Consider the following 52,732-nt stretch of genomic DNA (forward strand, 5'->3'; position numbering starts at 1 on the left):
GAAGAATGGGCTTTTGGAATTTGAGCATATTGAACAAACGGGTAAACCTGATAAGAAAATATATTCAATCACAGAAAAGGGAAAAGAAACTCTGGAAAAATGGGTCACTGAATCGCCTTCTGATCCCATCATTCGAGATGAATTTCTTATAAAGATGTATTCGATTTGGTTATCGAATGAAGAAAATGCGAAAAAATTAATTCAGGACCGAATTTCTAAATTAGAACAAACCGTAGCCTTGCGAGATGAAAATATAGCCAGAATTAAACAAACACATGGGAAGAATGGGTTAGAAATGAAGTCTAAACATTTTGGTGGTTATATTCTTTTTAATAGAAGGAGTATGTTAGATGAAGCAGAAATTTCATGGTGTAAGTGGGTTCTGAGTTTGATTGAGAAAGCAAGCTTAAACAATTTATTGTTAGGAATCATGGTAGGAAAACTTAATATAATCATTCAAGACAAGTTCTTGATTTATTGACTATAATCAAAAATTCCAGTTTTGTTTCGGTGCCTGTGCATCGCAATCACCCAAAAAAGCTTAATTATTGAATCTGATACCAAAAAAAGAAGAGCTGTTTAATTAGCAATGGTATTATCCCCTACAGGTAGACAAAGAAAAAAGAGAGCATGATTAAATGTTCTTAACAGTCTATCTGGGAGGGGATTTTTCTATGGCAAAAAAGGGACAAACCTTTCAAACCTATACAGAAGAATTAAAGCGGGAAGTCGTTCAGTTGGAGTTGGAGGAAGGCTGGTCCTGAAAGCCGAAAGGTTTCAAATAATCGATGGATTAAGGAAAGTATACCCACTTGCGTAGCTATTAAAAATCGGTGAAGTTTCAAGAACTGGTTTCTACAAATGGCGGAAGACTCAGTCTAGACAGTCTCTGAGGTTTGAGAAAAATCTATGGATAAAAGAACATATATTAGCCATCCATAAGATGTATCCATACTATGGATATAAACGGATGACTCGAGCTTTATTCAGAGAGGGAATCGTTGTCAATCATAAGCGTGTTCGACGATTGATGAGAGAAATGGAGGTTACATCTATCATTCGAAAGAAACGCCCTTTCTATGGCCGAAGAGGATCCGTTGTCTTTAAGAATGTTTTAAACCGTGAGTTCTATGCAAAATCAATGTTACAAAAGTTAGTAACAGATATAACCTATGTGCGGATTGGAGACACGTTTGCCTACCTATCTGCCGTTTTAGATTTGTATAATAATGAAATTGTGGCATGGGAAGTTTCTACAAGAAACGATCTTGAATTGGTTCAAAATACCTTGACTCAGTTAAGGGACAAGTACTTTGAAAAGGGTGCCCTTCTCCACTCTGATCAAGGATTCCAATATACGAAGAAATCATACGAAAAGCAGGTAAAAGAACTCGGTCTTCAAGGAGGCCACTCCCGTCGTGGCAATTGTCATGATAACGCATGTTAGAAAGTTTCTTCTCGCATTTAAAAACAGAGAAGTTATATTTGGTACGCCCAAAAACAGCAGAGCAAGCTTATGTAGTTATTAAGGAGTATATAGACTTCTACAATACGGATTGCTTCAAAGAAAAATTTAACGGTCTTTCCCCGATTGAATAACGAGAAAAGGCCGCAGCTTGAAATACACTTTTTTAATTGTCTATTTGACAGGGTTATGTGCAGGTTGTCCTTTTGGACAGCCTCTTTTAAAGCAGTAATGATAATATATTTTTCTCTTTGTACACTTCTCACCATTTTGACAAGGTTCTATCCATGTAAACCAATTTTCTTTGATTCATAAGCTTTTCGAAGTAATTTCATAAAGAGTGTATGTAGTTTGCAGCCAGACCAAAATGGTTTTATTTTGACAATTTGATAATTCCTTTAAATTAGCCGCCTATGACGTTTTTTTGCGTCATGTATAAAAGTGCGGGGAGACTGGAATATTGTAAGTTTTATTTACAGAGCAATCAGTACAGATTTATAACATGGCAGGCACTGCGGGTCAATATATTCAGAATATGCAACCCGATGAAAATGTGATAATTCGTTCTATATAAATACCCGAATAACATACACTTTTTCGAGGGAGTGGGAGGGTTTTGAATGACGATCGTTATTGTGAAAAAAGGTGATAGCCTATGGGAAATCGCTAAAATGAATAAGGTTGACCCATCGAGGTTAGTCGAAGTTAACGGATTGGAATCAACAGCATTGGTTCCTGGTCTGGCGTTGTATATCCCTGATGAAAAAGTGGTGAATCGAACGTATCTTATAAAAATTGGTGATACGCTCTCTGAAATTGCCCGACGTTTTGGAACAACTATAGCGGCTATAAGGAAAACCAATCCAGGGCTTGTTGTAAACTCGCTTAAGGTCGGCACTGAAATTTTGATTCCCTCGCCTTACAAAAATCAATTAATCACGCTGGGGTTTGCTTTCCCTACTTCAGGTGGAGTAGTGTTTAAAACGCTTGAGGAGAATGGTGATAAGTTATCCTATTTAGCAATTGTAGCTTATTCCTTTACTAAGGAAGGCTATGCATTCGGTGATGGTGATGATCTCCCCCTTATCGCGAAATGCGAACAGACCGGGGTGACGCCACTTTTGATGATCCGGAATTTTAAAGATGGTGATTTTGATGCTGACTTGGCGGGTGAAGTTCTTACTAGTTCGATTTACAGAGGGAATTTAATTAAAAGTATGCTGAATTTCGTCAGGGAGAAAGGCTATGGGGGGGTGAGTATGGACATCGAATTCATCCCGCCTGCAAGACGGTCTGATTATGTGCTTTTTTTAAAAGAATTAAAAGAGGAGTTGAACGAACTAATTCTTCATGTTAACGTACATGCAAAAACAGCAGATAATCCTGACAATCGAATTGTAGGTGGCCATGATTATCGGGGAATTGGAGCGGTAGCCGACCTTGTTGCCGTGATGACAATTGATTTTGGATATCCAACGGGCCCACCCGAACCAATTTCCCCACTTTGGTGGATGGTCGAAGTTCTTCGTTACGCTTTAACGAATATCCCTGCTAATAAATTGCAGTCAGCATTTCCTATGTATGGATACGATTGGATTGTACCGAGCAATGAGACGAAGGCATTATCAGCGCAAAATGCACAAAATCTTGCTATTGCGACTGGCTCCGAAATCTCTTTCGACACGTCAGCGGCATCACCTACCTATTCTTATAGAAGAGAAAACTTGGATCATGTCGTTTGGTTTGAAGATATTCGTTCGTTAAGCGCAAAATATAAATTAATTGATGCCTATGAACTGATAGGTGCCACCTATTGGCAGATTGGTTTGGAATTTCCACAGAATTGGGCGTTTATGGAACAGAATATATTAATTGTAAAATAGAATGTTTTGATGTAAGTTATGAGCAGTAAAAAGAGAATATCGATCAACCGTGCCATTTTGGATCGTATTGTTGGTTTGCTGTAGAAACTTTTAAGGATTCCAAGCAAAGATCCTACCAAGGAAAAATATGAGGTTAGTAATTCGTGATCAACACAGGGTTGGTTGTCACTAAAAAGGGAAAGGAGCTACGAAATGAAAGCTCCTTTCATATATTGTAAATCAAAACAAATGAAGGTACCATTACACAGACAAGAAGGCTTTCAGTGATGATTTTATATTTCTTTCCCCCGAATGTCCTTCCTTTTTCAAATCGCATAAAGAAAGGCAATAAATATTACTATTGAAGAGAATTGGAAAGTTGTTTTGACACCGTATTTTTCCGTTATATAGGCTAAAAGCAGAACGGAACTAGCAAACGTAAGATTGATAACAGCCCCCCAAACCGCATATATTATTTTCGCTTTTGTTTTTTCCGATGCATGATCTTGGATAAGCTTGGTGTAAATTACATCCCGAATTTGTTCTGGGAGGCCGTACAGACATACTAGCAGCAAAGCAATTGCTGGATTAGTGTACGCTGCGAATAGCATAGTCAGTAGGGCACTGAGAAATAGTCCGAAAACAATGAAAAAGCAGATATATCTTTCTAGTAACTTTGCAAAACGGATGACAAGTAATCCACTAACAATCATGCCGATAAAGTAGCTTGTGTTGATATACCCCCACCATTGCTCATTATCGCACACCAATTAGCAACGATTCGGAACGCCGACAAAATTGTTGTTACGGAAGAAGGAATTGCTGAAGATGGCCGCCATGAGGACTTACTTAAGCAAGATGGTATTTTTGCTAATCTGCATAAATTACAATTTCAAAAATAATAGTGATCTAAAGCTACATGTCCTTTCATGGAGGATATGTAGTTTTTATTATTTAAATGAAAAAATTTAATTAATGATAATAAAGTTCTGTTATTAAATTCGTTATTGTAAAGGTAATAAAGAATGGTTCAGGGAGCTTATAATACATTTATAAAAGCGTAAAAGTTTCGAGCTTACTTTTGTAAAATTGATATTTTATTTAACAATGCTGGAATTCAACTTCGATTTTTTCAGTACATCTGATCTAATCTGATTGGGATGATGTGGCCTCTATGTATATAGACCATTTGGCTAGTATCAACTGGCAGGCTGCTATATGGTCCCAGGAAAAAGGGGAAATCATTTAATATGCCCTCAATGCTCTTCACTCAAGCGAGTTATGAGTTGTAGTGTATGGTAGTTACAGCCAAGGGAGGGTGACGAAGCTAACAAAAGCTTTGGCAAATGGACACATTTCAATGCACAAGTCAATGCAACTGTTCTGGGATATATTGCAACTGATAGAAAAGAAGCACTAATTAATGATGCTGTAAGTTATATTCAGTAAATGCCCTAGAGTTCCTATACAAAAATTATGGATAACACCAATATTTAAGACCCTATGAAACTACAATTCCATTAATAAAAAGGAGTTGTAGTTTCATAGGGTCTCTTAATTTTATTTTATTGTACGAAGGACTCTCTTCTGTATTATTGAAGAAAGACATAAAATCAAGGTAATGCACTTGCAACTAGGCAGATATACCTTTATTTTTCCTCTGTAGAATCCAAATTTCCATTGCCCCAGAGCCAAGCAATACTCCTGTAACAATGAAAATCAGACCAATGAAATGTGCAGGCACAATGGCTTCATTTAGAAAAATGGCAGCCCCTATCAGGGAGAATAAGGTATTTAGGTTAAGAAATATGGATGATTCGGCAGCCCCCACCTGACCAATTGCATAATTATAGCTCATATGCCCAAGGGCAGTGGCAAAAATTGCCGAGAATAAGAAAGCTCCCCAAATTGAAGGGGGTGCTGATGCCAGTGACGATAAGCCATCTGGTTCCTTCCATAAACTGATGGCAAAAAGAATGAAAGATCCAATTAGCATCATGTAGCCGGTTAATAATCTCGGATCCATTGTTTTTGAGGCTTGATTAATAAGAATGAAACTTAACGCCTGTGAAAGAATGGATAGCAATATATCCACATCTCCCAGATTAATAGAATGAACTCCTCCACTTCCTGCCATAACGGTAAAACTCACTCCCAGAGCACCACATATAAAGCCGAGAAGACGGAGTAAAGTGGGCTTTTTACGAAAGAATATCATTGTCAAAATGACAGTCAATATTGGCCCCATGCCCAGAATCAGGCCTGCATTCGAGGCGGAAGTCTTCGTTAACCCCTCAGCTAAAAAATAATGGTGAAAAACGACACTCAAAAGTGCTCCTCCAAAAACGTAAAAAAGTTCACTTTTTTTAGGTAGACGTATTAGACCAAGAAAGAAAAGGATAAGAATGACCATAAGTGAAGCTGTAAAGATTCTCAAAGAAGTTATTGTAACGGGCTGTGTATCCGCAACTAAAATTTTAATAACTGAAACGTTCAATCCCCATGTGATCATAATTCCGGTAAGTAAGATATAAATTTTCACATAACTCATAAAAAACAACCTTTCAAACTTATTTAACAATTGATATATTATACAACTTTCTCCAAATTAATAGCAAAGAGTAAAAAAATAAAAGACCTTCGATGAAAATCCGAAACTGCTAATCAATGTAAAACAGGGGAAGGGAGTAAATACATCCATTTCTCCGTAAATTGGATATTTTCACATAGATTTCGTGAAAAATCCAGTGGAAATAGGATGAATAAAAATAAAATTACAAATTATCAAACTTAAATGTCTCTTGGACATCATCAAGGGAAAATGTATGAGTAACTAAACCTTCATGTCGTAGATTACCAAAGAAAACCAATAATGAACAACTCGGCTATAGAGAGATATGCATTTTTAAAGAGGGAGTCATTCTTTAAAATAGGAATTTTCTCTTCTTTTAAGTAGATTTAAAACAAAAAAAAGGAGTGTTATTCTGTGAAAAGTATAGTCTGTGAGCAACCTTTTCAATTTAAAATGATAGAGTCTGAACAACCTGTTCCAAATTCAGGAGAAGCTTTAATTCGTGTGCGGCGCGTTGGAATATGTGGAACGGACATTCATGCCTACGGAGGTAATCAACCATTTTTTAGCTATCCACGGATACTTGGTCATGAACTATCTGGGCATAATGAAGCCATCCCGGAGAACGCATCGGGTCTTAAGGTTGGCGATCAAGTCTCGATCATTCCATATATGGAATGTGGAAAATGTATTGCTTGTAAAAGTAGAAAAACGAACTGCTGACGAATATGAAAGTGTTGGGCGTACATATAGAAGGGGGATTGAGTGAATGGATAACAGTTCCTTATGATCATTTAGTGAAAACTGAAGGGCTTACCCTTGATCAATCAGCAATGATAGAGCCTTTAAGTATAGGGGCTCACGCAGTTAGACGTGCTGCGAATAAAGAGGGGGAGATTGCACTCGTTATTGGTGCAGGTCCAATAGGCTTAGGAGTTATGGCATTTGCTAAAGAACAAGGAGCGAAAGTAAGGTACAGAAAGTGAAAGGGACTTATATAGGGGAAAGCTTTGGTGGTAAAGAGTATGTCGTAAAAGATGATATAGAAACAATTGAATTTTTTAGAGAACAATGGCTTCGTTATGAGCTAGAAGAAATTTCACTTACACAATTGGTTAAGACCTTTCTAAGTAATCAACATTTATGGGGTAAGGATTTGAACAAGTTCTCTGCACTTGTTGCCGAATTATGCTACCACTTAGAAATAATGCTTAGAAAGCAATGAGGTTGAGGAAGCCGATGCTCAATTGCCATGTTCTTTATTATCTAATATATCAGATATTCAAAGTTTACTTTAATAGATTCCATATCTTATTAGTGTGATGTAGAATTTTATATAACTCTTTATAAATAACCCTTAATTTACAGATTATTATTTTGACATTATTCTGTTTAGACGATGAATAAAATACACGAATGAAATATGAAATAAGTTAATGGTACCCTAACAATTCCAAAAAAAAACGGTGGTTATACCGGAGCACAAGCTTATGAAAAGTTTCAACTAAATTAAACTAGCGGAAATATGATGAATTTACGATACCATAAGTTAGACCAAGAGATTATGTTCCATCTACAAGCTGATAAACCAATTATTTCCTAGGAAAGACCAGAAAATTATTATTTATTTTTTACTTTATTTTATTGATATATTTGGTATAATAGAGTTGCAATATGATTTATTTTAGTTTTCTAAAATTACTTTTTTATCTTCCAAGATACTTAGATTTCAGAAAAAAATTTCATAATACTTATCCCGTGAAGGGGAGTAGCGTCAGGTGTTACCTGAAATAAAGTCGTCATTACGTGGAATTTCTCCACCGGCTTTATTGGCCTAATCAATTAGTGCTTAGCGAGACCTTTGCCATTTATGGCAATGGTCTCTTTATTTTTGTTTAAAAGGAGGAAGAAGTGTTGGATTTTTTAACAGGTGAATTTATTTCAGGACTTTTAGCAATCATTATGATAGATTTGGTTCTTGCTGGTGATAATGCAATCCTTATTGGATTGGCTGCCAGAAAGCTTCCAAAAGATCAGCAAAAAAAGGTGATCATTTGGGGAGCAGTCGGGGCGATTGTGATCAGGATTATTGCAACGCTGTTGGTTGTTGTAATCTTAGAGGTACCTGGCCTGCATTTAATTGGAGGATTACTTCTGGTATGGATTGCTTATAAGCTTCTTATTGATGAAGAAGAACATGATGTTAAAGCAGCTGACTCTATGTGGGCTGCCATTAAAACTATTATAATTGCAGATGCTTTGATGGGATTGGATAATGTTCTAGCTGTTGCTGGCGCGTCACATGGAAATTTCACATTAGTAGTAATTGGTTTGCTTGTGTCGATTCCAGTAGTGATGTATGGAAGCACTTTGATTCTGAAACTAATTGAACGCTACCCATTCATCATAGTAATTGGAGCCGGGATACTAGGCTGGACAGCTGCTAAGATGATCGTAGCCGAACCTTTCTTACACAACTACTTTGCTAATCCCTTCGTGAAATATGGATTTGAAGCAATAGTCGTGATTGGTATTTTAGTGGCGGGTAACCTTAGACAACAAAAAGTAGAAAAAGAAAAAGCTATCAGAAATAAAATGCAAATCGAACAGAATGGTTAAACGTATAATCCAAAGAGACTTTTCGTAAAAGAAGGGTCTCTTTTTTTGTTAGAAGATTTTTTCGAAGTTTTAATTTGAAACCTTTATGGAGTATTGTGTCAAATGATTTACTATACTAGTATACTTTTTTGTGTTAACAGATAAGTGTCCTTAGTTGGAAAATAATTGGCCCTCTTTTAATAATGAAAGGAGAGGAAAAACCCATTATGTAATAACAAATCGGGGGTCATTCTGTAGTGATTACATCGCAACTAAACAAGAAATAAAGTAAAGGGATATCATAAGAAAAACAGAAATATTCTTAAAGAAGAAAAAAACTGCGTTAAGGTAAATTTAACAATGGGACACAAATGCATTTTCATAACAGGAGAATTAGTAAATGAAACTAAAAGTGGAAGTTGAAAGAAAAATCTCTAAGTAACTTAAGGAGGTTTTTGAAGCAATTGTTGATCCTGAAATAATGTCTCAATACTTTATATCTAGGGGGACTAGTCGCATTGAAAGCAATAAAACAATTACTTGGATATGGGACGATGTTGGTGAAGAGTTGCCTATTTCGATACCAGACATTTCATCTAGACCTTTTTCTATAACGGTGGAACGTTTAATTGATTCATTGCCCGATGCTCTGGACTAAACAGTTTGACCTCTGGTTTGCATCTCCAGGATCTGTGTTAATGAATGGAGAAGTCAACTCAGTTTTCTTCTTTGAGACAATCTACGAATTCAAGACGGAAAGAAAGGCACCTCGTCATCCCCATTACGGCCGATTTCTTAGACTTGAACCCAATAGACTCATCGAATTATCGTGGGTTACCGGGGCTGAGGGAACAAAAGGGGCTGAAACGATTGTTACGATTGAACTAGAATCTAACACAAACGGTACGCTTTTGCGTCTTACTCATGCAGGCTTTTCAGATGAGGAGTCGAGAAATCAGCACGAACAGGCTTGGCCGATTGTGCTTGAAGAATTAGACAAGCGAATGAGGGCAAGTACCACCCAAGAATGAAGAATATCCCCAGTTAGTAAAAGGGAGATAACGAAATGATGCAACGATACTCCCTTATTTAGTCTTAGAAAACGGCTTTTGTTTCCGATGAATGATCATACCAAAAAAGGGATGACAATTTGAAATGAAGAAGGAGTGAAAATTTTCTAAAAATAGAAAGATGAATTCTGATCCATCGCCTTTTATCGGGTTGTTACAAAAGGAATATGTCAGAGAGAAATGGAAAATTGTTGATTTGGAAAAATGCCAGAAAATATACAAACTTTTAACTATGAAAGCCAAAACTAAAATTAATTCTAGATCACTGTTATTTTTACTTTACTTTTGCTTTTTCTAAAAAAGAATTTGCTGTTTCGATTGTAGCGTAGAGGCTTCCAAGAGCTGCCATAAATACGTCGTGGACGTCGGTGGCTTGTATATTGCGTCCGCGAAAAGATAGTTCAGGAGATGTACAGGCATCTTCTATGACGGTGCACTTGAACCCATAATCTACGGCGGCACGGGCTGTTGCGTCAATACACATATGGCTCATCATGCCACATATGATAACATGATCGGTGCCAGCTTGACGAAGTTGATTAAGGAGAGGAGTCTCTCGGAAGCTATTCGGATAGTTCTTCTGAATGATAGTTTCTCCTTCATGAGGTGCAACAGCCTCGTTAATCGTGATACCATCTGTTCCTGGAGCAAAAAATGGAGCGGTGGGATCATTGAATATATGCTGAATGTGAAATATTGGTATGTTTTGGCTGCGGAAAAAAATTAGCAACTTACGGGCGTTATTTGCTGCTCTATTAGGTTCAAATAGTTCCATCCGACCATTTGGAAAATAATCATTCTGAACGTCAACAAGAATTAAAGCGGTCTTTTCCATTTCCATTTAATCTCTCTCCTTATTGTTCTATTTTAAAATTCTTTTAGTTTTAAATGTTGGTTTTAGGGATTTTGCAAATTCTGCATATCTTAATTTAGAAATTATAAATTAAGTTTATTTGTACGAAACATATATTAAATATATAAGCAAACAGGGACAAAGATGCCCCTGTTTTAAGTGGTTTATAAAGTTTTATTAGTTTAAGTTAATCCATACACTTTTAACTTCAGTATAGTTATCTAAAGCATAGCTTCCCATTTCTCGACCAATTCCACTTTGTTTGTATCCTCCAAAAGGAGAAGCTGCATCAAAAGCGTTATAGCAGTTTACCCAAACTGTACCTGCTTTTAATTCATTGGCCACATAATGGGCTTTTTTCACATCTTGTGTCCATAAACCTGCTGCTAATCCATATTCGGAGTTATTTGCACGGCGGATCACATCGTCTAAATCGTCAAACGGCATGGCAGCTACAACAGGTCCGAAGATTTCTTCTTTAGCAATAGTCATTTCATCATTCACACCTGCAAATATTGTAGGTGCTACAAAATAACCATCTCCTTTTCCATAACTACCTCCTGTAACGACTTCTGCACCTTCTGATTTTCCTTGTTCAATATAACTTCCAACACGTTCTAATTGCTCATTAGATACCAATGGCCCTATCTGGGTAGATGGATCAAGGCCAGCTCCTTGTTTTATGTTTTTTGCGTGAGAAACTAAATCAGCTACCACATTATCATAGGACTTCTTCTGGATATAAAGGCGGGAGCCAGCACAACAAACTTGTCCCTGATTAAACATAATACCTGATAAAGCACCTGGAATCGCTTTAGACATATCAGCATCTGGTAAAATGATATTTGGTGATTTCCCACCCAGTTCTAGTGAGATCTTTTTCACTGTACCTGAAGCTTGGCGCATAATCATTTTACCTACTGAGGTAGAACCTGTAAAAGCAATTTTATCCACATCCGGATGGTCTACAAGTGGTGAACCTGCTGTTTCCCCAAATCCTGGAATAACATTTAGAACACCAGGAGGAAACCCGGCTTCAAGTGCTAGTTGTCCTAAATATAATGCTGAAAGTGGTGTTTGCTCAGCTGGTTTTAACACGATTGTACATCCGGTTGCAAGGGCTGCTCCTAATTTCCACGCTGCCATAAGAAGAGGGAAATTCCAAGGGATAATTTGTCCAACTACACCTACCGCTTCATGGCGAGTATAGTTAAAGTAATTCCCTGCAACAGGAATCGTTTGACCGACAATCTTAGTAGTCCACCCAGCATAATAACGGAAGTGATCAATGGCAAGAGGGACGTCCGCATTAGTTGTTTCACCAATAGGCTTCCCGTTATCTAGTGTATCCAATTGTGCTAACTCTTCTTTATGGGCTTCCATTAAATCAGCTAATTTATAAATGAGGCGACTGCGTTCAGAAGCACTCATTTTTTTCCAAGGACCATTGTCAAATGCTTGGCGGGCTGCTTTGACTGCTTTATCAACATCTTCTGGTCCGGCTTCGCTCACAATTGCTAAAACTTTCCCGTTGGATGGATCAAGAGTCTCAAAAGTTTGACCAGAAGTAGCTTCTACCAATTCCCCATTAATCAAAAGCTTTTTAGTACCCTTTAAGAATTCTTGTACACGTGGATTAAGTCGAATTGTTTGTTCCATTTATAAAACCCCTTTTCATTTGGTATAATTAAATGTTTATTCTTGAGAATTCGCTCAGATAAATGAAAGTCTTTCCATGAAACCCTATCAAACTTCGGTTTTCTATTATCATTTTGGCATAAAGATGTTATACCTAGATGATCAATCGATATATGTGCGCGACCTTTTGTCAATTCAACAATCCTTTATTCAGCATCCCTTACCATTTATTGAAACGGCAGCACCTAATTCTTTTGCAAGATTAAGAGTTTCGTTCTAAACACGTACCAACTTCCTCAAGTACAGAACGAAATTTGTGTCATATAAAAGGGTATACATAGACCGGATCAACAAAATATTTATCCTTGCATGCAATCACTACGACAAATCATCTGTAGTTAGTGCTAATTGGACATTTTTAAGACCTCTTAGGGCTGTTGATGTTTAGTTGGTGTCAATGCTTTGTGACGACTGTTTTTTTCTAATTTTCTGATGAAATACGGTGTTTAACAGGAGTGTTCTGCCATTTAATCTTTATATACATATTGTCAGTTTCTTTTAACCTCCTTTTTAAAAAAATTGGAATAAGGAACTCTGCTTGTTATTATGCAAGACTTATGCCAATAGCAGAAACCCTGTGAAAACCTTAAAAGTTGGTTGAATTTTTTTGGGGGAAAATAGTTTTTGGTCCATATTGGAACAATTATATGTTCCAATATGGATCAAAATCGTTAACTTTGAACGATAAGTAGAAGAATTCGTTGGTATAGTATCTGAATTTTCTGTTATAATGAATTTGTATGGACAAACCCTTTTTAGCCTATGAAAATCTTGTTATTCTAAGTGTTCAAAGTTAAGATAGTGATTCCAAGAAAGTAACATAAAGAGTATTTTACAAATGGGAGGAGTTATTCTATGTCTGTCAATATTAGCGCGATTAAAGAAACCATTCCTACTTTCATTCAAGAATCCTGGAAGCGCTGCTATTCAAAAGGACTTCAACCTAGAATAATGGACAAGGAAAATATGCTTGGTGAATTTGAATTGGCCGAATACCACGACCAATATGCAGAGCTCCTTCACTATTCTTCACCCATTTTAGAAGACGTACATAGCTCGATTCATGGCATGGAATCTATTCTATTACTTGCTGCGCCTGAAGGGTACATCATTGAAACTGTCGGCGATCCATCATTTATTCGGCATGCTGATAATGTTGCCCTCAGAAAAGGGGCAAATTGGCTAGAGGAATCTAAAGGAACAAATGCAATAGGTACAGCTATAGTAGAAAAGAAAACAGTACTTATTCACGGCAGCCAACATTTTTGTCAGGAAAACCATTTCCTTACTTGTACAGCAACTCCCATTTATCATCCTGATGGAGATCTTCTGGGTGTTTTAAACTTAAGCAGTCATCAACAGAATTATCATCCGTTTTCTGTTAGTTTAGTTCAAAGAGTAGCAGATAGTATTAAACAAGCACTCTTATTAGCTCATACACAAAAACGAGAGAAAAATCTTTATTTTATATATGATCATCATCCTGACCCTCTAATTACAATTAATAAAGAGGGGAACGTCACAAGTCTTAATATCGCTGCATCCCGTGCTATTGGAAGTTTAGAAAAAACCGCAACGGGGCAACCGATATCGAGTACGATATCAGGGCTAGATCCTCTTGCCTTAATAAAAGGACTAGAACAAAAGGTATCGATAAAAAATCAGAAGTTTACAGCTCAGCCCTTTAGTAAAGATACTCAACATCAGTCCTGTGTGATTCTTCGGTTAGAGAAGGTAAAACAGATAGACGAAAAAACTAATCGTTATCATTTTTCTGATATAATCAGTAATGATTCTCAAATGAATCAATCTATATCCTTAGCAAAAAGGGCTGCAACCCTTGATATTAGTCTTCTCATTACTGGTGAAAGCGGCACAGGAAAAGAGCTGTTTGCTCAATCTATTCATGGTGTCAGCTTAAGAAAAGATAAACCATTTATCGCGATAAATTGCAGTGCAATACCTGAAAATTTATTAGAAAGTGAGTTATTTGGTTATGAAAAGGGTGCCTTTACTGGAGCAAATAGCGGTGGACATAAGGGGAAGTTTGAAGCGGCGAATGGTGGAACCTTGTTTTTGGATGAAATTGGGGATATGCCGATAACTGCACAAGCGGCTTTACTTCGGGTGCTTCAGGAACGTTGTGTGACACGTGTCGGCGGTAATACTTCGCACCCTATCGATGTTAGAATTATCGCAGCCACTAATAAAGACTTACAGAAAGAAATAGAAGCAGGACAATTTCGTGCTGATCTATTTTTTCGTCTGAATGGGTTAAACTTAAAACTTCCAAATTTAAAGAATCGTACAGATTTATTATTGTTAGCAGAACATGTTTTATCGCATTTACCCTATAGAAATGAAAGTACAGAATTAACAGAAGATGCAAAAACATTTATTTTCGAATATGATTGGCCGGGAAACTTCCGCGAATTGCAAAACGTGCTAGGTCAGGCTGCTTTTCTAGCCAATCAGAATCCAATTACAAAGGCTTTACTCGTTTCACTTTGTCCTGTTTCATTATCAGCAGAAAATTTAGATGAAACAAAGGATCAAGAACCTACAAGCATGCAAGAACAAGAAATCCAACTTATTAATCAAGCGTTGGAGCGAACAAATGGTAATATTAGTAACGCAGCAAAACAACTAAAAATTGGCCGTAATACTCTTTATAGAAAGTTGAAAACCTACAAAATCATGCGATAACTCAAAAAGTAGGTGATGCAGAGTGTTTTTGAAGTATTTAACTAATGATACTTTTTAAACAATCACCAATTTTCCGACCTATTTTGGTCGGTTTCTTCGTTATCGACCAACCATACTTGCGGTTCCTCTAGACTAATTCCCCCTGCACTTATCCAACATTTCATCTACTTTACGAGCTATTTACAGGTGTTTTGATCTTTTGGGAGTTTGTTTTCTTTCTATTCCAAAATAGTACCATAAGTAGATTAACAAATCTGGAATAAAACCATAGTATTGGCTCATAGCACTTGTATATAAATATGTCATGTGTAGTGCAGGAAATTAAAACATCATATAGAATAATGTTATTAATATAGTAACTTAAATTCCGCAAAAGGATGTGGTGGTCAATAGTATGGAAGTGTTATCTGAACAAATGAAATATAAAAAAGTATTGATTCAATATTTAGAAGAAAATCAATCACTGTTTTTAAATGAATGGAACGAGACCATCAAAATAAATGAAATCGATCCCTACAAAGAAAAAATTAGAGAAAATGGATATGGTATGTACTCTCTAGTCATAAATATATTTAAGGGGTCATTGTCAAATGACGTGCTAACAAAATTGGCTTACCAGGTTGCAAGTGAACGTCTAAAAGCAAATATTAATATCGGAGACTTTCTATACAATATTAATTTAGGAAGAAATATTATTGTCAGAAATGTTTTTGGGGCAAATATCCCCATTAATTATATACAGAAGTTTATTGATGACATCAACACACACTTCGATACATTCAGTTATCATGCCGTTACGAGATATACAAATCTAACAAATGAAGTGATTAAGGAAAAACAATCTTTTATAAGTGAAAATCAAAAAGATAAATTAGCGGTATTGGGACAAATATCATCAAGCTTTGTTCATGAGTTCAGAAATCCTCTTACAGCTATTATGGGGTTTAATAAATTACTAATCAGAGAGAACCCCAATCTAAAATATTTAGATATAATAGATTATGAACTAAATCAGCTGAATTTTAGAATTACCCAATTCCTCCACACCTCTAAATCCGATTTTAACGAGGAACAAAAAGAGGAAATTTCTGTGTTGGAATTAATTGAAGAAATCCAACAACTTACATATGCGAGTATTGTTGATGCTAGCGTTAATGTAGAAATAGATATTTATCCGAACTTTATCTTAACAGCGAGCAAGGATGGACTAAAACAGGTATTTCTAAACCTTTTTATAAATTCAATTGATGCTTTAAAGGGGAAAAATCAGCCTAGAACATTAAAAATACATACTATAACTGACCCAAATGAACGGGTTATTAGAATATCAAATAATGGACCTGCTATTGCCAGTGATATGATAGAATCAATTTTTGAGCCCTTTTTCACAACAAAAGAGTTAGGTACAGGAATTGGACTTTATGTATGTAAGAAGATTATAGAAAGCAATGATGGCTATATGAATTGTGTGTCTAACGACAATTTAACAACATTCAGTATACATTTCCCCAATAGTTAAATTATTAATGACTAAATGTTCAAGTTCAAAGGGATTTATACATACCGTAGGAATTTAAAGTTTCATCTTAATATTCATTATTTCATTAATACATATTTTGAAGTGCAAACTAGAAAATAAATCTTGAATAAAAAATATAAGAGACTGTTTTGAAAAAAGATTGTTCAAAACAGTCTCTAATTATATTATGTGAAAACACTTCTTAATGAAAAAGTTTGAACATCTTCTTCAATATTCTAGTCACATTCCCTATAAATAATCCAAGCTATTAAAAATTAGGATTATTCCAACAATACACATTATCCACGAGAGAGCCGAAGAATTTCCAGCGATTTTCAACCGAAGCTTCTCAAGCGGTTTTTGCGTCCACCTACCAAACAGGAGATAGAATAGAAACAGCACAAGGGAAGGCAGCACCATGATAAAGTTGTATCCTGCTAAAATAGCAGACCATTCTATCCATGATAAATTAGAAGTAGTCATTATGCCTATTGCTGCAAAATAAGGAAATGCAGTACTTACTTCAATTAATGAAGTAGTGAATCCCAGTGCAGCCATTGAAAGAATGCTTTTTGATTTTGGTGCAGGTAGTTCTGAATTTTTCTTTGTTGGAACATAAAAACTGGAGATGAACAATATTCCTCCAATAATAAAGACCGTCCAGCTTACAATTCTATTTTGAAATACACCTGAAATAATCTCCAACAAAAAACTTAATCCTAACATGAGGGCAACACCAATGGCAAAATAAAATCCTGCTACCGTCAATAGATAAACCGCCAATCGTGTGGTAAGTCTCTCTTTATCTGTTAAAAGTAGATACACCGTTATCCCTATTGTCGCCGGGCTTAACGTATCCAATAGAGCCATTGCCCCTATCAGGAAAAGCAGTTCTGTATTCATCATACTTCCTCCTTATCCCGGATGAGGATTATTCTTTTCAGCCATAAAGATGGCATATGCCTGGCCCATAAACTCAAGCACATCCTGATCAATCGGATATTCCCAGCTTCTCTGATTGCTTTGGAGACATTCTCAATTCCCATAATTTGTCCAGAAGTTCATCCTCATCTTCAAATTCCTCAATGCGTTTTTCATCCATTCTCCTAATGATATTCTGGACTTTGGTTGTTTTTGGACCGTCCTTCATATAACGCTTCAACTGACCTATTAAAGCAATCCATTCAAGTGATTCAGATCTGTCACTTGTCATATTAGGTACCTTTTCCCAAAGTTCTATTTCTCTGTCTTTAAATACAGATTCACGATAGTACTGCTGTATTTCTTTATCTTTACTGGATAATTGCATGATCTTCTGAATCGCCAGCCAATTTTCTTCTCCTTCGATCGCAATTCCATGTAGCAGCTCACGTACGGCTAGCTCTATTTTTTTCAAGTTTTCCTGTTCCTTTAGTACAAAAGTTAATTGATTCTTTAAACTATTCGACCAATCCCATTCACTGGAATCGAGCATATTTTTAATCTCATTTAATGTAAATCCAATCTTTTTTAAGAATTGGATTTGCTGCAGTTTTTTTATTTCTTCATTCGTATATAAACGATGGCCGCCAACTGTTTGGGATGCTGGTTTTAATAAGCCAATTTTATCGTAATAACGCAGTGTTCTCACTGTAACATTTGTCAGCTCTCCAACCTTGTTAATATGTATCAACTGCTAAACCTACCTTCCTTTATGTTGAAAATCTCTCATGAACAACTGACTTATTCAACATTATAGTTTTGTTGTATCATTGGTTCTTCATTTATTCTTCTTTAGGAAAAAAAGTTTGAAGTAAGTATCCTGCAACTAAGCCAATCAGTACACCGGGAATTGCATTATCAAGCATCAGTCCAATACCTGCACCGATAATGACACATCCATAAATGATTATATCTCCCAGTCTCATCTAAAAACCTCCTGATTTTTTTATCTCATTATCTCGAGTACGCTATAAAGTAGTTACTTAATAGTATATAAAATGACGATACGTAAGCTTCAAGCCTTTTTTCCTTTTTTTATCAATGAATCTATATAACAACACTTGAATTCGATCCTATCTCACATTCTATAATGTTATCCAACAAGAAAAGGGGTGGTGAAAAATGTAGAGATTTTCTGGGTTTATGTGGGTTATTCTTACTGTGCAAAAGTGGATGAACGTGAAGCCTTTCAAACTGCTTCCCTTAAAGAAATCGATACTATTCACATATATAGAAGTAGAGAGTTAATGGATAAAGGGAAACAAAAAATAACGATCAGTGTAAAAAGTGATATAACCCGTCTAATAAAATCGGGCGGATGCCCCAATTGGAAGTTAGAATTCCCCCTTACCCCTTAGTTCAGGAGATCATAGCAATGTTTCATCTGGTAGCCTTGTAAGAAAGGATCTGCAAACGCACAAACTGCAAGTAAATAGTGGGTGTGGTAATATAATACTTGAATTCCATTACTTTCATAGCAATGTCTAGGTTACATCATAAAGTGGAAATTTGGACGTTTTCTTAAATGAGGACGAACCAGATGCCACACTTCACCTCAGATCCAACAGAGAGAGAAGATCAGTCGGCCTTACTATCATTCACAAAGCAAAAAAACAAAAGGGAATCACAAAATACTTTTTTCAGAGAATTAGAAATAGAATTCCTTCAATATGATAGATTTTCCTGCGTCTTTCTATTCTTATGATGAAAATATCTTGTGGAGACAGATGCTAAGTAACTGTTTATAAAAGGGATAGATAGTGCATATAGGGTTAACTGCCGGAAATGTATAGAAGCCAAAATGGCTTTTCTGCGGAATTGCCATCAAGTGAAGGGACTTAAAATTACGAACATAGTAATAGAATATGAGGGAAACTGATATCAAGTTTGAGATTCGTATATTTAATTACATATATTACTTAAGAGGCTGTCCTAGCTTATTTTCGATGTTTTGTAGCTGCTGATCCAATATATCTGAAGTTCTCAATAAAAGTTGTGTCGAAATACTAAAAGAAAACAATTAAATTGTCACTTTTCGATTCATATGTGAATCAAAAAGTGTGATTAATTAATAAATGAATCATAATGTAGGTTTTTGATTCAAAAACAAATTGTTTTTAAGTGATGGAGACTTCTAAATCCTTATGTTCTAACAATCCTTTTCTTGGCATGAATATTGCTTTTATTTTATATAATTACAAATTTTTAGTAAGAGAGGATGTTTTATATGAGAAATGAAGGTGTGGTAGAAAGAGATTGTGAGAATTAGAAAAATAATAACTATATATTAAACACCATCGATTTGTAAGTAGAAACCTTCTGTTAAGTGCTATACAAATAAAAATCAATAGCTCTTATTTTTTTAAAAAAGCTATTATTAACTAACTCGAGAGTCTTTCATGAAAGGGATGGATTGTCATTAAAGAAAATAAAAGTCTAAATAAAGTACTTTCAAAGGTCGATATATTATTTCTAGCTTTTGGGGCAATGATCGGTTGGGGTTGGGTAGTATTATCAGGTACATGGATAGAATCAGCTGGAACACTTGGAGCTATGATAGCATTTTTAATAGGTGGAGTATTAGTTACTTTTGTAGGACTGACTTATGCTGAATTAGCTTCAGCGATGCCAGCAGCTGGGGGTGCTCTATCGTATGTTCTAAGGGGGGTTGGTCCTAAAGCTGCGTTTGTAGCATCGTGGGCTCTAGCGTTAGGCTATATTTCGGTGGTAGCTTTTGAAGCCGTTGCTTTGCCAACAGTAATTGAATATGTATTCCCTAATTATAAGGTAGGTTTTATGTATTCAATTACTGGATATGATGTGTATTTAACATGGGTGCTTGTTGGGGTAGTAGGCTCTATTTTAGTTACACTAATTAATTATTTTGGAGTGAAATCAGCAGCTATACTCCAAATGGTTCTAACTATTGTAATCGGTCTAATCGGTTTGATGTTAATTTTTGGAGCAGGATTTACTAGTGATTTCGCGGATGCAAAACCGTTATTTTTGGATGGAACGGTAGGAATCATTACCGTGCTCATTATGACGCCATTCATGTTTGTGGGCTTTGATGTTATCCCTCAAACAGCTGAAGAAATGAATGTTGAACCAAAATTCATTGGAAAAATTCTTATATTATCTGTAAGCCTTGCTGTTATCTGGTATATTGCAATTATATATGCTGTAGGGGTTTCTTTAGATAACAGTATAATAGGAAGTTCTGTTTTACCAACTGCAGATGCTATGGCTAAAGTTTATGGATCGAGTATTTTTGCAACTGTATTAATAATAGGTGGTGTTGCAGGTATTTTGACGAGCTGGAACGCATTTATTATTGGCGGCAGTCGAGTGATATATTCGATGGCGGAAAAAAAGATGATTCCAGCTTGGTTTGGTAAATTACATCCAAAAACAAATACGCCTACCAATGCCGTTTTGTTTATAGGTGCTTTATCCATGATTAGTCCATTATTAGGGAGACCGATGTTAGTTTGGTTGGTAGATGCAGGTGGACTTGCTATTGTCCTGGCATACTTTTTCGTGGCTATCGCATTTGTTCAATTAAGAAAACACGCACCCGAGATGGAACGACCTTTCCGTGCTGGTAAATCCAATATCGTCGGTTGGGTTGCATTAATATTAAGCATAGGATTTATTTCCTTATACTTACCAGGTATGCCAGCAGCACTTATTTGGCCTTATGAATGGCTGATTTTTGCAGGATGGTGGGTTGTTGGTTTAATCTTAATGTTTAAAATGAGAAAAAATTACAGTGTGGACAAAATGAAGTATACTACAGAAGGTCAGTTGCCGATGGATGAAATTAAGGAAGGTTAATAGACAAATAAAATTCTTTAAGTCCATTTAGCTAAATTCACTGCTTATAAATTGATTAATATAATAAAAAGGCTACTCTTAATGAGTAGCCTCAGATTGTAGACAAAAGGGGTTCGGAATTAAAACATTCCAAACCCCTTTTGAAATTTCCTTTAAATTTTGCTCAATATTAAGGAATTGGGTCTCTACGAGCCCACTATGTTAGGCCATTTTTTTGTTCTGCACTTATTAACTTTCTATCAGCAGCTGTCATTAAGATGCGATAGAAAATCTTTTCAAATAAGTCTGTATCTTTAAAGCGTCGCTCATAATTTTTCCCGAACGTTGAAAAATGAGGCACTTTATCATGGAAACCATAGCCTAAGAACCTACTGTAGGCCATATTTGTTTCAACTTCTTCAATCGTTTTACGCATGGAGCGAATACCAAAGGTATATTGAATGAATGTCAGTTTAACTAAAATAGCTGGATCAATACTTGGGCGTCCTACCTCTGAATACATTTCTTTCACCAAGTCATATATGAATGAGAAGTCAATGGCCGCCTCAATTTTTCGAACCAAATGGTTCGCTGGCACCAGTTGATCCAAAGTAATCATTTCAAGTTGATCTCGCTGAATAGAATTATGTTTCGAAAGCATCCTCATCACCTCAGGTTTTATAACTTCCATTTTAAAACAAAAAAGACTTTAGGCAAAAGAGGTTCTATCTAAATTTTATAACAAAGTTGATTGGAGCGGAAGGTGCGAGACTCCTGCGGGAAAAGCGCGTCTAGGGGAGACCCCGCAGGCGCAAGCCGAGGAGGCTCACAGACCGCCCGCGGAAAGCGAGTGCCCTACGTTCCAATCAACGTTCAAATTGTACAAGCCATAAAAAAACTGAAGGCTACTCTTAATGAGTAGCCTTTATTTTGTTCCATAAATAAAGGTGGGGATTAGGGATTAGAGAAGATATTATTAGATGAAAGTGTGGGGAAGGACAACATTTTTACAATCCTTTAGCATAGTAACTACTAACTTGGCAGACTATTACTTTTCTACATGAAAAACTGGAATAATTATCTATTATAGGAATTAGCAGGAGTAGGTAAAGAGTGGTCAGACGAATTAAACATAACATAATTATGCTCATTCATTTTGCAACTTTGCATTCCTTTGCTAGAATATAAGCATAAAGAAAAAAATAGGAGTGGTGACTGTGGCTGAAACTCCAGCTGAAGTAAAGGATTTAATTCACTATATTGCACCAAAGGGAGAGTTTATCTCTTTTTCAGATGAGGCGGATTATATCGCTAAAGGTTTAGAATGGAAATTATTCACTGCTCGTTCAGTAAAAAGAGAACTACTATATAAAAGCGGAAGCTATCAAGGCAAAGTGAAATTGGCTGGTTATGAACAATATGGTAACGGCCTTGATACGATTGTCGTTGAATTTGAAAATGGTAAACTAAGTTGCATCCATCCTTCATATTTAAAGGAAATGCAAAGTTCGAATTTCGGTAAAGAGTTATTGAGTGGACCAGTTGCCGAAGCATCTGCCCCTTTAACTGAAGGTGAACCAGTAAAAATTGTCCAAGTGACAGAAAGTCCTGAGCAGCTAAGTGAAGCACCAAAAAAGGCAAAGTCAAAGAGTAAAAAGGCACCAGCTAAGCCTAAACTGGACTTACCAGCAGACAAAGTCCATTTCACAGCAACCGTCAAGGAATTTACTGCAAAAATGAATCATTTCACAGGTGAAGAAGATGAAGTAATCCTTCTAGAGAATGTCAAAGTGACCACAGATCCAGAACTGTCCATTGGTGATGCCTGGTGTGGGTATAGCAAAACATTAAAAAAGGCAGATCTTGAAGAAGGCGACGAAATAGAATTTGACGGAAAAGTGGTTGACAAGAAATACGATAAAGAAATTCGTTATAAGGTGAACAATCCATCAAAGTTAAAAAAAACCGAAGATTAATTCTAATTAAAATAGGTAGTAGGCTATTGCTTACTGCCTTTTTGTATGGACTGTTTGAAGAAACAGTTATTTATAGCAAAAAATGTACAGAAGGGTTCGATTTATACCTAAGTAACTGATGTTTAGAAGTGGAATATTATCAAGCAATATGAAGAACTGCTGAACTTATCAGTGATTTGAAGGATGAAGGTTCACTTTTGAAATGTACGTTGGCAAATCACCCGGAAATATTGAACTCAATTGAAATAGAGAGAGCTTTTACCTTTTTTGGTTTCATATAATACAGCGTTGGGGATAATACAATATTATAAAAGCTTATTAAAAGTAAAGGGGGCCTCTATTATGAAAGAATTATTCCGGTTATTAAAACAAGGCAATAAATCGGCATTTATTGCCGCTTGTGTGAATAGTATTATCGCTGTGTTAAAGGGGATAGCTTATTTCATGACGGGGAATGTGGCTATGTTTGCGGAAACATTGCATACCTTGGGGGATGCTGCGAACCAGTTTTTCGTTTTCATTGGTTCTGCATTAAGTAAAAAGTCACCAACAAATCGTTTTCCAGATGGATTCGGACGACTGGTTAACCTAGTACTTTTAGGGGCTGTGTTGGTTGTTGGGATCATGTCTTATGAAACGATAAAAGAAGGATTTCATCACATCTTGCATCCAGTAGAATCAAGTGGGATGATAATTAATTTGTCTGTTCTCTCGTTAGCGGTTGTGTTGGAATCATATGTATTATTTAAAGCGATGAAAGAAGTATTACATGAAGCGGGAATAGAGGCGAAAGGAACTGCAGTCATCTATAAAAGCTTCGCTGGTTTAAAACGTGCAAAACCAGCAACGAAATTAGTATTTATGGAAGATATGGTCGCAACAGGTGGCGGTTTACTGGCGTTAGTAGCCATATTGTTGGCGAATTTCACACCCTTTATTCAAGCAGAAGGTGTTGCTTCTGTCATTATTGGTCTCGGTATGTTTTATGTGGTTGGAAGGGTTTTTCTTGATAATGCAGCGGGAGCTCTTGGTGAAGCTGATATTGAGATGCGTCAGAAAATAGGAAGTATGGTCATGAGTGATCCGGATGTGAGAGATATCCAAAAACTGGCGGTATTAAAAGAAGGAGAAGATTTTCATGTGGAATTAGAGGTAGAACTTGATGCCCACATTTCTATCGCCCAGGCTGATGACATTAAAGACCGGCTCTTTCATGAAATTTTCAAGGAAAGAGGGGTAACGGATGTCATTATAGAATTTGATGAATATGACGGTGTTGCTAATTGGGAAGGTGAAATTAATAAGGAATTAAATGAAAGGAAACAAGATAAATAGAAGGGAGTGACATATCTCCAAAAGATGAATTCTTGTCTAATTGTTGAATGGGCTTCCATTGAGTAAAAAATAGAAAATCAAATTAGGTTTGATTAAAGATGATATTAAATAAAAAAGTAACATGTATATTTGAAGGGCAGTTAAAATTAATAGAATTTAAATCTAAATAAAATGCTAAAAGGTCACAAAATCTTTGTGGCCTTGAAACCTGTTCATAGAATCACGTTCTTTCCTTGAATATGCAATATACGCTATCATGGAATTAGGTACACAGACAAGAATTCAGAAAGGGTGAACATGAATGAATAAACCAGAAATAAAACTAGTAGCGCTCGACATGGATGGGACACTTCTAAATGAAGCGGGAGAGATTTCTGCGGAAAATCGCAAAGCGATTAAAGCGGCCGAAAATCAGGGGGTATTTGTGGTGTTAAGCACTGGAAGATCCTATGCGACTTGCAGTGATTTTGCAAAGTCAATGGAACTTCAGTCATATCTTATTACGGTTAATGGCAGTGAAATTTACGACAATCAAGGGAAATTGGTGGAAAGAAATATCGTTGATAGTGAATCCATACAATGGATGTGGGAATTAAGCCAAAAGCATAGTACGCATTTTTGGGCAATTAGTTGTGAGAGTATATATAGGGAGGAAATGCCTAAACGTATTCATGACTCGCAATGGCTTAAATTCGGCTTTGATACAAAAGATGAAGCCATTCGCCAAACTATTATGGACGAACTTAAATCAAAAGGAAATTTTGAAATAAGTAATTCAAGTCCAACGAATATTGAAGTGAATGCACTCGGAGTCAATAAAGCGAAAGCAATTGACCTTGTTTGTTCACTGCTCAATATTACAATGGAGAATGTAATGGCAGTAGGAGACAGTTTAAATGACCTTGCCATGATCCAAGAAGCAAAGATGGGTGTAGCGATGGGTAACGCTCAAAAGATAGTTAAGGAAAAAGCAGATTGGGTCACTGCAACTAACCAAGAAGATGGAGTGGCTAAAGCAATCCAAAAATGGGTGCTCTCCAATTAATAGAAAGCTGTATGTGGATTTAATCCATATACAGCTTTCTATTTAAATTTAACTCGTTAAGAGTTGTATTTTGCCGCTAAAAATAATTTCTTGAAAATTTTGTCTTTAAGAAGTATGATAATCTTGTAGTGTTATATTTTGGTAATATATTAAAAGTGGGAGGTTTTATAGATGAGAAGAACTGTACCTGAACACTGGTGGAATCAATTATCTTTACCAGTTATCTCAGCGCCTATGTTTTTAATTTCTGGTCCTGAATTAGTGAAAGAATGCTGTTTGAATGGAGTAATTGGCTCTTTTCCAGCACCGAATGCGCGGCCGATAGAAGTACTAGATCAATGGATGCGTGATATAAGTAACACACTAATTGCAGCAAGAGATAAAGAACCCAACAAGAAAATTGCTCCATGGGCAATGAATATGGTTGTTCACCGAACTTATAGCCGTCTTGAAGAAGAATTGGAATTAGTCAAAAAGCATCAACCTCCCATTGTTATTACATCTCTTGGGTCTCCAAAACATGTTGTAGACGTCGTACATAGCTATGGTGGGTTGGTCTTTTCAGATGTCAGCAGCGTAGAATTTGCCAAAAAAGCTGCAGAGTCAGGTGTGGATGGATTGATCTTAGTAGCTTCAGGAGCTGGTGGACATGCGGGTGAGATAAATAGTTTTGCATTCGTTGACAGTGTAAGGACGTTTTGGGATGGAATCATTTTGCTTGCTGGATCCATAAGTACAGGTCATAGTATCTTAGCTGCTCAAGCTGCCGGAGCGGATCTTGCTTATATGGGTACACGTTTTATCGTGGCAAAAGAGAGCAGGGCAAATGATGAATATCGCGAAATGCTTGTCGAGTCGAATCATGATGACATTATCTTGACTGATGCATTCTCAGGCGTTAATTGTAATATGTTGAAACCAAGCATTAGAAAGGAAGGTATGGATCCAGATCAATTAGCTAAAAAAGAAAATGTCGATTTTGACAGCATGTCTAAATCATCAGATTCTAAAGCATGGCGAGATATTTGGTCCGCAGGACATGGTGTAGGGGCGATAAAACAAATAGATACCACTGCTGGTATCATCAAACAGCTAGAAAAAGAGTATCAGGAATCACTTGAGAAATTAACCGAGCAGGCAGGTAAATTAAAAGGTATTATATCAAAGTGATTTGAAAGCGCTTTATCAAGTTGCTCGAATTAATTGTTATATAGTTTGAAGTGGGTATCCATTATGGGTATCCTTTTTTTAGTGCTGTATACTATTTTAGAATACATTATTTTACCTATTTACATAATCCTGTATTTAATTATTCAAAAATACTACAGGTAAGAAGAAAATTATGTAATTTTAATAAGTAAATAAATTTGATATCCAGCAGAAGAAATGGTATATTATTTTTCGTGATAATGACCGGATGAATAATATAGTCATAGTTTTTCTAGAAGAAAATATATATTTGAAATAAAATATATATATTTTAGATGATAAGCACGTCATGAATGTATTTTCAATTCGCTTTACACTGAAGTAAAGTAAATAAACGACATGGCTGTCGTATAGGAGGATTTGATAGGTGTGTTAAAATCGTTGAAAGGTGAATTATTGGCTATTATAAAAAAACCAATAATTCTCATTTCTATATTAGGAATTATTACTATTCCTTTACTTTATAGCGGAGCATTTTTATGGGCATTTTGGGATCCGTATGGTAAGGTTGATCAATTGCCGGTTGCCATTGTCAATATGGATGAAGGAGCCGAGTTTAACGAATCAGAACTTACCATTGGGAAAGACTTAGTGAAAGAGTTAAAAGAGAAAAAGGACTTTGATTGGCATTTTGTCAGTCAAAAAGAAGCGAATGAGGGCCTGGCAAACCAGGACTATTACATGAAGATTGAAATTCCGAATAACTTTTCGAAAAATGCAACTACTTTGCAAGAAGATAATCCTGAAAAACTTGATTTAATATACACGTCAAATGAAGGGTTTAACTATATTTCTACTAAGATAGGTGACGCAGCTTCTGAGAGAATTAAAGGTGAGGTTTCTGCGGCCGTTACAAAAACCTATGCGGAGTCAATGTTTGATAATTTGAAAGAGGTTGCTGATGGACTTAAATCCGCAAGTGATGGAGCGGGCGAATTGAAAGACGGGACCGATAAAGTAAAAGATGGATCAAGCGAACTTGGAGAAGGAATTGAATCTGCTAAAGAAGGATCACAAAAAGTAGATGAAGGAATTGGTTCTCTACATTCAGGTTCTGTTGAAATTCATGAAAATCTGGAAAAATTAGCTGAGAAATCCTTGACCTTTTCGGCTGGAGTTGGTTCGGCAGCTTCTGGCTCGAAAGAACTGAATCAAGGCTTGCAACAATTTAGCTCAGGGATTGGACAAATGAAAGAGGGGCAATCAAAACTTTTAGATGGAGCCAAAAAATCAGAAGCAGGCTCAGGGGAATTAGCTTCAGGCTTGCAACAATCATTAGAAGGCTTCAATCAGATTGAAGAAAAGCTTCCCACTCTGACCGAAGGTGCAAATGGTGTTGCTGCTGGTGCAAGTCAGCTTTCAGGGTCTTTGTCCGATTGGAGTGCTGCTACGAGCGAAGCAAAAACAGGAGCATCTAACGTTTCAGCTGGATTGGATGAAGTTATTTCCGGTTTAAAACAACAATCACAAGCTACGGATGATCCTGATGAGAAAGCTCGTTTGGAAGGATTAATCGCTTCTCTTTCTGGAATTAGTGAAGGAAGTAAAGGTGTAGCAGAAGGAGTAGGAAAACTATCCGCAAGCGCTTCTGAACTTGCTAAAGGAGGCAATAATCTTAGTGAAGGGGCAAATCAGTTAGGAAAAGGCACCGATGCACTCAGCGGTGGTTTTACTCAATTGAAACAAGCACAAGATAAACTTGCCAATGGAGCAAATGATCTGCAAAGCGGACAGGGTCAATTGGTATCTGGATTGACAACGTTTGGTGAAAGTATAGGTTCAGCACAGAACGGACTTGGACAATTAACGGAAGGCAGCAATAGCTTGGTCAATGGGCTAGATCAGTTAGAAGATGGTTCGAAGCAATTATCAAGTGGAACATCTCAGCTATCAGAAGGTTCGAAAAGTCTGATTATCGGTACAGATAAGTTGAAAGAAGGTACATCAGGTCTGACAAGCGGTATGGGGGAATTAGCGAATGGAGCTATTAAGCTTCAAGATGGAATCGCCAAACTCTCAGATGGTTCGGAAGAATTACATGACGAATTAAAAGACGGTGCAAACGAAGCAAGTGATATAAAAGCTGATGACGATGTATATGACATGTTTGCGAGTCCAGTAAAGGTAGATAAACTGCCTATTAATAATGTGCCTAACTATGGAACTAGCTTTGCACCTTATTTAATATCATTGAGTTTATTTATTGGAGCAATCGTTCTGACCATCATTTTCCCGTTAAGAGATCCTGCGGTTATTCCTGCAAATGGATTTAGCTGGTTTATTAGTAAATACGGGGTAATGGCTATTATAGGGATATGTCAGGCTGTTTTGGTGGATTTGATATTAATATTAGGACTTGGAATTGAAGTCACTAGTCTGCCATTATTTTTTGTAGTAAGCATTCTTGCTAGCTGTACATTTATGGCTATCATTCTATTTCTGGGTTCAGCCTTTGATAATCCAGGTCGTTTTATAGCGTTACTCATATTAATTCTCCAGCTGACAAGCAGTGGCGGAACTTTCCCGAATGAATTAGTTCCAAGCTTCTTGCAAGGGTTCACACCATTCTTACCGATGACGTATTCGATTAATGCTTTTAGAGCAGTAATCTCAACGGGAGACTATGGATTCATGTGGCATAACCTTAGCATACTGGCCATTTTCCTTGTAGTGGCATTAATACTAGCTTTCGTCTATTTCCTATATAGATATAAAAAGTTGAAAAACGTATTTACGGAAGAAGCAGCAGAGTGAACATAAAACAACAGCGACTCCAATGGGGTTCGCTGTTGTTTTATGTGTCCACTAGAGGCAGAAAAGCGACCAGTTAAAAACGGTGAAGTTCCAGGAAGTATATATAGAAAAGCAGGAAATTCATTTTGAATATCCTGCTTTTCTATTATACCCAAGATTTTTGAGCAGAAGGGGCATATTTTTTCATAGGATTTTTAGCAATAACATCTTTTAAATATGGATAGCCAGAAGGGCTAGGTTTTCGCAGCAGCTCCATTAGATAAGAAATGTCGTCCATTGCCCGGTGTGTTTGGAAATTTGTGATGTTATGAGCCCGCAGCAATGTTAAGAGTTTACTATTTACAAAACCGTATTGTTTCCAAGGGACGTTACGCATTGTACAGAACCACTTATTATCATTGATTTCTGGATACATATGGTAGAGGAAACTTCTGTCGAATGAAGCATTATGGGCAAAAATCGAGTCAGTACGATCAATAAAAGATTTTATTTTTTCATCCTGAAAGCTTTTTCCTTCGACAGAGCTGTATGGAATTCCATGAACACTGTATGCTTGATCATAATTCCTTCTTGCTTGATAAGAGAGGGGCTCTCTTAAAAACGATTCTTGATCAACAAGATTTATAATTTCACCGGTTTCGCTACTATAGGTAAAAAGAATAAGGGCAAGTTCAATAATTTCATCAGAAGTAGGACGCAATCCAGTTGTCTCTACGTCTAGTACTAAACCTAATCTATTAGACAATTAATTTTCCTCCATTTTGGCTACTTTTATCTATTATATCTGATTTTGCTTGCCTATTGAAAGTGGCGTTTTTCTATATGATAGTGCTCTTTGAGATTTCATATAATTTATTGTTAAATATTAAGAAGATTATAGACAATAGCTAGGTACATATGAATTTGAGAAGTGAAGGAAAAATTTCCGAAGTTGCTCATGGGATCCATAGAGGTGACGGAGTTATAGGTTTACTTTTATGAAAAGAATTGAGTTAGATCCACGATTGTTTTGTGTCATTTCTAAGCTTAATCACTAAATATTAGATGTTTACTTTCTTATTTAAATAAAATAATAGGAAAAATTAAAAAAGGTAGAGAAATGCTTTTTTTAAAGCAATCTCTACCTTTGTATAATTCAATTCAGGGAATAACTTATATAGATTGTAAGATTCTTTCTAATTCATGCTCGACTATTTGTACATATTCTTCGTTTTTTTGAAGACTGAATAGGGTTCTGGAGTGATTTAAATATTGCAGTCCTTCATTCTGTTGTTGAAGGTGAATCAGATTTTTCCCTGTTAGAAAATGAAGTTCTGCAAATAAATATAAAGATTCAATAGAGTTACAAATATTAATGCCTTTTAGCGAATAGTTTAATGACTCTTGATAGCAATGAAGTTCGGTTAAGGTTTGAGCTAATCCATGAATGATTTTTACTAAAATTGTACCTTCCTGATTCACATGAGGAATATTCTCGATAAATTCCAATGCTTCATTGAAGATGTTTATAGCCTCATCGTAATCCTTTGTTTTAAAGTGAATAATTCCAATACTATTTAAAATTTCTATCTCTTGTTGATGCAGAATTACCCGTTTGCCCTGTAATCTGAATGGCCTCATTTAATAGATCAATAGCCATTTGTTTATTCTTGAATAAATAAAAAAAAGACATACCCTCATGCCATTTTAAGAATTGATAAAATGATATGGATTTTTCCGGTGCCGTTGCCAGTTCTTTTTGGACGATCTCATAGATTGCTTCATAATTACGTGTACGTTTATATCTGTTTATTAATAATTTAATAGTTTCTATGTAATTATAAATCGGTTCATTTTTGGTAGTGAAAAAATACGAAAGATCCACTTTAAGTTTATCTGCTAATAGTGCCAACTCATCAATTGTTGGTGAAGAAATGCTTCTTTCATAATCTAACAAGGTAACAGGCTCGCAAATATCTTTTGCTAATTCTTCTCTTGTGAGATTTTGTTTTATTCTTAATTCGTTGATAACAGAGCCAACCTCTATTTTCATTGCAAATGCCCCTTTATACCTATGTTTAGATTTTCTATTGTAACTTAATTTTATTTTTTTCAATATGATTATTGAAAAGATAGTATTATGTATCTACATATAATACTACTGCATCTTTTAAATCCCTATCATTCCTTTTTGTATACTATCGAATATAGGGTATATATCGTTCTTCAAATCATAGTGCTGGCTTGGGATTTGAACTGTAAATGTTTTGCTTATTTAAACCCTTCATCTGATATAGGTGGTAAATAATGTATATTGTTTGTCTAACTTGTATGGGTAACCTTATCATTTAGCGTCATTTTCGTTAACGTATATCCACGTGCTATTTTGTATGTTTCGGCCCCTAGAGAAACTTTTGGAGATAATAAGGATAGGGAGAGAACTAATGGCAGAAAGATTTTCTTCATTATTTTCTTTTGTTGTTGGATTTTTTTGGTATGTGAATCCGGGATGCTTTATAAAATGTGGAGGGTCCATATTTCATTAAATAGAATAAAAAAAGCTTTTGTTAGGTCTTTATAATAGAATTGGACGGTTTTTTTATAATGAATTTTACGTTTGTTTTGTATGGTTCTTAGGGTAAATAAGAAGGGTATGAGAATTGTCTTTGCAGTGTATATAGTACAAATAAAAGAATGAGAAAGAAGTGAATTGTACAGGAGGAGCTAGAATGGATTTAAAAGCAGGGAAAGTATTTTGGAATAAGACCTTTAAAGATCATATGATCTATCCTTCTTTGGAAGAGGATATCTCATGTGATGTCTGTAAAGTAGGTACTGGCTCGTCAGGGGCACATTGCGCTTCCTTTTTAGCAGAGACGGGTCTGATGTTGTCCTTGTAGATAAGCGCGATTTAAGTGAAGGCAGTACGATTGCCAACACAGGGATATTTAAATCACTAACTTCCCTGATTAATAGCTTTGGAGAAGGGGCAGGTACACGTCATGTTCAGTTTTGTTTGGAAGCGATACGAATGCTTGAAAAAAAAAGTTGTACCAAGCTTGGAAGAAGATCCGGATTTTAAAATCAGAAGGAGCTTGTATTACGCATCTAATCCTGAGGACACCTCAATGTTAAAAGAGGAGTATGCCAATCTTAAATCTCGTTACTTCCCAGTTGATTATTATACTAAAAAAGAGATTGAGGAACATTTTTCTTTTTCAAAAGCAGGAGCTCTTGTAACGGGAAATGATACGGGAATTAATCCTTATAAACATGCACATTTATTGATTAAAAGGCAAATCAAAAAGGTGGATTACTAAGGGCGTGCATCCCGGTTCTGCATTATATCTTAAATAAAGGAAAATATTGAAAAGTATTGTCCATTAATACAGGTATCTCTTTTTCACAAATAGAATAAAGAAGATAGTGAATCCACGGGGGGGATTGTAGGATGAGATTTCAAGAGTTAGAAACAGAAAGACTGCGTTTAATCGAAATAGATCACCATCATACTGTAAGTCTGTTTGAAATTCTCTCAAGAGATGAAGTAACCAAATATGATGGGATAGAAAGTTTAATTCGAGTGGAAGAGGCTCGCCGATTAATAGACTCGTTTAAAAGTGCATATATAAACAAAAGGGGGATTCGATGGGGGGTTGTGGTGAAAGATTCTGGGAAATTCATTGGTACTGTCGGTCTTAATCATTTGAGCACAACTAATAAACGTGCTGAAATCGGGTATGAAATCCATCCGGATTATTGGAGGAAACATTTTACATTGGAAGCTGTCAGAGAAGTATTACGTTATTCATTTGAAGAATTAAACTTACATCGAATGGCTGCATTAACCTTCGCTGATAATATTGCATCCACTAACCTCTTAAAGAAATTTGGTTTTAAGCAAGAGGGTAATCTTCGAAACTATATATTTCTCCGTAATCAATCGCATGATGCCGTGATATTTTCCTTACTGAATACAGAGTTTGAGAAGCAATATCAACTTGTTTAGTTTGCCCTTTTAAATAAGGTAGAATCATTGATAAATAGTTCAATAAAAAGATGTAATAGGAAATCCGGGCTGGCCATTGGTGCCAGTTTTTTTGTGTTTAGGTAAGATCCGCGGATTGTTGTCAATTTTGTTAAATAAGGGAATCTATACATATTTTTCATGATAAAATTAAATGAATTCATCATCACGTCCATTGGACATGAAAAGGAGCATATATATTGTGAAAATTATATTTCCGTTACTTGCGGTCCTAGGAGGTATTACAATTGCGATTCAAGGACAGATAAATGGTGGCTTAGGAAAAAAAGTAGGGGTTATTGAAGCCTCTTTCATTTCCTTTGGAATCGGAACACTTGCTTTATTATTTATTGTTTTGTTTGCAGGAAATGGAAATATTTCAGCTATTACTTCTGTACCTAAATGGCAACTGATCGGTGGTCTCTTAGGGGCTGTTTATGTCATAGTCATAGTATTAGTAGTCCCTCAAATTGGAGTGGCTCCAACTTTGGCTGGGGTTATCTTAGGACAAATACTTATAGGAGCTGTCATTGATCATTTCGGCTTATTGGGAGGGGTACGTATACCATTGGATGCGAAAAAGATAGCAGGTATTTGTTTACTCTTTGTGTCATTGTATTTATTTAATCATAAGTGAAGCAGAGCAGGAATAAAATCCGAAGAATTGTTCTGTTTTCTGGAGATCATAAAAAAATAACCCAAAAATGGATAGTCTTCAGGAGGCTCCTACTATATGGTGACATTTTAAATATGGTCACTGATTTGAAAAGCTTTAACTGTTATTGGTAATAAAACAAATACTAGAAGTAAATGAGTGGGGTTTCAAATTAATCAATGAGTCAATTCGAAACCGACTGTTGGGCTATTATACACCAAGATGGGGTGCACTGAAGAAAAATGGTCTTTTTAAACGGTATGACAAAGTAAGTAAAGATACCTGGCGTACAACAAGTGATGTCCATTAAGGGAATGAGAAAAGATACTGTCAAGCTTCTTTACGGAAGTAGGAGATCTTAATGAGTACTCCCACCCTCGGCGAATCATTAAGCTTGCTGGGCAAAAAATATTTAGGCAGGTTACTTGAAGAACGATTTCATAAATAAATGTAGAATTTTATATAAAAAACATCACTTGGGGGGATATAAGTGTCAGTTTCCAAAAATAATGTTAAATACATTATTCGGACAGGGAAATTACAAGATGCAGAAGCAGTTTTAGATATTCAGAATTCTGTTATTTCTGAGGGTGAGTATTAAATTACAGTATCCGAAGAGTTTAATAAAACACCAGTGCAACAAATAGAATGGATTAAAAGTGTATTAGAAAATGAAAAAGAAAATTTAATTGTAGCAGAATTAAATGGTGAAGTTGTTGGGTTGATAGTATTTCATTCTCAAAATAGAAAGAGATTGTCTCACACTGGTTCTTTTGGAATGATGATAAGTAAAAGTTACAGAGGTTTGGGAATTGGAAAAATGCTTGTGAAAGCATTATTAGACTGGGCCGAAAAGAATCCATTAATTGAAAAGGTAAGTTTAGGAGTTCTCTCAACAAATCATAGGGCAATATCCTTGTACAAAAGTATGGGGTTTGTTGAAGAAGGTCGTAAAATTAAAGAAATTAAGATAAATGAAAATGAATATGTTGATGACATTATAATGTACAAATTGGTTTATTAAGCTAACGGGTGCGTTCGTATTTTAAGATTAGCCAGTTTTTACTGGTTGTTCTTTTTTTTATAGAATCTATTATATCAGGAGCTAGGGTAGGACGTACAGGTACGTGGGACATGCTCCCGTGAACTAAATTGTCCGTCCCCTAATTTAGGAGAACAAGATAATAAAGAACATTTATATTCGTGGTGAAAGACATACAGTACTTGGAGCAATAGAGAGACAGACATTATGCTGATCATATAGGTCAAATTTTTTATATTGGTAAGTAATTAAAAGATGAGAATTAGGAAGCCCATTAGTTATCCAAAAAGGAAAATCGGAAGAATCTTACTACACATGCTAAAAAACATAAGTGAAAGTAGCTATTGTGTTAACCATTTATTGAGGCATTTTTAAGAGAATTAAGCTTACTATGTAATCAGGCGCAATCCTTGTACAAGGAATTGTGTCTTTTTTAGTTAGAACGACCTTGGTTCATTTAAACGTACTAAAGACCACAGGTGTTGCTTTAGGATAAAGTTTGCTCAAATGATACTAATGACCTTAAAAATAACAAATAGAAAAAGCATGTTTTGAAAAAAGTTTGAACACTTCTGTGACCCTTCTTCAAAAATGGAATCAAATAAAAAGTGGTTAACTTGGGAAGTTGAGTCACTTAATAATTCAACCTCTTCTGAACAATAGGGAAAATATGTAAAGTGAGATGATCAAATATAGCTTCCAATCAAGCAAAAATATAGTGATTTGTACTTGCGAGTCTATAATGAAACGCATAATGAAGGGGTTTGAAGTTGAAATAAGTTTATGTTTCAATTCTTTTTACCTACTATGTAAATCAAAATTACTAGCATTTAATACCTATCTTGTGAAAAAGTACTCATTGGTTTATTGATTTTTTAATTTATTCGTAATATACTTAATATTCAACATCTTTAATTCAAAGTATAGTACCCTTTTGCGAGGTTGAAAGGAAGGTGGTTTTAAACTATAAAACTGCTGATTTTTGGGTTTTTGAGATAAAACGTAAATTTATGCAAACGCTTCGCTAGTTATTTTTGGTGAGTTTCTGCTATGAATACTTCTAACTATCCTCGCAGAATAATTTAGTGTACTAAACCAGAAGTTAATAGATGGCAGAAGGATAATCTCTTAAACTAGGGATACTCCAAGAAAACTAAAGATGAGGGGGAATATTTTTGAAAAAGTCTAAATTTTCAGTGCTTGCGCTTCTAATGGCTATTATGCTTGTGCTTGCAGCATGTAACAGCGGTTCGAAGGAAACTTCGAACGAAAAAGAAGGTGGCTCGGGTGACTCAGCCAAATCAAAAGTATTAAACGTAAACAACTCAAGTGAACCTGGTTCGCTTCACCCTGCTAATGCACAAGGTACTCATGAATCATGGATCCTTGAACATACGTTTGAAGGATTGACCAAGAAAACAGAAGAAGGCAAAATCGTACCAGGTGCTGCAGAATCATGGGAGATCAGTAAAGATGGATTAAAATGGACATTTAAATTGAAAGATGGTTTGAAATGGTCAAATGGAGATCCCCTTACAGCGAATGATTTCGAATATGCTTGGAAATATGCATTGAAACCAGAAACAGCTGCTGATTATGCTTACCAACTTTATTATCTTAAAGGCGGGGAAGCTTACAACAGTAAAAAAGGCAAGGAAGAGGATGTAGGAGTAAAAGCAACGGATGACCTTACGTTAGAGGTTACATTGGAGCAGCCTACACCATATTTTCTTGATTTGACTTCTTTCTATACTTTCTACCCGATCGATAAAAAGGTACAAGAAGAAAATCCGAAATGGGCTTTGGATGCCAAAACACATGTATCAAACGGTCCGTTCAAGTTAACGGAGTGGAAACATAAAGAAAGCCTAAAAATCGAAAAGAATGAAAATTACTATGATAAAGACAAAATCAAATTGGATGCTGTTAATTTTGCTCTAATAGAAGATGAAAATACTGCATGGCAAATGTATCAGAGTGGCGAATTGGACATCGCTTATCCACTACCGGTGGACGTGCAAGGACAATTGGTTAATTCTGGAGACGAAGAATTCAAAAATGGCGCAGAACTAGCTGTGTACTATTACAACTTTAATACGAAAGTAAAACCTTTCAATAATGCAAAAGTAAGGAAAGCGTTATCAATGGCAATCGAACGTAAAAAAATCACGGAAAATGTTGCTCAAGGTGGTCAGAAGCCTGCCTTTGGAGTAATCCCGCCGGGCATTCCTGATGCAACTGGAGACTTCCAGGAAAATACAGGTGACTTGTTCGCTGAAAATGTCGATGAAGCTAAGAAATTGCTAAAAGAAGGTCTTGCTGAAGAAGGCATGAAAGAATTACCTGATTTTTCAATTTTGTATAATACATTAGATTCTCATAAGAAAATTGCTGAAGCTGTTCAAGGAATGTGGCGCGATAACCTGGGTGTTGAAGTGACACTCGAAAATGCAGAATTCCAAGTTAAGCTTGACCGTGAAAAAGCTGGTGACTTTGAAATTTCCCGTGCAGGATGGGTTGGTGACTATGTTGATCCGATGACGTTCATGCTTTGGGAAACGGATGGTGCTTATAATGATGCAGGTTGGTCCAACAAAGAATATGATAGTTTGTTAAAAGAGGCAAAATCTACAATGGAACCAAAAGAGCGCATGGCTGCTTTGCATAAAGCGGAGAAAGTTCTGATTGACGATATGCCAATTCTTCCGATTTACTTCTACACGAAACCGTATATGGTTAAATCGAATGTTACTGGGGTTTATGCACCAATAAACGCTTATCCGAACTTTATTTATGCGGATAAAAAATAAAAGAAGGATGAAAATAGGAGGTATGTCCGATTAAGGACATACCCCATTTTTCAATTGCGAATTTGAATATTTCATGAATTCATTTCCGTTTTCAACTCCTTAGAAAATCGATGATTGGGGTGATTACCATGTTGAGATATACATTAAATCGTTTTAAATGGGCGATTATTACTTTATGGGCGGTTATTACATTAACGTTCATCATAATGCATACGATTCCGGGAAATCCATTTGCGAAAGAAGGAGCAATGCCTCCCGCTGTTTATGAAAATCTTCAAGTCCACTATGGATTGGACAAGCCTTTGTTGACCCAATATGGAAATTATTTATTGGAAGTGCTTCAATTTAATTTTGGTCCCTCTTTGAAATCCTCATCCATTTCTGTGAATGATTACATTTTGAAGGGATTCCCAGTGTCCTTGCATTTAGGAGCGCAAGCATTGGTGATTGCTATCTTTTTTGGGCTCATTTTAGGTGTAGTGGCATCACTGAAACGAAATAAATGGCCTGATTATTTATCAATGGTCATTGCCATCGTCGGGATATCTGTTCCGAACTTTATTTTGGCGACTATATTAATCAATTATTTTGCAATAAAATGGCATATATTCCCTGTTGCTACATGGGCGACATGGCAGCATACCATATTGCCATCTATTGCCCTGTCGATGATGCCGCTTGCTTTCATTGCCAGATTGATGCGGACAAGCATGCTTGAAGTAATGGGACAGGATTATATTTTGACGGCAAAAGCAAAAGGTTTGAAACGTAGCGGTGTAATAATCAAACATGCGATCCGAAATGCGTTATTGCCGATTATCACGATTCTTGGTATCCTAACGGCTAATATCGTGACAGGAAGTTTCATTATTGAACGTATTTTTGGTATTCCGGGCATGGGAGATATGTTTGTTAAGGGAATATCCAATCGAGACTACCCGGTCATTCTTGGTTCCACAATTGTGTATAGTGCAGTGCTTATCCTGTTGATATTCATCGTTGATATAGCCTATACGTTGATTGATCCAAGAATTAAAGTGACGGGGGAGAAAAAATAATGGCAGATAAAGTGCATTTAACGGAAGATATGTTCCTACCCGCTGAAGGAAACTTTAAGGAAGCAGAAAAAATAGCCAGGCCTACGGTTTCATATTGGTCTGACGTCTGGCGTCGCTTTAAAGAAAATAAACTAGCTATGACGGGGTTTGTTCTAATTATCCTGTTGGTCTTGCTGGCTATTTTTGGTCCGTATATTAACGGATATACTTATTATGGTCAAGATTTCGAGAAAAAGAATCTTAGCCCAAATGCCGAGCATTGGTTTGGGACGGATTCATCAGGAAGGGATTTATTTACGCGAGCTTGGTATGGTGCAAGGATATCCTTGTTCATTGGCTTGATGGCGGCGCTAATAGACTTTTTAATTGGGGTCCTATATGGCGGGATTTCAGCCATTCGTGGCGGACGCACAGATAATATAATGATGCGGTTTGCTGAAGTGATCTATGCGATCCCTTACCTATTGATGGTTATTTTGATGATGGTCGTATTAAAACCTGGTATACTGCCGATCATCATAGCTATGTCGATTACAGGTTGGATTCCTATGGCCCGACTGGTAAGAGGGCAGGTTTTACAACTAAAAGAGAATGAATATATTCATGCAGCAACCATTTCTGGAGCTAATACGAGCTGGACTTTAAGAAAACATATGATTCCAAATACAATGGGACCAATACTTGTCAATTTAACATTGACTGTACCTACTGCGATTTTTGCTGAAGCTACTCTAAGCTTTTTGGGACTGGGAGTGCCAGCACCTCAGGCAAGCTGGGGAACGTTGACAAGTGATGCTCTTGGAAGCATTTTGGTAGGGAATTTCTATCAACTTTTAATCCCGGCGATATTGATCTCATTAACCATGTTCGCGTTTAATGTGGCTGGTGATGGACTACAGGATGCCCTAGATCCAAAACTCAGAAAATAAATGAGTCATAACATAAAGATTTTGATAATACTAGAATAGGAGGGACGATGATGGAGAACCTATTAGAAGTTAACGATTTACACATCACCTTCCATACGTATGCAGGAAAAGTACAAGCTGTTCGCGGCGTGAACTTTGAAGTGAAAAAAGGGGAAGCAGTCGCCATCGTTGGAGAGTCCGGATGCGGCAAAAGTGTTACTGCGAAATCGATTATGCGATTATTGGAAACACCTCCAGCAGAGTATGGAACAGGGTCAATATCATTTGGAGGTAAAGACCTTATTAAAATGAGTGAAAAGGAAATGCAGAAGATTCGTGGGAACGAAATCAGCATGATTTTCCAGGACCCAATGACTTCGCTCAATCCAACGACTAAAATCGGCAGCCAAATTATGGAGGGGATTTTAAAGCATAATAAAAATATCCCTCGAAAAGATGCATATGAGCGAGCGTTAGAAACGCTTAAACTGGTGGGTATTCCTCAGCCTGAAAAAAGGATGCAGCAATATCCACATGAGTTTTCAGGAGGCATGCGCCAACGGGCCATGATAGCGATGGCTCTTGCCTGTGAACCGAAATTGTTAATTGCCGATGAGCCTACAACGGCATTGGATGTAACGATACAAGCGCAAATTTTAGAACTGATGAAAGATATCCAAAGTAGAATGGATACTTCCATCATTTTAATCACTCATGATCTAGGTGTGGTTGCGGAAACTTGCGAACGGGTAGTCGTCATGTATGCAGGTAAAGTTGTGGAAACAGGTACAGTTGAAGCAATATTTGCAAACCCGCAACACCCATATACAAGAGGGTTGCTTAAAACGGTGCCAAGGCTGGATATGGAGAAAACGGCTCCGTTGGTACCCATTATCGGATCACCACCGGATTTGTTAGATCCGCCAAAAGGATGTCCTTTTTATCCAAGATGTGAATCTGCAATGAAAGTGTGCAAAGAACATGACCCGGAACTTGAGGTAGTGGAAGAGGGACAGACAGCTGCCTGCTGGCTTCACCATCCAATGGCAAAAGCAGCACGAGTACAAGCACCGACTAATGTTTAAAGGAGGAGAACCAATGGTTTCACTAAAAAATAAGTCAGTAAAAGAAAAGACAGTCAACGAAAATTCTCCTCTTGTTGAAATAAAGAATCTTAAGAAATATTTCCCAGTTGGTTCTCAATCACTGAAAGCGGTAGATGGTTTAGATCTTAAAATCTACGCTGGAGAAACTGTCGGACTTGTTGGGGAAAGCGGTTGTGGAAAATCAACTGCTGGGCGTACGATAACCCGCCTTTATGAACCGACAGAAGGAGAAGTTCTTTTTCAGGGGAAAAATATTTTTGATTACAAACCAGGGGAAATGTCACATATTCGCCGTGAAATCCAGATGATTTTCCAAGATCCTTACGCTTCCTTAAACCCAAGGATGAAGGTAGAGGAATTAATTGGTGAACCACTTGCCATTCATGGGATTTCAAAAGGTAAAGAGAGAAGAAAACGGGTGGAAGACCTGTTAAAGCTAGTTGGTTTAAGTCCGGAGCATATCACTCGTTTTCCGCATGAATTCAGTGGCGGACAACGCCAGCGTATCGGAATTGCAAGGGCGTTGGCTTTGAATCCTAAATTCATTGTTTGTGATGAACCAATTTCTGCACTTGATGTTTCAATCCAAGCTCAAGTAGTAAATTTATTAAAAGAGTTACAAAAAGAAATGGGCTTGACTTATTTATTTATCGCCCATGATTTGTCGATGGTCAAATATATTTCAGATCGCATTTTAGTCATGTACCTTGGGAGAATGATGGAACTTTCGGATAGTGATTCTTTAACGAAGGATCCGCTTCACCCATACACACAAGCCTTGCTCTCTGCAGTGCCGATACCAGATCCCACTATTAAACGGGAAAGAATCGTACTGAAAGGCGATGTACCAAGTCCGATTAATCCGCCAAGCGGCTGTGTATTCCGTACTCGTTGTCCGAAAGCGATGGAGATATGCTCTAGCGCTGTGCCAGAATGGAAAGAACAAAAACCTGGGCATTATGTTGCGTGTCATTTATATTGGTAGATAAAATAATGTGACCAGTTGCATAATCTGCGGCTGGTCTTTTTTGAAAATACAAATTAAAAAAGCTTTTTATTTTCAGGAAAGATGCCACTAGGTTTTGATAAAATATTTTTTATAGATTTATCCTAATTAAATCTAGGAATTTGAAAATAAAACATTTAAAATGTAATTATATGTAAAAAAAATATTATTGGGAAATGGCTTCACTTTGTGAGATAAGGAGGAATAATGTTGTATTCCACACTAACTAGTGAAATTGTCGATCATGTCATGATTATTACACTTAACCGCCCTGAAAGAATGAATGCCTTTAATGAAAAAATGTGTGAGGAAATGATTCGTGCTTTTGATGAAGCGGATGAAAATGATGACGTACGAGCCATTATTGTAACTGGGGCAGGGAAGGCATACTGTGCTGGCATGGATTTGGAAAAAGGGGCAGAAACTTTTATGGATCACACTCCTTTAGTTGAATACCGTGATGCAGGTGGTGTTTTATCATTAAGGATTTTTGAGATGAAGAAACCTGTAATAGCAGCCATTAATGGAGCCGCGGTTGGTATTGGTATTACTATGACTTTGCCTATGGATATTAGAATTGCTTCAACTGATGCGAAAATGGGGTTTGTTTTTGCAAGGAGAGGAATTACAATGGAGGCTTGCAGTGGTTGGTTCCTGCCTAGACTTGTCGGTATGGGGAAGGCATCCGAATGGATTTTCACTGGAAGAATGATTTCAGCTAAGGAGGCCTATGAGGGGAGACTAGTTAACAAGGTTGTAGAGCCTGATGAATTGATGCCAATTGCAAGGGAAATCGCATCTGAAATAGCGGAAAAAACATCTTCCGTGTCTGTGACATTATCTAGGCAGCTAATGTGGACTATGCTTGGTGCTAATCATCCAGTTGAGTCACATAAAATAGAATCGAAAATGATTCATTGGACCGGAAAGCAGGCCGATGCACAAGAAGGAATCGAAGCTTTCTTAGAAAAGCGGAAAGCTGAATTCACAATGAAGAGCAGCTCCGATATGCCGCCGTTTTACCCATGGGGTCTGGATCGAACGTACGAAGCAGATAAAAAATAAATGATTGATTCTGTATCGAAATTATTCTTATGAAACTTTGTGAGAATTTTTACTTTTCGGATAAATTAGGGTTTCTTTTCTTAGTGTGTTATACTGTGTTTACCATTTACTAAACTTGTTTCATATTCCCCTATTCCTTGCGAATAGGGTTTTTTTATTTTCAAAAAAAGATATTCAATAAAGAACATTTTTAATCAAAAAAACAGACTCTACAAGTAGAGTCTGTTATATATTGTATTTAAAATTATGCTTTTTGAACGTTAGTAGCTTGAGGTCCACGTTGACCTTGCTCAACTTCAAAAGTAACTTCTTGACCTTCGTCTAATGATTTGAATCCTTCGCTTTGGATAGCTGAGAAATGTACGAATACATCGTCTCCGTTTTCGCGTTCGATGAAGCCAAATCCTTTTTCTGCGTTAAACCATTTCACTTTACCTTGTTCCATTGTTGTTGCCTCCTAGTGTGAATCCACACAATGTGTTACTACCCTTGCTCAATCTTCAGACGAAAAGTTTTTCACTTATCAATCTTCCCGAACAAAAATAATTCTTATTAAATATAACAGATAATGTCGGAATCTGCAAGCTAACATAGTAAGATTATTTTTTGTGAAGTTCCTAAGAAGATTTGTTAATATCCTTTCTTGTAATTAAGTAAATTTGTTGTAGGGTTTTTACCGTTAAGATAATTCTTCAAATTTGGAATGAAAATATCTTCAATCAATCGTTTGTCGTAAAATTCAGTGTTTCCGGATGTATGTGGCGTGATGATGACATTGTTCATTTCCCATAATGGGCTACTTTCCGGAAGTGGTTCAGTTTCAAACACATCTAGTCCTGCACCTGCAATCTGCTTGTCCTTAAGCGCTTGAATCAATTCATTTTGAACAACAATTGATCCTCTTCCAATATTAATGAAAAAAGCGGAAGGCTTCATTAACTTGAATTCGTTTGTGCCGAACATATCCTGTGTTTCTGGGGTCAACGGTAATGTCACGACGACATAATCACACTTAGGAAGAAGATCATTCAATTGTTTCTGTGTGAACATCTCATCAACATATTTTTCTGATTTACCAGAATGGCGAACCCCTAATACGGTCATTCCAAAAGCCTTGGCAATTTTAGCTGTTTCCTTCCCGATTTTTCCAACTCCAATGATACCGATAGTCTTTTCGTGAACTTCCTGCTTCATATCAGCGTGGTGCCAAGTCTTTTCCTGCTGTTGCTTAACATATGTATCTAGTTTTCTTGTAAAGGCTAGCATAAGTGCGAAAATGGTCTCTGAAATGGGATATGCGTGGACACCATTTGCAGTCGTAATCTGCACATTCTTTTGTTCTAATTTTTCCAGTGGCAAAGCATTCACTCCAGCACTCCATGTCTGGATCCATTTCAATTCGCTTTCTTCATACAAAATAGTGTCGTACATTTCTGATTTCCAGCCAGCGATAATTTCAGCATCGTTTATATGATCCTGCCATAATGCAGGGGATCTTCCAGTAATCACAGTCCAATCGGGAATTAATACTTTAACTTGCTGCAATAAATGTTCATTCAGGTTTTGGGTAATAATGAGTTTTTTATTTGGCATAATCATCCTCCTCTATCATTTTTCTGAATTATAAATAAGTTTTGGAAATATTTCAATTGGTAACAGTGACTACTAAGCAATCTTGATATAATACAAATATCTAACAGAATGGGGTGTAATCATGAAGGTGAAAGATATATATGAACAGCTACCAACCTTAGAAACAGAACGTTTAGTTATGAGGAAAATCACTATGAAGGATGCGGATGATATGTATGCATATGCATCCAATAGTGAAGTATCTCGTTTTGTCACATGGGAGCCGCATCGTTCTCTATCTGATACAAAAGATTTTATCCAATTCGTGTTACAGAATTATGAAGATAATAAGCTTGCTCCATGGGGAATTGAACACAAGGACAATGGTGAGTTTATTGGTACTATCGATTTTGTTTCATGGCAATTGAATCATCAAATCGCTGAAATAGGATATGTCCTCGCTTCACAATATTGGGGAAAGGGCATTATAACGGAGGCTGCCAAAAAGGTAATAGAGTTTGGTTTCGAAAATATGAACCTTGTTCGTATTCAGGCTCGTTGCTTTGTGGATAATCTTGGTTCAGAGCGGGTCATGCAAAAGGTAGGAATGTCTTTTGAAGGTATTTTACGAAAAGGAATGTATGTTAAAGGTAAGCATGAGGACCTGAAATTATATTCAATTATTAAATGATCGTACATTAATGAACGATTTCCGAAAAATCTTTAAAGGTTTGCTGAACTTTTAAGGGGAATGGACTTATAAATGTTGAAGAGGTCAAATCGAATCTTGGGTTAGCTCTCAGTTTCTGACTATGTAAATCTGGAAAACACTCATTCCTATTTTATCCAGAATTATAGAAAGGAAACTGACAGCCTGCAATTCGGATCTCCAGATCGCAAGTTTTGAGGAGGAACATTCCCTGGCTCTATGAAGATATGAAATTAAAAAACAAACAAAATGTGCAAATAATCATTCAAAAAACTATACAAAACGTCTAATGTAAAAAGTCCGTTTAAAAAATATAATAAAACTATGAAATCGGGTTGAAAGGGAGGGTGTCTTAATGGCAGTAATTAATGATGTAGAAACGTTGAAAAATTATATAGGTGGCAAGTGGGTAGAATCCACAACATCTAAACATGAAGAGGTGCCTAATCCGGCAACAGGAGAAGTGTTGGCGATTGTACCGCTTTCCACAAAAGAAGATGTCGATCAAGCAGTTCTGGTGGCACAAAAAGCTTATAAAGAATGGAAAAAGGTAGCTGTACCTAAAAGAGCTCGCTACCTATTCCGCTACCAGCAATTGTTGATAGAACACTGGGATGAGCTTGCGAAGCTCGTCACCATTGAAAATGGAAAAAGCTATACAGAAGCATATGGTGAAGTTCAACGTGGCATTGAATGTGTGGAATTCGCAGCAGGTGCGCCTACCTTAATGATGGGCAGCCAGCTTCCGGATATTTCTCCGGGTATTGAATCGGGCATGTACCGTTATCCAATGGGAGTTGTAGCAGGCATTACTCCATTTAACTTCCCAATGATGGTTCCATGTTGGATGTTCCCGCTTGCGATTGCCTGTGGAAACACATTTATTCTAAAACCTTCTGAAAGAACGCCGCTCCTAGCCAACCGTCTTGTTGAGTTAATAACAGAAGCAGGTGTTCCAGATGGTGTTGTAAATATTGTCCATGGGGCACACGATGTGGTGAATGGGATTTTGGAGCATGAAGACATTAAAGCGGTATCTTTTGTTGGATCCCAGCCAGTTGCTGAGTATGTATATAAAACAGCAGCTGCTAATAAAAAACGCGTTCAGGCTTTATCAGGAGCAAAAAATCATTCAATTGTAATGCCTGATGCAGACATGGATAATGCGGTAACCAACATTACCAACGCTGCTTTCGGATCTGCAGGCGAACGCTGTATGGCCGCTTCAGTAGTAGTTGCAGTTGGAGAGGTGGGAGATCTGCTTGTAGAAAGATTAAAGGCAGCGGCTGATGAAATCAAGATTGGAAATGGAATGGATAAAGAAGTTTTCCTTGGCCCAGTGATTCGTGATACTCATAAAAAGAGGACGGAACAATATATAGAGATTGGGGAAAAAGAAGGGGCTGTTCTCCTTCGTGACGGTCGAAATGAAGGTGATCAGGAAAACGGCTTTTATGTTGGACCAACATTATTTGATCATGTAAAAACAGATATGAAAATCTGGAAGGATGAAATTTTTGCTCCTGTTTTATCAATAGTGCGGGTTAACACACTTGAGGAAGCAATCGAATTAACTAACCAATCCGAATTTGCTAATGGTGCCTGTCTCTATACAGATAGCGTGAAAGCTGTCCGTGAATTCCGTGAAGAAATTGATGCAGGAATGCTAGGTGTGAATCTTGGTGTACCAGCTCCGATGGCGTTCTTTCCATTCTCCGGATATAAAAGCTCATTTTATGGAGACCTGCATGCAAATGGAAAAGACGGCGTAGAATTTTACACTAGGAAAAAAATGCTAACAGCAAGATACTGATATAGAAAGGAGGTCGACGTAATTATGGTCGGCCTTCCTTTATACCATAATTAGAGGAGTGGGGATTATGCAGGTTGAAAAACAAGGTCAGGATTTTAAGACAATAGATGAAAAATATGTTTGGCATCATATGAAAGGAGCTGGACCGAATCCTGGGACAATGGTCGTTCAAAAAGGGGAAGGAGCATGGATTACGGATGTTGATGGAAATCGTTATCTTGATGGGATGTCAGGATTATGGTGTGTCAATGTTGGTTATGGACGGACAGAACTAGCAGAAGCAGCTTACGAGCAGCTGAAGGAACTTCCTTATTCTCCTTTAACAAACAGTCACATTCCGGCTATTAAGCTTGCAGAGAAGTTAAATGATTGGCTGGGAGGGGATTATGTAATTTTCTTCTCAAACAGTGGTTCAGAAGCAAATGAAACCGCTTTTAAAATTACCCGTCAGTATCATCAGCAAAAAGGTGAACATGGACGCTATAAATTCATTTCTCGTTATCGTGCTTATCATGGAAATTCAATGGGAGCGCTAGCAGCTACTGGGCAGGCACAGCGGAAGTATAAATACGAACCGCTTGCCCCAGGGTTTCTTCATGTCTCACCTCCTGATTTATACCGTAATCCAGAAGACGAAAGCGGTGAGAAAAGTGCTGCGGAAATTGATCGTTCCATTACATGGGAATTAAGTGAAACGGTAGCGGCTGTTATTATGGAACCGATTATTACTGGCGGAGGGATTCTGATGCCTCCTGATGGATATATGAAAAGGGTTAAAGAAATTTGTGAGAAAAATGGAGTTCTTCTTATTTCAGATGAGGTTATTTGCGGTTTTGGCCGTACTGGGAAGAAGTTTGGATTTATGAATTATGATGTTCAACCAGACATCGTTACAATGGCAAAAGGGATTACTAGCGCTTACCTGCCACTTTCCGCTACAGCTGTAAAACGTGAAATTTATGAAGCATACGTTGGTTCCGAAGAATATGACCGCTTCAGACACGTAAATACATTTGGTGGCAATCCTGCTTCCTGTGCCTTAGCTTTGAAAAATATGGAGATATATGAAAATGAAAAACTAATTGAACGTTCCAAAGATTTAGGTCTTCGTTTTCTACAAGAATTGGATGAAATTAAGTCTCATCCCAATGTTGGAGATGTCCGTGGCAAAGGTTTGTTGGTTGGGATTGAACTTGTGGAAGATAAACAAACAAAACAACCGATTGATATTTCCAAAATCAATAAAGTAATCGCATCATGCAAAGATAAAGGACTCATCATCGGAAAGAATGGTGATACCGTTGCTGGTTTCAATAATGTCCTGACGCTTGCACCTCCGCTAAGTATTACTGAAGAGGATTTTTCTTTTATTGTATTGACGGTAAAGCAAGTATTAGCTGAACTGTAAAAAATATTAATAAACAGTGGGAACAGAATCTATTTTTCTTCTGTTCCTTTTTTGTATATTAAAGTATGTTATATCTGTTCCTTGAAAAGTACAAGAGGAGTGATGAAAAACTAGAATGCACTAAAAATTGCTAGGAAGTCAGATGCAATCTGTCTGTAATCCTTCAATATATATGAGATACGTTCATAATGATTGGGGCAGTTTCAAAATATTTGAAACAAATATATGTTCAAACGCTTAATACATCTACACCATATTTCACAAAATTTGAGACAGGCAAAATATTGATAATTTTAGATATGGTGATTATTCTTATCTCAGTTATTTTGAATATTTTTTGTTCATAATATTTGAGATTATGAGTATTTGTTTCAGGAGGAAAGTAATACTGAATGTCCCTTGGACATTCAAGTAGATGATGATACTGTTCGAGTGAAGAATGTATATGAGACAAAGAGCGTTCCGTGGATAGTGCTGACAGGGGAACTGGCGAAATTTATTAAGGGATACTACGACCTACGAATGAAGCATGCTACTCAATCTGAAGCTACATCTTATCTCTTCTTTCTGAAGTATTGGAATGGCAGAGAGTTAGAAATTGAGCCTGACATAGCGGGTGTAAAGTCGAATGGCTTTGTAGATGAGATCACGGCCGAAAATATTTTGCTTTTTTCACCTAATTCTTTATTTAATCGCTACATTGCTTCTGTCCTCCCTGATTTAGGGAAGGACAGTATGCAGCAGCTCACATTCCAAGATAATAAGCACACTGCCAGAAACAATGACAAACTGCAATGAAGAGACAGTTGCTTTTGCTAAACAAGCTTAGTTTGGTCGAGTCGCAAATACAGGCAGTCACTAATATTGTTTAGCATAAGGATGCTGAAAAACAACTAAAACCTAAAAGGATTGCTACCTTTTTATTTAATGAATTATATATATTAAAGGTAATACCATGGAATCGTTTTTCTTGCTTAGTTATACCAAATGTTTGAAAATAGAATTATAAAAAGTGATTGGATAACAAAAGATCACATCTTTAATATTATCAGTCAGAGGAGGTGTGGGACATGAAAAATGAAGACATAACCAAAAAATTAACTTTACATAGCCCCGAAATTTTAGGGAGTGGGAATTTCTCAAAGTATGCAGTGCTGTTACCCCTCTTAGAAAAAGAAGATGGCATACATGTTCTTTTTGAAGAGCGCTCACACAAACTAAGAAGGCAGCCAGGGGATATTTGTTTTCCAGGCGGAAGAATCGATAAACAGGATAGAAATGAGCAGGCTGCAGCTCTCAGGGAAACCCATGAAGAACTTGGTTTGAAAAAGGAAGATATCTATAATGTCTTTCCAATTGATTATCTGGTTTCTCCGTTTGGGATGATTGTTTATCCCTATGCAGGATTTGTCCGTAACCATCATCGAATAACACCAAATCCTTCAGAAGTGGAAACGATTTTTACGGTACCTCTGTCTTTCTTTATGGAAAAACCGCCAGAAATCTATTATGTGAATTATAAAGTCGAACCACCCGAAAACTTCCCCCACAAATTAGTAGTTGGTGGGGAAAATTATAAATGGCAGCCTAGACAGATGGAAGAATATTTCTACTTGTATAACGGCCGAGTAATCTGGGGAATGACGGCGAAAATCCTTACCCATTTTATTGAAATTCTACGTTAGACACTTCTAAAGCACCTTTTAATCTGAATTGAAATCTATTAAACTTTAAATATGGTAAAAGTTAGCTTTAATAAAAGGCGGGGGGATGAGTGGATGAAGAATAGTTTGGAATTACTTGAAAGGGAACGAGAATTGGCATTGGCTGAGCTTGGGAAATTCAATGAAAACCGTGAATACTACGATGAAAAAAAAGATCGGAAAATTCAGGAAGAATACTACCAGGCTGGGTCTTGGGACAGAGAAAGACTGAACCATCTGCTTGTAACCACCCACAAAAACCAGCTGAACTACTCCCCACATCGTCATGTTTATCCATGGGTTGATTTACAGGAAAACGGCAAGCTGAAAAGTTTGTATTCCGGGAAAGGGATGGACCCTGTGCAGGTTATTGAGGAAGATATTCGTATTCTTGAAATCTTGACAAAAGACATTCAAACATCAAATGTTGAAAATATTATCGTTAATTGTGAACATGTCGTACCTCAATCATGGTTTAGTAAAAAAGAACCGATGAGGGGGGATTTGCATCACTTATTTGCCTGTGAACCAACTTGTAACAGTAGCCGAGGGAACTATCCATATCATGACTTCAAGGATTATGTGCCTGAGGTATCATCTAGAGGTATAAAAGAGGGTTGCGGAAAGACAGAGGAAGGGAAATTCGAGCCAGAATATGGTAAAGGTATTGTGGCCAGGGCGACTCTGTATTTTTTACTCCGATATGAGGGGATCATTGATAGCGCCAATGTTAACATGGAACTTTTATTAGAATGGCATCTGCTTTTTCCAGTCAGTCTTTATGAAAAGCATAGAAACCAAGCTATATTTGAAGTGCAGGGTAATCGAAATCCATTTATTGATTTCCCTGAAATGGCGGAGGTATGGAAGTAGAGAAATAAATTTATTCATTTATTTTATCATATCTGAAAGTCTGTCTTATAAAATAGATGAATGTGAAAGATATCTATTTTACAAATCATAATATTAAATAATAGCGCATTTGTTTATTGAAAAAGAAAAGGATTGAAGCTGTAGTTAAGCTCCAATCCTTTTTTTATTTTTATCAATAAGATTAGCCATGAAGAAATTTCACACATACAGGGAAGGGAACTTGAACATCCTTTTGCAGTAATGTTAATTTTCCAGTACTTTCATTCCGTGAATATAGTGTCATGTTTCCTGATTCTTCATTAGAAGCAACAAGGAATTTTCCACTAGGGTCTATAGCAAAGTCACGTGGCCAGTGGCCTTCGGTTGATACCAGTTCGACTAATGTAAGTTTACCGGTTGCTGGATTAGTTTGGAAAACAGCAATACTATCATGCCCGCGGTTTGCGGCATATACAAATTGTCCATCCGCAGAAATATGAATGGCACTGCCTTGATTATTTTCACTAAAATCTTCCGGAACAGTCCGGACGGTTTGTAATTCAGAAAAGCGTCCGTTAAAGCTGTCGTAGCTTAACACAATAACTTCGGGTACTAGCTCTGCCATCAAATATGCGAATTTTCCATTTGGGTGGAAGGTCAGATGTCGGGGGCCACTGCCGGGCGCTACTGATAAACTATTTACTTCTTCCAATACTCCATTATGTATTTTATAGGTGATTACTTTATCAATTCCGAGATCGGCAACAGCTATGAACTTTTCATCCGGTGTGAATCCTGCAAAGTGTGTATGTGCTTTTTCCTGACGATCCTTGTTTGGGCCATTTCCTTCATGGCGGATAGTGGATGATACAGGCAGAGGGGTCGCATCTTTCTGAAGTTGATAAGCTTCAATGATGCCATCTCCGTAATTGGAAGTAACTAAAATATGTTTCTCGCTATCAATACTAATATGGCAAGAAGACCCATTAGGTGTAAGTTGTTTGCCTAGGTAAGTAAGTTCACTTGAATTTTCATTGATGGAATAGGCAGAAACACCGCCGCTTCCTGCTTCTTTTAAAATAGCATATAGATGCTTATTGTCTTCGCTAATCGTGAGATAAGTCGGATCGGTTAATTCTGCTGCAAGTACAGGTGTACTGATTTTTCCTTCAGCAGTATCGAGAGTAAAACGATATATGCCCTTGCTGTTTCCTTTTGTGTAGGTTCCTATATATCCTATAATGGTTTGTTGTTTTTGTTTTACCATATTTATCCCCTCCAAGAAAGATTTGAGTTTATTTTAACATAGAAAGCACTTATATATCTTTTTCCTGGTTTAAGTGGAGTTGGAACCTTTATTATGTAAAAATTTTTGGAATGAATAAAAATCCCCCTTGTAGGGGATTACAGACTGTAGACAAACTCGATGAAAATCGAGTTGAACTGCCCCGTAAATGTTAGACATCAAACTAACATTTACGGGGTGTTTTTTTATGGCTAAATTTTCTGCCGAACAGAAAATATTTATTACGCGTCTTTACCTAGAAGGAATGCACAGCT

Annotated in this window: 42 protein-coding genes and 6 pseudogenes (1 of these 48 running past the window's edge); 34 read left to right on the forward strand and 14 right to left on the reverse strand. The window is 36.8% G+C overall.

Annotation, left to right across the window (positions count from 1 at the left end; all coding sequences use genetic code 11):
* The 3 genes and pseudogenes from ACQKMR_RS13940 to ACQKMR_RS13950 all read left to right on the forward strand — a co-directional run.
* A protein-coding gene (locus ACQKMR_RS13940) for a PadR family transcriptional regulator (protein WP_427697827.1) crosses the window boundary here: on the forward strand, positions 1 to 481 show its 3' portion. The gene continues 134 nt to the left of window position 1, outside the view; 481 of the gene's 615 nt are visible here — the last part of the coding sequence; its start codon lies off the left edge, out of view; it ends in the stop codon at positions 479 to 481.
* Positions 482 to 718: 237 nt separating this feature from the next.
* Positions 719 to 1,599 (forward strand): annotated as a pseudogene (locus ACQKMR_RS13945) (IS3 family transposase); the annotation flags it as partial.
* 486 nt (positions 1,600 to 2,085) lie between these two features.
* Positions 2,086 to 3,348, forward strand: coding sequence for a LysM peptidoglycan-binding domain-containing protein (locus tag ACQKMR_RS13950; RefSeq protein WP_427697828.1), 1,263 nt, complete (start codon positions 2,086 to 2,088; stop codon positions 3,346 to 3,348).
* Between the two features lie 305 nt (positions 3,349 to 3,653).
* Here the strand turns inward: ACQKMR_RS13950 and ACQKMR_RS13955 are convergent, their stop codons facing one another.
* Together ACQKMR_RS13955 and ACQKMR_RS13960 are read right to left on the reverse strand one after the other, a co-directional pair.
* Positions 3,654 to 4,094, reverse strand: a complete 441-nt coding sequence (locus tag ACQKMR_RS13955) for an MFS transporter (RefSeq protein ID WP_427697829.1) — start codon at positions 4,092 to 4,094, stop codon at positions 3,654 to 3,656.
* An 866-nt stretch (positions 4,095 to 4,960) separates the two neighbouring features.
* Entirely contained in the window at positions 4,961 to 5,878 is a 918-nt protein-coding gene (locus ACQKMR_RS13960) for a DMT family transporter (RefSeq protein WP_427697830.1), read from the reverse strand.
* A 435-nt stretch (positions 5,879 to 6,313) separates the two neighbouring features.
* Between ACQKMR_RS13960 and ACQKMR_RS13965 the strand changes: the two are divergent.
* The 4 genes and pseudogenes from ACQKMR_RS13965 to ACQKMR_RS13980 all read left to right on the forward strand — a co-directional run.
* Positions 6,314 to 6,870 (forward strand): annotated as a pseudogene (locus ACQKMR_RS13965) (alcohol dehydrogenase catalytic domain-containing protein); the annotation flags it as partial.
* An 11-nt stretch (positions 6,871 to 6,881) separates the two neighbouring features.
* Positions 6,882 to 7,124: a hypothetical protein gene (locus ACQKMR_RS13970; RefSeq protein WP_427697831.1), complete on the forward strand. Its 243-nt coding sequence runs from the start codon at positions 6,882 to 6,884 to the stop codon at positions 7,122 to 7,124.
* Positions 7,125 to 7,813: 689 nt separating this feature from the next.
* Entirely contained in the window at positions 7,814 to 8,518 is a 705-nt protein-coding gene (locus tag ACQKMR_RS13975) for a TerC family protein (protein WP_427697832.1), read from the forward strand.
* A gap of 608 nt (positions 8,519 to 9,126) precedes the next feature.
* A complete protein-coding gene (locus ACQKMR_RS13980) occupies positions 9,127 to 9,528 on the forward strand; it encodes an SRPBCC family protein (protein WP_427697833.1) in 402 nt (133 codons plus the stop codon).
* Positions 9,529 to 9,841: 313 nt separating this feature from the next.
* On the opposite strand, the gene ACQKMR_RS13985 is transcribed toward ACQKMR_RS13980, so the two are convergent.
* Positions 9,842 to 10,408 (reverse strand): cysteine hydrolase family protein, encoded by a 567-nt coding sequence (locus ACQKMR_RS13985; RefSeq protein WP_427697834.1) that lies wholly within the window; start codon positions 10,406 to 10,408, stop codon positions 9,842 to 9,844.
* A gap of 189 nt (positions 10,409 to 10,597) precedes the next feature.
* Positions 10,598 to 12,079, reverse strand: a complete 1,482-nt coding sequence (locus tag ACQKMR_RS13990) for an aldehyde dehydrogenase family protein (protein WP_427697835.1) — start codon at positions 12,077 to 12,079, stop codon at positions 10,598 to 10,600.
* A gap of 894 nt (positions 12,080 to 12,973) precedes the next feature.
* Between ACQKMR_RS13990 and ACQKMR_RS13995 the strand changes: the two genes are divergently transcribed.
* Together ACQKMR_RS13995 and ACQKMR_RS14000 are read left to right on the forward strand one after the other, a co-directional pair.
* On the forward strand, positions 12,974 to 14,824 hold the full coding sequence (locus ACQKMR_RS13995) for a sigma-54-dependent Fis family transcriptional regulator (protein ID WP_427697836.1): 1,851 nt from the start codon (positions 12,974 to 12,976) through the stop codon (positions 14,822 to 14,824).
* 394 nt (positions 14,825 to 15,218) lie between these two features.
* Positions 15,219 to 16,343 (forward strand): histidine kinase N-terminal domain-containing protein, encoded by a 1,125-nt coding sequence (locus ACQKMR_RS14000; RefSeq protein ID WP_427697837.1) that lies wholly within the window; start codon positions 15,219 to 15,221, stop codon positions 16,341 to 16,343.
* 249 nt (positions 16,344 to 16,592) lie between these two features.
* Here ACQKMR_RS14000 and ACQKMR_RS14005 read toward each other — a convergent pair whose 3' ends face one another.
* The 3 genes and pseudogenes from ACQKMR_RS14005 to ACQKMR_RS14015 form a co-directional block, all read right to left on the reverse strand.
* Positions 16,593 to 17,246, reverse strand: coding sequence for a GAP family protein (locus ACQKMR_RS14005; protein ID WP_427697838.1), 654 nt, complete (start codon positions 17,244 to 17,246; stop codon positions 16,593 to 16,595).
* 12 nt (positions 17,247 to 17,258) lie between these two features.
* Positions 17,259 to 18,015 (reverse strand): annotated as a pseudogene (locus tag ACQKMR_RS14010) (MerR family transcriptional regulator).
* Between the two features lie 91 nt (positions 18,016 to 18,106).
* Complete coding sequence (locus ACQKMR_RS14015) at positions 18,107 to 18,250, reverse strand: hypothetical protein (protein WP_427697839.1); 144 nt, start codon at positions 18,248 to 18,250, stop codon at positions 18,107 to 18,109.
* A gap of 189 nt (positions 18,251 to 18,439) precedes the next feature.
* Here ACQKMR_RS14015 and ACQKMR_RS14020 point away from each other — a divergent pair, with 189 nt between their 5' ends.
* A complete protein-coding gene (locus ACQKMR_RS14020) occupies positions 18,440 to 18,682 on the forward strand; it encodes a hypothetical protein (protein WP_427697840.1) in 243 nt (80 codons plus the stop codon).
* A 1,054-nt stretch (positions 18,683 to 19,736) separates the two neighbouring features.
* Positions 19,737 to 21,161: an APC family permease gene (locus ACQKMR_RS14025; protein WP_427697867.1), complete on the forward strand. Its 1,425-nt coding sequence runs from the start codon at positions 19,737 to 19,739 to the stop codon at positions 21,159 to 21,161.
* Between the two features lie 217 nt (positions 21,162 to 21,378).
* Here the strand turns inward: ACQKMR_RS14025 and ACQKMR_RS14030 are convergent.
* A pseudogene (locus ACQKMR_RS14030) lies at positions 21,379 to 21,801 on the reverse strand (transposase); the annotation flags it as partial.
* Between the two features lie 556 nt (positions 21,802 to 22,357).
* Here ACQKMR_RS14030 and ACQKMR_RS14035 point away from each other — a divergent pair.
* The 5 genes from ACQKMR_RS14035 (at position 22,358) to ACQKMR_RS14055 (ending at position 29,459) form a co-directional block, all read left to right on the forward strand.
* Positions 22,358 to 23,116, forward strand: coding sequence for a hypothetical protein (locus ACQKMR_RS14035; RefSeq protein ID WP_427697841.1), 759 nt, complete (start codon positions 22,358 to 22,360; stop codon positions 23,114 to 23,116).
* Positions 23,117 to 23,458: 342 nt separating this feature from the next.
* On the forward strand, positions 23,459 to 24,451 hold the full coding sequence (locus ACQKMR_RS14040) for a cation diffusion facilitator family transporter (RefSeq protein ID WP_427697842.1): 993 nt from the start codon (positions 23,459 to 23,461) through the stop codon (positions 24,449 to 24,451).
* 301 nt (positions 24,452 to 24,752) lie between these two features.
* The gene (locus ACQKMR_RS14045; RefSeq protein WP_427697843.1) at positions 24,753 to 25,496 is read left to right on the forward strand and encodes a Cof-type HAD-IIB family hydrolase; all 744 of its coding nucleotides are present in this window, start codon (positions 24,753 to 24,755) and stop codon (positions 25,494 to 25,496) included.
* 171 nt (positions 25,497 to 25,667) lie between these two features.
* Entirely contained in the window at positions 25,668 to 26,666 is a 999-nt protein-coding gene (locus ACQKMR_RS14050) for an NAD(P)H-dependent flavin oxidoreductase (RefSeq protein WP_427697844.1), read from the forward strand.
* Between the two features lie 408 nt (positions 26,667 to 27,074).
* A complete protein-coding gene (locus ACQKMR_RS14055; protein ID WP_427697845.1) occupies positions 27,075 to 29,459 on the forward strand; it encodes a YhgE/Pip family protein in 2,385 nt (794 codons plus the stop codon).
* 145 nt (positions 29,460 to 29,604) lie between these two features.
* On the opposite strand, the gene ACQKMR_RS14060 is transcribed toward ACQKMR_RS14055, so the two are convergent.
* The 3 genes from ACQKMR_RS14060 to ACQKMR_RS14070 form a co-directional block, all read right to left on the reverse strand.
* On the reverse strand, positions 29,605 to 30,204 hold the full coding sequence (locus tag ACQKMR_RS14060; RefSeq protein WP_427697846.1) for an exonuclease domain-containing protein: 600 nt from the start codon (positions 30,202 to 30,204) through the stop codon (positions 29,605 to 29,607).
* Positions 30,205 to 30,611: 407 nt separating this feature from the next.
* Positions 30,612 to 31,079: a tetratricopeptide repeat protein gene (locus ACQKMR_RS14065; RefSeq protein WP_427697847.1), complete on the reverse strand. Its 468-nt coding sequence runs from the start codon at positions 31,077 to 31,079 to the stop codon at positions 30,612 to 30,614.
* Complete coding sequence (locus ACQKMR_RS14070) at positions 31,012 to 31,491, reverse strand: helix-turn-helix domain-containing protein (RefSeq protein WP_427697848.1); 480 nt, start codon at positions 31,489 to 31,491, stop codon at positions 31,012 to 31,014. The genes ACQKMR_RS14065 and ACQKMR_RS14070 overlap by 68 nt, the downstream gene beginning before the upstream one ends.
* A 676-nt stretch (positions 31,492 to 32,167) precedes the next feature.
* Here ACQKMR_RS14070 and ACQKMR_RS14075 point away from each other — a divergent pair.
* From ACQKMR_RS14075 to ACQKMR_RS14130, 12 genes and pseudogenes are all read left to right on the forward strand, one after another.
* Positions 32,168 to 32,338: a hypothetical protein gene (locus ACQKMR_RS14075; protein WP_427697849.1), complete on the forward strand. Its 171-nt coding sequence runs from the start codon at positions 32,168 to 32,170 to the stop codon at positions 32,336 to 32,338.
* A 102-nt stretch (positions 32,339 to 32,440) separates the two neighbouring features.
* Positions 32,441 to 32,758: a hypothetical protein gene (locus tag ACQKMR_RS14080; RefSeq protein WP_427697850.1), complete on the forward strand. Its 318-nt coding sequence runs from the start codon at positions 32,441 to 32,443 to the stop codon at positions 32,756 to 32,758.
* Between the two features lie 131 nt (positions 32,759 to 32,889).
* The gene (locus tag ACQKMR_RS14085; protein ID WP_427697851.1) at positions 32,890 to 33,447 is read left to right on the forward strand and encodes a GNAT family N-acetyltransferase; all 558 of its coding nucleotides are present in this window, start codon (positions 32,890 to 32,892) and stop codon (positions 33,445 to 33,447) included.
* 220 nt (positions 33,448 to 33,667) lie between these two features.
* Entirely contained in the window at positions 33,668 to 34,102 is a 435-nt protein-coding gene (locus ACQKMR_RS14090; RefSeq protein WP_427697852.1) for a DMT family transporter, read from the forward strand.
* Between the two features lie 508 nt (positions 34,103 to 34,610).
* Positions 34,611 to 35,144, forward strand: a pseudogene (locus ACQKMR_RS14095) (N-acetyltransferase family protein).
* 169 nt (positions 35,145 to 35,313) lie between these two features.
* Positions 35,314 to 35,407: pseudogene (locus ACQKMR_RS14100) on the forward strand (DUF1572 family protein); the annotation flags it as partial.
* A gap of 930 nt (positions 35,408 to 36,337) precedes the next feature.
* Positions 36,338 to 37,972 carry a peptide ABC transporter substrate-binding protein gene (locus ACQKMR_RS14105; protein WP_427697853.1) on the forward strand — a complete coding sequence of 545 codons (1,635 nt, stop codon included), beginning with the start codon at positions 36,338 to 36,340 and terminating at the stop codon, positions 37,970 to 37,972.
* A gap of 128 nt (positions 37,973 to 38,100) precedes the next feature.
* On the forward strand, positions 38,101 to 39,030 hold the full coding sequence (locus tag ACQKMR_RS14110; protein ID WP_427697854.1) for an ABC transporter permease: 930 nt from the start codon (positions 38,101 to 38,103) through the stop codon (positions 39,028 to 39,030).
* Positions 39,030 to 39,959 (forward strand): ABC transporter permease, encoded by a 930-nt coding sequence (locus tag ACQKMR_RS14115; RefSeq protein WP_053346402.1) that lies wholly within the window; start codon positions 39,030 to 39,032, stop codon positions 39,957 to 39,959. Before ACQKMR_RS14110 ends, ACQKMR_RS14115 begins: the two co-directional genes overlap by 1 nt.
* A 50-nt stretch (positions 39,960 to 40,009) precedes the next feature.
* Positions 40,010 to 41,023, forward strand: a complete 1,014-nt coding sequence (locus ACQKMR_RS14120; RefSeq protein ID WP_427697855.1) for an ABC transporter ATP-binding protein — start codon at positions 40,010 to 40,012, stop codon at positions 41,021 to 41,023.
* A gap of 13 nt (positions 41,024 to 41,036) precedes the next feature.
* Positions 41,037 to 42,029, forward strand: coding sequence for an ABC transporter ATP-binding protein (locus tag ACQKMR_RS14125; protein WP_053346400.1), 993 nt, complete (start codon positions 41,037 to 41,039; stop codon positions 42,027 to 42,029).
* 231 nt (positions 42,030 to 42,260) lie between these two features.
* A complete protein-coding gene (locus ACQKMR_RS14130) occupies positions 42,261 to 43,115 on the forward strand; it encodes a crotonase/enoyl-CoA hydratase family protein (protein WP_427697856.1) in 855 nt (284 codons plus the stop codon).
* 244 nt (positions 43,116 to 43,359) lie between these two features.
* On the opposite strand, the gene ACQKMR_RS14135 is transcribed toward ACQKMR_RS14130, so the two are convergent.
* A complete protein-coding gene (locus tag ACQKMR_RS14135; RefSeq protein ID WP_029714163.1) occupies positions 43,360 to 43,560 on the reverse strand; it encodes a cold-shock protein in 201 nt (66 codons plus the stop codon).
* Between the two features lie 185 nt (positions 43,561 to 43,745).
* Positions 43,746 to 44,708, reverse strand: a complete 963-nt coding sequence (locus ACQKMR_RS14140) for a D-2-hydroxyacid dehydrogenase (protein WP_427697857.1) — start codon at positions 44,706 to 44,708, stop codon at positions 43,746 to 43,748.
* A 121-nt stretch (positions 44,709 to 44,829) separates the two neighbouring features.
* Here ACQKMR_RS14140 and ACQKMR_RS14145 point away from each other — a divergent pair, with 121 nt between their 5' ends.
* The 6 genes from ACQKMR_RS14145 (at position 44,830) to ACQKMR_RS14170 (ending at position 51,193) form a co-directional block, all read left to right on the forward strand.
* Entirely contained in the window at positions 44,830 to 45,378 is a 549-nt protein-coding gene (locus ACQKMR_RS14145; RefSeq protein ID WP_427697858.1) for a GNAT family N-acetyltransferase, read from the forward strand.
* Positions 45,379 to 45,751: 373 nt separating this feature from the next.
* The gene (locus ACQKMR_RS14150) at positions 45,752 to 47,209 is read left to right on the forward strand and encodes a CoA-acylating methylmalonate-semialdehyde dehydrogenase (protein WP_427697859.1); all 1,458 of its coding nucleotides are present in this window, start codon (positions 45,752 to 45,754) and stop codon (positions 47,207 to 47,209) included.
* Between the two features lie 67 nt (positions 47,210 to 47,276).
* Positions 47,277 to 48,617 carry an aspartate aminotransferase family protein gene (locus ACQKMR_RS14155; protein ID WP_427697860.1) on the forward strand — a complete coding sequence of 447 codons (1,341 nt, stop codon included), beginning with the start codon at positions 47,277 to 47,279 and terminating at the stop codon, positions 48,615 to 48,617.
* 366 nt (positions 48,618 to 48,983) lie between these two features.
* Positions 48,984 to 49,415 (forward strand): hypothetical protein, encoded by a 432-nt coding sequence (locus ACQKMR_RS14160; protein ID WP_427697861.1) that lies wholly within the window; start codon positions 48,984 to 48,986, stop codon positions 49,413 to 49,415.
* 272 nt (positions 49,416 to 49,687) lie between these two features.
* Positions 49,688 to 50,302, forward strand: coding sequence for an NUDIX hydrolase (locus tag ACQKMR_RS14165; protein WP_427697862.1), 615 nt, complete (start codon positions 49,688 to 49,690; stop codon positions 50,300 to 50,302).
* Between the two features lie 93 nt (positions 50,303 to 50,395).
* Positions 50,396 to 51,193 (forward strand): endonuclease I family protein, encoded by a 798-nt coding sequence (locus ACQKMR_RS14170; protein ID WP_427697863.1) that lies wholly within the window; start codon positions 50,396 to 50,398, stop codon positions 51,191 to 51,193.
* Positions 51,194 to 51,374: 181 nt separating this feature from the next.
* Here the strand turns inward: ACQKMR_RS14170 and ACQKMR_RS14175 are convergent, their stop codons facing one another.
* On the reverse strand, positions 51,375 to 52,439 hold the full coding sequence (locus ACQKMR_RS14175; RefSeq protein WP_427697864.1) for a lactonase family protein: 1,065 nt from the start codon (positions 52,437 to 52,439) through the stop codon (positions 51,375 to 51,377).
* Between the last annotated feature and the right edge of the window lie 293 nt (positions 52,440 to 52,732).

The organism is Peribacillus sp. NPDC096540, assembly GCF_050278525.1.
Classification (GTDB): Bacteria; Bacillota; Bacilli; order Bacillales; family DSM-1321; genus Peribacillus.

Bases quoted from the DNA above. Each gene is read 5' to 3' on its own strand.
- ACQKMR_RS13950 (WP_427697828.1), top strand. From the start codon at position 2,086: ATGACGATCGTTATTGTGAAAAAAGGTGATAGCCTATGGGAAATCGCT.
- ACQKMR_RS13960 (WP_427697830.1), bottom strand. From the start codon at position 5,878: ATGAGTTATGTGAAAATTTATATCTTACTTACCGGAATTATGATCACA.
- ACQKMR_RS13985 (WP_427697834.1), bottom strand. From the start codon at position 10,408: ATGGAAATGGAAAAGACCGCTTTAATTCTTGTTGACGTTCAGAATGAT.
- ACQKMR_RS13990 (WP_427697835.1), bottom strand. From the start codon at position 12,079: ATGGAACAAACAATTCGACTTAATCCACGTGTACAAGAATTCTTAAAG.
- ACQKMR_RS13995 (WP_427697836.1), top strand. From the start codon at position 12,974: ATGTCTGTCAATATTAGCGCGATTAAAGAAACCATTCCTACTTTCATT.
- ACQKMR_RS14000 (WP_427697837.1), top strand. From the start codon at position 15,219: ATGGAAGTGTTATCTGAACAAATGAAATATAAAAAAGTATTGATTCAA.
- ACQKMR_RS14005 (WP_427697838.1), bottom strand. From the start codon at position 17,246: ATGAATACAGAACTGCTTTTCCTGATAGGGGCAATGGCTCTATTGGAT.
- ACQKMR_RS14015 (WP_427697839.1), bottom strand. From the start codon at position 18,250: ATGAGACTGGGAGATATAATCATTTATGGATGTGTCATTATCGGTGCA.
- ACQKMR_RS14040 (WP_427697842.1), top strand. From the start codon at position 23,459: ATGAAAGAATTATTCCGGTTATTAAAACAAGGCAATAAATCGGCATTT.
- ACQKMR_RS14045 (WP_427697843.1), top strand. From the start codon at position 24,753: ATGAATAAACCAGAAATAAAACTAGTAGCGCTCGACATGGATGGGACA.
- ACQKMR_RS14050 (WP_427697844.1), top strand. From the start codon at position 25,668: ATGAGAAGAACTGTACCTGAACACTGGTGGAATCAATTATCTTTACCA.
- ACQKMR_RS14065 (WP_427697847.1), bottom strand. From the start codon at position 31,079: ATGAGGCCATTCAGATTACAGGGCAAACGGGTAATTCTGCATCAACAA.
- ACQKMR_RS14070 (WP_427697848.1), bottom strand. From the start codon at position 31,491: ATGAAAATAGAGGTTGGCTCTGTTATCAACGAATTAAGAATAAAACAA.
- ACQKMR_RS14075 (WP_427697849.1), top strand. From the start codon at position 32,168: ATGGATTTAAAAGCAGGGAAAGTATTTTGGAATAAGACCTTTAAAGAT.
- ACQKMR_RS14080 (WP_427697850.1), top strand. From the start codon at position 32,441: ATGTTCAGTTTTGTTTGGAAGCGATACGAATGCTTGAAAAAAAAAGTT.
- ACQKMR_RS14085 (WP_427697851.1), top strand. From the start codon at position 32,890: ATGAGATTTCAAGAGTTAGAAACAGAAAGACTGCGTTTAATCGAAATA.
- ACQKMR_RS14110 (WP_427697854.1), top strand. From the start codon at position 38,101: ATGTTGAGATATACATTAAATCGTTTTAAATGGGCGATTATTACTTTA.
- ACQKMR_RS14115 (WP_053346402.1), top strand. From the start codon at position 39,030: ATGGCAGATAAAGTGCATTTAACGGAAGATATGTTCCTACCCGCTGAA.
- ACQKMR_RS14120 (WP_427697855.1), top strand. From the start codon at position 40,010: ATGGAGAACCTATTAGAAGTTAACGATTTACACATCACCTTCCATACG.
- ACQKMR_RS14125 (WP_053346400.1), top strand. From the start codon at position 41,037: ATGGTTTCACTAAAAAATAAGTCAGTAAAAGAAAAGACAGTCAACGAA.
- ACQKMR_RS14135 (WP_029714163.1), bottom strand. From the start codon at position 43,560: ATGGAACAAGGTAAAGTGAAATGGTTTAACGCAGAAAAAGGATTTGGC.
- ACQKMR_RS14140 (WP_427697857.1), bottom strand. From the start codon at position 44,708: ATGCCAAATAAAAAACTCATTATTACCCAAAACCTGAATGAACATTTA.
- ACQKMR_RS14145 (WP_427697858.1), top strand. From the start codon at position 44,830: ATGAAGGTGAAAGATATATATGAACAGCTACCAACCTTAGAAACAGAA.
- ACQKMR_RS14150 (WP_427697859.1), top strand. From the start codon at position 45,752: ATGGCAGTAATTAATGATGTAGAAACGTTGAAAAATTATATAGGTGGC.
- ACQKMR_RS14155 (WP_427697860.1), top strand. From the start codon at position 47,277: ATGCAGGTTGAAAAACAAGGTCAGGATTTTAAGACAATAGATGAAAAA.
- ACQKMR_RS14165 (WP_427697862.1), top strand. From the start codon at position 49,688: ATGAAAAATGAAGACATAACCAAAAAATTAACTTTACATAGCCCCGAA.
- ACQKMR_RS14170 (WP_427697863.1), top strand. From the start codon at position 50,396: ATGAAGAATAGTTTGGAATTACTTGAAAGGGAACGAGAATTGGCATTG.
- ACQKMR_RS14175 (WP_427697864.1), bottom strand. From the start codon at position 52,439: ATGGTAAAACAAAAACAACAAACCATTATAGGATATATAGGAACCTAC.